This is a genomic window from Amycolatopsis sp. NPDC003731, from assembly GCF_053586895.1.
Window position 1 is genome coordinate 1 of sequence record NZ_JBSFNC010000008.1, and the last position, 57,671, is coordinate 57,671.

49 protein-coding genes (1 of these 49 running past the window's edge) are annotated in these 57,671 nt (G+C 71.9%); 32 read left to right on the forward strand and 17 right to left on the reverse strand.

Annotated features, from left to right (window positions below):
- Both ACWDN5_RS05215 and ACWDN5_RS05220 read right to left on the reverse strand, forming a co-directional pair.
- The coding region (locus tag ACWDN5_RS05215; protein WP_449674632.1) for an MFS transporter at positions 1-1,481 on the reverse strand (1,481 nt) is incomplete at its 3' end.
- Between the two features lie 3 nt (positions 1,482-1,484).
- On the reverse strand, positions 1,485-3,983 hold the full coding sequence (locus ACWDN5_RS05220; RefSeq protein ID WP_449674633.1) for an ATP-dependent Clp protease ATP-binding subunit: 2,499 nt from the start codon (positions 3,981-3,983) through the stop codon (positions 1,485-1,487).
- A gap of 147 nt (positions 3,984-4,130) precedes the next feature.
- On the opposite strand from ACWDN5_RS05220, the gene ACWDN5_RS05225 reads away from it, so the two are divergent.
- The 6 genes from ACWDN5_RS05225 to ACWDN5_RS05250 all read left to right on the forward strand — a co-directional run bounded on the left by ACWDN5_RS05225 (position 4,131) and on the right by ACWDN5_RS05250 (position 13,480).
- Positions 4,131-5,471 carry a cytochrome ubiquinol oxidase subunit I gene (locus ACWDN5_RS05225; RefSeq protein ID WP_449674635.1) on the forward strand — a complete coding sequence of 447 codons (1,341 nt, stop codon included), beginning with the start codon at positions 4,131-4,133 and terminating at the stop codon, positions 5,469-5,471.
- Positions 5,468-6,502 (forward strand): cytochrome d ubiquinol oxidase subunit II, encoded by a 1,035-nt coding sequence (locus ACWDN5_RS05230; protein WP_449674637.1) that lies wholly within the window; start codon positions 5,468-5,470, stop codon positions 6,500-6,502. Before ACWDN5_RS05225 ends, ACWDN5_RS05230 begins: the two co-directional genes overlap by 4 nt.
- Before the next feature lie 1,103 nt (positions 6,503-7,605).
- Positions 7,606-8,040, forward strand: a complete 435-nt coding sequence (locus ACWDN5_RS05235; RefSeq protein WP_449674639.1) for a hypothetical protein — start codon at positions 7,606-7,608, stop codon at positions 8,038-8,040.
- Between the two features lies 1 nt (position 8,041).
- A complete protein-coding gene (locus tag ACWDN5_RS05240) occupies positions 8,042-9,001 on the forward strand; it encodes a hypothetical protein (RefSeq protein WP_449674641.1) in 960 nt (319 codons plus the stop codon).
- Complete coding sequence (locus ACWDN5_RS05245; protein WP_449674643.1) at positions 8,998-12,597, forward strand: nSTAND1 domain-containing NTPase; 3,600 nt, start codon at positions 8,998-9,000, stop codon at positions 12,595-12,597. The genes ACWDN5_RS05240 and ACWDN5_RS05245 overlap by 4 nt, the downstream gene beginning before the upstream one ends.
- A gap of 250 nt (positions 12,598-12,847) precedes the next feature.
- On the forward strand, positions 12,848-13,480 hold the full coding sequence (locus ACWDN5_RS05250) for a CHAT domain-containing protein (protein WP_449674645.1): 633 nt from the start codon (positions 12,848-12,850) through the stop codon (positions 13,478-13,480).
- A gap of 56 nt (positions 13,481-13,536) precedes the next feature.
- Here ACWDN5_RS05250 and ACWDN5_RS05255 read toward each other — a convergent pair whose 3' ends face one another.
- Positions 13,537-13,974, reverse strand: coding sequence for a hypothetical protein (locus tag ACWDN5_RS05255; protein ID WP_449674647.1), 438 nt, complete (start codon positions 13,972-13,974; stop codon positions 13,537-13,539).
- 274 nt (positions 13,975-14,248) lie between these two features.
- Here ACWDN5_RS05255 and ACWDN5_RS05260 point away from each other — a divergent pair, with 274 nt between their 5' ends.
- The 7 genes from ACWDN5_RS05260 to ACWDN5_RS05290 are packed head-to-tail and all read left to right on the forward strand — an operon-like array spanning position 14,249 to position 20,844.
- Positions 14,249-15,193: an AraC-like ligand-binding domain-containing protein gene (locus tag ACWDN5_RS05260; protein WP_310971836.1), complete on the forward strand. Its 945-nt coding sequence runs from the start codon at positions 14,249-14,251 to the stop codon at positions 15,191-15,193.
- A gap of 57 nt (positions 15,194-15,250) precedes the next feature.
- On the forward strand, positions 15,251-16,018 hold the full coding sequence (locus tag ACWDN5_RS05265; protein WP_449674649.1) for a MoaF C-terminal domain-containing protein: 768 nt from the start codon (positions 15,251-15,253) through the stop codon (positions 16,016-16,018).
- 11 nt (positions 16,019-16,029) lie between these two features.
- Positions 16,030-16,425 (forward strand): nuclear transport factor 2 family protein, encoded by a 396-nt coding sequence (locus tag ACWDN5_RS05270; RefSeq protein ID WP_176170553.1) that lies wholly within the window; start codon positions 16,030-16,032, stop codon positions 16,423-16,425.
- Positions 16,422-17,594, forward strand: a complete 1,173-nt coding sequence (locus ACWDN5_RS05275) for an ABC transporter substrate-binding protein (RefSeq protein ID WP_449674652.1) — start codon at positions 16,422-16,424, stop codon at positions 17,592-17,594. Before ACWDN5_RS05270 ends, ACWDN5_RS05275 begins: the two co-directional genes overlap by 4 nt.
- Positions 17,595-17,604: 10 nt before the next feature.
- Positions 17,605-18,465 (forward strand): branched-chain amino acid ABC transporter permease, encoded by an 861-nt coding sequence (locus tag ACWDN5_RS05280; RefSeq protein WP_449674654.1) that lies wholly within the window; start codon positions 17,605-17,607, stop codon positions 18,463-18,465.
- Positions 18,452-20,155 (forward strand): branched-chain amino acid ABC transporter ATP-binding protein/permease, encoded by a 1,704-nt coding sequence (locus tag ACWDN5_RS05285; RefSeq protein WP_310971831.1) that lies wholly within the window; start codon positions 18,452-18,454, stop codon positions 20,153-20,155. Before ACWDN5_RS05280 ends, ACWDN5_RS05285 begins: the two co-directional genes overlap by 14 nt.
- Positions 20,152-20,844 carry an ABC transporter ATP-binding protein gene (locus ACWDN5_RS05290; RefSeq protein WP_449674656.1) on the forward strand — a complete coding sequence of 231 codons (693 nt, stop codon included), beginning with the start codon at positions 20,152-20,154 and terminating at the stop codon, positions 20,842-20,844. The genes ACWDN5_RS05285 and ACWDN5_RS05290 overlap by 4 nt, the downstream gene beginning before the upstream one ends.
- 1 nt (position 20,845) lies before the next feature.
- Here the strand turns inward: ACWDN5_RS05290 and ACWDN5_RS05295 are convergent, their stop codons facing one another.
- The gene (locus tag ACWDN5_RS05295) at positions 20,846-21,646 is read right to left on the reverse strand and encodes an SDR family NAD(P)-dependent oxidoreductase (RefSeq protein ID WP_449674658.1); all 801 of its coding nucleotides are present in this window, start codon (positions 21,644-21,646) and stop codon (positions 20,846-20,848) included.
- A 13-nt stretch (positions 21,647-21,659) separates the two neighbouring features.
- A complete protein-coding gene (locus ACWDN5_RS05300) occupies positions 21,660-22,358 on the reverse strand; it encodes an SDR family NAD(P)-dependent oxidoreductase (protein ID WP_310971828.1) in 699 nt (232 codons plus the stop codon).
- Positions 22,359-22,471: 113 nt separating this feature from the next.
- Between ACWDN5_RS05300 and ACWDN5_RS05305 the strand changes: the two genes are divergently transcribed.
- From ACWDN5_RS05305 to ACWDN5_RS05320, 4 genes are all read left to right on the forward strand, one after another.
- Positions 22,472-24,334, forward strand: a complete 1,863-nt coding sequence (locus ACWDN5_RS05305) for a primary-amine oxidase (RefSeq protein WP_449674661.1) — start codon at positions 22,472-22,474, stop codon at positions 24,332-24,334.
- A 7-nt stretch (positions 24,335-24,341) separates the two neighbouring features.
- On the forward strand, positions 24,342-25,082 hold the full coding sequence (locus tag ACWDN5_RS05310) for a MoaF C-terminal domain-containing protein (protein ID WP_449674663.1): 741 nt from the start codon (positions 24,342-24,344) through the stop codon (positions 25,080-25,082).
- Positions 25,083-25,084: 2 nt separating this feature from the next.
- Entirely contained in the window at positions 25,085-26,686 is a 1,602-nt protein-coding gene (locus tag ACWDN5_RS05315; protein ID WP_449674665.1) for an amidohydrolase, read from the forward strand.
- A 228-nt stretch (positions 26,687-26,914) separates the two neighbouring features.
- Positions 26,915-27,502: a TetR/AcrR family transcriptional regulator gene (locus ACWDN5_RS05320; RefSeq protein ID WP_449674667.1), complete on the forward strand. Its 588-nt coding sequence runs from the start codon at positions 26,915-26,917 to the stop codon at positions 27,500-27,502.
- Positions 27,503-27,504: 2 nt separating this feature from the next.
- Here ACWDN5_RS05320 and ACWDN5_RS05325 read toward each other — a convergent pair whose 3' ends face one another.
- Together ACWDN5_RS05325 and ACWDN5_RS05330 are read right to left on the reverse strand one after the other, a co-directional pair.
- Positions 27,505-28,428 (reverse strand): alpha/beta hydrolase, encoded by a 924-nt coding sequence (locus tag ACWDN5_RS05325; RefSeq protein ID WP_449674669.1) that lies wholly within the window; start codon positions 28,426-28,428, stop codon positions 27,505-27,507.
- Positions 28,425-29,399, reverse strand: coding sequence for a methyltransferase domain-containing protein (locus ACWDN5_RS05330; protein ID WP_449674671.1), 975 nt, complete (start codon positions 29,397-29,399; stop codon positions 28,425-28,427). The genes ACWDN5_RS05325 and ACWDN5_RS05330 overlap by 4 nt, the downstream gene beginning before the upstream one ends.
- A 229-nt stretch (positions 29,400-29,628) precedes the next feature.
- On the opposite strand from ACWDN5_RS05330, the gene ACWDN5_RS05335 reads away from it, so the two are divergent.
- Genes ACWDN5_RS05335 through ACWDN5_RS05355 form a run of 5 tightly spaced genes read left to right on the forward strand, consistent with a single transcriptional unit; the run spans position 29,629 to position 35,478 of the window.
- The gene (locus tag ACWDN5_RS05335) at positions 29,629-31,332 is read left to right on the forward strand and encodes a dipeptide ABC transporter ATP-binding protein (RefSeq protein ID WP_449674673.1); all 1,704 of its coding nucleotides are present in this window, start codon (positions 29,629-29,631) and stop codon (positions 31,330-31,332) included.
- Positions 31,329-32,906 (forward strand): ABC transporter substrate-binding protein, encoded by a 1,578-nt coding sequence (locus ACWDN5_RS05340; RefSeq protein WP_449674674.1) that lies wholly within the window; start codon positions 31,329-31,331, stop codon positions 32,904-32,906. Before ACWDN5_RS05335 ends, ACWDN5_RS05340 begins: the two co-directional genes overlap by 4 nt.
- Positions 32,903-33,847: an ABC transporter permease gene (locus tag ACWDN5_RS05345; protein ID WP_449674676.1), complete on the forward strand. Its 945-nt coding sequence runs from the start codon at positions 32,903-32,905 to the stop codon at positions 33,845-33,847. Before ACWDN5_RS05340 ends, ACWDN5_RS05345 begins: the two co-directional genes overlap by 4 nt.
- The gene (locus ACWDN5_RS05350; RefSeq protein ID WP_449674678.1) at positions 33,844-34,749 is read left to right on the forward strand and encodes an ABC transporter permease; all 906 of its coding nucleotides are present in this window, start codon (positions 33,844-33,846) and stop codon (positions 34,747-34,749) included. Before ACWDN5_RS05345 ends, ACWDN5_RS05350 begins: the two co-directional genes overlap by 4 nt.
- Before the next feature lie 12 nt (positions 34,750-34,761).
- Entirely contained in the window at positions 34,762-35,478 is a 717-nt protein-coding gene (locus tag ACWDN5_RS05355) for an alpha/beta fold hydrolase (protein WP_449674680.1), read from the forward strand.
- Positions 35,479-35,525: 47 nt separating this feature from the next.
- Here the strand turns inward: ACWDN5_RS05355 and ACWDN5_RS05360 are convergent, their stop codons facing one another.
- Positions 35,526-36,446 carry an aldo/keto reductase gene (locus tag ACWDN5_RS05360; protein WP_449674682.1) on the reverse strand — a complete coding sequence of 307 codons (921 nt, stop codon included), beginning with the start codon at positions 36,444-36,446 and terminating at the stop codon, positions 35,526-35,528.
- 45 nt (positions 36,447-36,491) lie between these two features.
- On the opposite strand from ACWDN5_RS05360, the gene ACWDN5_RS05365 reads away from it, so the two are divergent.
- Positions 36,492-37,226 carry an SDR family NAD(P)-dependent oxidoreductase gene (locus tag ACWDN5_RS05365; RefSeq protein WP_310971816.1) on the forward strand — a complete coding sequence of 245 codons (735 nt, stop codon included), beginning with the start codon at positions 36,492-36,494 and terminating at the stop codon, positions 37,224-37,226.
- On the opposite strand, the gene ACWDN5_RS05370 is transcribed toward ACWDN5_RS05365, so the two are convergent.
- Positions 37,227-38,549, reverse strand: coding sequence for an amidohydrolase (locus ACWDN5_RS05370; protein ID WP_449674684.1), 1,323 nt, complete (start codon positions 38,547-38,549; stop codon positions 37,227-37,229). It abuts the gene before it with no gap.
- Between the two features lie 23 nt (positions 38,550-38,572).
- Between ACWDN5_RS05370 and ACWDN5_RS05375 the strand changes: the two genes are divergently transcribed.
- From ACWDN5_RS05375 to ACWDN5_RS05385, 3 genes are read left to right on the forward strand one after another with little or no spacing between them, the layout of a single operon-like run.
- A complete protein-coding gene (locus ACWDN5_RS05375) occupies positions 38,573-39,676 on the forward strand; it encodes a zinc-binding dehydrogenase (RefSeq protein WP_449674814.1) in 1,104 nt (367 codons plus the stop codon).
- A gap of 10 nt (positions 39,677-39,686) precedes the next feature.
- Positions 39,687-40,634 carry an aldo/keto reductase gene (locus ACWDN5_RS05380; protein WP_449674686.1) on the forward strand — a complete coding sequence of 316 codons (948 nt, stop codon included), beginning with the start codon at positions 39,687-39,689 and terminating at the stop codon, positions 40,632-40,634.
- On the forward strand, positions 40,631-41,464 hold the full coding sequence (locus ACWDN5_RS05385; protein WP_449674688.1) for an alpha/beta hydrolase: 834 nt from the start codon (positions 40,631-40,633) through the stop codon (positions 41,462-41,464). Before ACWDN5_RS05380 ends, ACWDN5_RS05385 begins: the two co-directional genes overlap by 4 nt.
- Here the strand turns inward: ACWDN5_RS05385 and ACWDN5_RS05390 are convergent.
- Complete coding sequence (locus ACWDN5_RS05390; RefSeq protein ID WP_449674690.1) at positions 41,451-42,890, reverse strand: GMC family oxidoreductase; 1,440 nt, start codon at positions 42,888-42,890, stop codon at positions 41,451-41,453. The two genes, ACWDN5_RS05385 and ACWDN5_RS05390, sit on opposite strands and share 14 nt — an antisense overlap.
- Positions 42,891-43,028: 138 nt before the next feature.
- On the opposite strand from ACWDN5_RS05390, the gene ACWDN5_RS05395 reads away from it, so the two are divergent.
- The 6 genes from ACWDN5_RS05395 to hpaD all read left to right on the forward strand — a co-directional run bounded on the left by ACWDN5_RS05395 (position 43,029) and on the right by hpaD (position 50,141).
- Positions 43,029-44,465, forward strand: coding sequence for an aldehyde dehydrogenase family protein (locus ACWDN5_RS05395; protein WP_310971811.1), 1,437 nt, complete (start codon positions 43,029-43,031; stop codon positions 44,463-44,465).
- Between the two features lie 73 nt (positions 44,466-44,538).
- Complete coding sequence (locus tag ACWDN5_RS05400) at positions 44,539-45,960, forward strand: fumarylacetoacetate hydrolase family protein (protein WP_449674692.1); 1,422 nt, start codon at positions 44,539-44,541, stop codon at positions 45,958-45,960.
- Entirely contained in the window at positions 45,942-46,610 is a 669-nt protein-coding gene (locus tag ACWDN5_RS05405) for a GntR family transcriptional regulator (protein WP_310971809.1), read from the forward strand. The genes ACWDN5_RS05400 and ACWDN5_RS05405 overlap by 19 nt, the downstream gene beginning before the upstream one ends.
- 44 nt (positions 46,611-46,654) lie before the next feature.
- The gene (gene dapA / locus ACWDN5_RS05410) at positions 46,655-47,602 is read left to right on the forward strand and encodes a 4-hydroxy-tetrahydrodipicolinate synthase (protein ID WP_449674694.1); all 948 of its coding nucleotides are present in this window, start codon (positions 46,655-46,657) and stop codon (positions 47,600-47,602) included.
- A complete protein-coding gene (hpaE, locus tag ACWDN5_RS05415; protein ID WP_449674696.1) occupies positions 47,599-49,104 on the forward strand; it encodes a 5-carboxymethyl-2-hydroxymuconate semialdehyde dehydrogenase in 1,506 nt (501 codons plus the stop codon). Before dapA ends, hpaE begins: the two co-directional genes overlap by 4 nt.
- A complete protein-coding gene (gene hpaD, locus ACWDN5_RS05420) occupies positions 49,101-50,141 on the forward strand; it encodes a 3,4-dihydroxyphenylacetate 2,3-dioxygenase (RefSeq protein ID WP_449674698.1) in 1,041 nt (346 codons plus the stop codon). Before hpaE ends, hpaD begins: the two co-directional genes overlap by 4 nt.
- Positions 50,142-50,177: 36 nt before the next feature.
- Here the strand turns inward: hpaD and ACWDN5_RS05425 are convergent, their stop codons facing one another.
- The 7 genes from ACWDN5_RS05425 to ACWDN5_RS05455 all read right to left on the reverse strand — a co-directional run.
- Positions 50,178-51,116 carry an ABC transporter substrate-binding protein gene (locus tag ACWDN5_RS05425; RefSeq protein ID WP_449674700.1) on the reverse strand — a complete coding sequence of 313 codons (939 nt, stop codon included), beginning with the start codon at positions 51,114-51,116 and terminating at the stop codon, positions 50,178-50,180.
- Positions 51,117-51,124: 8 nt separating this feature from the next.
- Complete coding sequence (locus ACWDN5_RS05430; protein WP_449674816.1) at positions 51,125-51,877, reverse strand: amino acid ABC transporter ATP-binding protein; 753 nt, start codon at positions 51,875-51,877, stop codon at positions 51,125-51,127.
- An 11-nt stretch (positions 51,878-51,888) separates the two neighbouring features.
- Entirely contained in the window at positions 51,889-52,812 is a 924-nt protein-coding gene (locus ACWDN5_RS05435) for an amino acid ABC transporter permease (protein WP_449674702.1), read from the reverse strand.
- Complete coding sequence (locus ACWDN5_RS05440) at positions 52,809-53,294, reverse strand: GNAT family N-acetyltransferase (RefSeq protein ID WP_310971801.1); 486 nt, start codon at positions 53,292-53,294, stop codon at positions 52,809-52,811. The genes ACWDN5_RS05435 and ACWDN5_RS05440 overlap by 4 nt, the downstream gene beginning before the upstream one ends.
- 158 nt (positions 53,295-53,452) lie before the next feature.
- Entirely contained in the window at positions 53,453-55,162 is a 1,710-nt protein-coding gene (locus ACWDN5_RS05445) for an ABC transporter ATP-binding protein (RefSeq protein ID WP_449674704.1), read from the reverse strand.
- Complete coding sequence (locus ACWDN5_RS05450; RefSeq protein ID WP_449674706.1) at positions 55,159-56,829, reverse strand: ABC transporter substrate-binding protein; 1,671 nt, start codon at positions 56,827-56,829, stop codon at positions 55,159-55,161. Before ACWDN5_RS05450 ends, ACWDN5_RS05445 begins: the two co-directional genes overlap by 4 nt.
- A gap of 10 nt (positions 56,830-56,839) precedes the next feature.
- Positions 56,840-57,671, reverse strand: the 3' portion of a protein-coding gene (locus ACWDN5_RS05455; RefSeq protein WP_449674708.1) for an ABC transporter permease. 164 nt of this gene lie beyond the right edge of the window; the window shows 832 of its 996 coding nt (coding positions 165-996); its start codon lies beyond the right edge, outside the window — the gene reads right to left on this strand; the stop codon is at positions 56,840-56,842.

Genomic DNA, 57,671 nt, shown 5'->3' on the forward strand with positions numbered 1-57,671 from the left:
AGCTCCGTCGAACGCTCGTAGTGCTGGCGCAGGTGCTCGTCCCAGCTCGCCACGACGAACTGCTCCACGAACAGCTCCGGCTCGTCCAGGTCGCGGTGGAGCCGCCACCGCGTCGCGCCGCTGCGCCGCCGGGCCCAGCCGACCGGCTGCATCGCCCGCTCGAACTCCGCGGCTCGCTGCGCTGGGACCCGCCATTCGACCTGGACCTGCACCGGACCGGGCACGGTCGCCGCCGGGGGTTCCGGCCAGTAGCGGGTCCGCCCCAGCTCGAAGGAGCTTTCGGGCAGCCGCAGTGCGCGCCCGCCGGCCAGCGCCGCGACGACCAGACCGGTACCAGGCACGGCGAACGCCGTCGCGAGCCCGGCGATGTCGGCGACGAAGCCCCACACCAGTGCGCCCAGCGCCTGGCCGCCCATGAACACCAGCTGGTAGTAGGCGAGCGCCCGGGCCCGCGTCCACGCGGGCAGCAGCAGCTGGGCCGCGGAGTTCAAAGTGGACAGTACGGCGATCCACGCGACGCCGGCGAGGAACAACGCCACCACCACCGCGGGGAGCGAGCCGGTCAGCCCGGCGACGAGGTCGGCCAGGCCGTAGAGCACCGTGCCCGCCGCGATCACGGTGTTGGTGCCGAGCACCGCCCGCAGCGACGGCAGGACGACCGCCGCGGTCACCGCGCCGGCGCCGAGGCAGGCCAGCAGCAGGCCGTAGCCGCCCGCGCCCAGGCGCAGCGGGCCGCGCGCGATCGACGGCAGCAGCGACCACAGCCCGCCCGCGAAGAGCATGAACGACGCCGAGCGGGCCAGCACCGTCGCGAAGGCCGGCGCGCTGCGCACGTACCGGGCGCCCGCCCGCGTCGCGGCGAGGAGGCGTTCCGCGCCGAGCGGGCGGTCGGCGCGAGGCCGCCGCCAGGCGAAGAGGACCGCGAGCACCCCGAGGAAGGAGACGGCGTTCAGCGCGAACGTCGCCTCTGCGCCGACACCGGCGATCAGCAGCCCCCCGAGCGCCGGCCCGATCGCGCGGGCGATGTTGGCGTTGGCGCTGTTGAGCAGCGCCGCCTGGACGATCTCGGCGCGCGGGACGAGTTCGGGCTGGATGGCCTGGAAGCTCGGGACCGACAGCGCCTGGCCGACGGCCATGGTCGCCGTGAGCGCCAGCAGCGAGCCCGGCGAGACGTGGTGCGCGGCGGTGATCGCGGCCAGCGCCGCGGCCCCGGCGAGCATGACGGTCTGGCCGGCCAGCAGCAGCCGGCGCCGGTCGAAGATGTCCCCGAGCGCCCCGGCCGGGACGACCAGGAGGAACACCGGCAGCGTCATCGCCGTCTGGACGAGCGAGACCTCCAGCGTGGAGCCGCCGAGGTCGCCCATCAGCCACTGGGCCCCGACGGTCTGCGCCCACGTGCCGACGTTCCCGGCGAACTGGGCGATCCACAGCGCCCGGTACATCCGGCGCCGCAGCGGTGCCCACGCCGTGGCGGCCGGCATCGTTCAGCTCGCCGTCACGGCGGTTTTGAAGGCCAAGCCGTCGTCATCGGCGTCGACCCGGACCGTGGCGCCCGGTGCGAGGCGGCCGTCGAGGAGCATGGTGGAGAGCCGGTTGTCGACGTGGCGCTGGATCGCCCGGCGCAGCGGCCGCGCCCCGAACTCCGGCTCGTACCCGGTCTCGCTGAGCCACCGGATCGCCGCGGGGGTGAACTCGACGGTGACGCCCTGGGCGTGCGCGCGCCGCTTCGTGCGCTCCAGCAGCAGTTCGGTGATCCGGTCGAGCTGCTCGGGCTCGAGACGGCGGAAGACGATGATCTCGTCGATGCGGTTGAGGAATTCCGGCCGGAAGCTCTCGCGCAGCCGCCGCATCAGCCGCTCGCGCAGGTTGCCGCTCGCGTCGTCGCGGGCCGGGCCGAAGCCGAGCGCGCCCTGCGTGGAGCTGGTGACCAGGTCGGAGCCGAGGTTGCTGGTCATGATCAGCACGGTGTTGGCGAAGTTCACGGTGCGGCCGCGGCCGTCGGTGAGCCGTCCGTCGTCGAGCACCTGCAGCAGGATGTTGAACACATCGGGGTGCGCCTTCTCGATTTCGTCGAGCTGGACGACGGAGTAGGGCCGGCGGCGGACGGCTTCGGTGAGCTGGCCGGCGTCGTCGTAGCCGACGTAGCCCGGCGGCGCGCCGATCAGCCTGCTGATGGTGTGCCGCTCGGAGTACTCGCTCATGTCGACGCGGATCATGTGCTCCTCGTCGCCGAAGAGGGCTTCGGCGAGCGCCCGGGCCAGTTCGGTCTTGCCGACGCCGGTCGGGCCGAGGAACAGGAAGCTGCCGAACGGCCGCCCCGGCTCGGCCAGCCCCGCCCGGGACCGGCGGACGGCTTCGGCGACCGCGTCCACGGCTTCCTCCTGCCCGACGATCCGGCCGTGCAGGTGCTTTTCCAGCTTCAGGAGCCGGTCGCGTTCGGACTCGGTGAGCCGGGCCGCCGGGACGCCGGTCAGGCGGGAGACGACTTCGGCGATGTCGGCGTCGGTGACCTCCTGGACGCGGTCCGGGGTGCGCCCGTCCGCCGGTTCGATCCGGGCCCGGAGCTCGGTGATCTCGTCACGCAGGGCGGAGGCGCGTTCGAAGTTCTCCTCGGCGATCGCCTGGTCCTTGTCCCGCTGCAGCTGCTCCAGCCGGGTCTCGAGGTCGCGGACGCGGTCGGGGCGGGTGCGGGAGCGCAGCCGGACGCGGGCGCCGGCCTGGTCGATCAGGTCGATGGCCTTGTCCGGGAGGAACCGGTCGGTCAGGTAGCGGTCGGACAGGTCCACCGCGGCCTGCAGGGCCTCGTCGGAGTACCGGACCTGGTGGTGGGCTTCGTAGCGGTCGCGCAGGCCGCGCAGGATTTCGACCGCGTCTTCGACGCTGGGCTCGGGCACCAGGATGGGCTGGAACCGGCGTTCCAGCGCGGGGTCCCGCTCGATGCCGGTGCGGTACTCGTCGAGGGTGGTCGCGCCGACGACGTGCAGCTCGCCGCGGGCCAGGGCCGGCTTGAGCATGTTCCCGGCGCCCTGGCCCCCGCCTTCGCCGCCGCTGCCCGCGCCGACGATCGTGTGCAGCTCGTCGATGAACACGATCAGCCGGTCGCGGTTGTCGCGGATCTCCTTCAGCAGCGCGGACATCCGCTCCTCGAAGTCGCCGCGGTAGCGGGTGCCGGCGACCATGGCGGTGACGTCGAGCTGGATCACGTGGCGGCCGCTGAGGATGTCGGGGACGTCGTCGTCGGCCAGCCGCTGGGCCAGCCCTTCGACGATCGCGGTCTTGCCGACCCCGGCCTCGCCGATCAGCACGGGGTTGTTCTTGGTCCGGCGGGACAGCACCTCGACGGTCTGCTCGATCTCGTCGTCACGGCCGATGACCGGATCGATCCGGCCGGCGCGCGCCCGCTCGGTCAGGTCCTCGCCGTACTGGTCGAGGGTGGGGGTGCTGGGCCGCGCGGGGCCGGACGGCCCGTCGGCGGTGCCTTCGTGGAGGCGGTCGCGGGTCGCGCCGGCCTCGCGCAGGCGGCGCCCTGCTTCGGAGTCGGGGTTCATCGCCAGCGCGAACAGCAGGTGGTCGGGCCCGATGTAGGAGGAGCCGAGCCCGCGGGCCAGCTGGTGCGCGTCGAGCAGGGCCCGCTTGGCCGCCGGGGCCAGCCCGGTGGGGGTCGTCGGGTCACCGTGGCCGCCGCAGTCGCGTTCGAGCTGCCCGGCCAGCTGCCGCGGGTCGACGCCGGCCCGCTCGAGCAGCTGGGCGGTCGCCGGGGTCTTGGCGGCCGCCCACAGCAGGTGCTCGGTGTCGACGTGCGGCTGTCCCCACGCGGCGGCGCGGTTGGCCGCCTCGGCGACCAGCGCCCGGGCCTGCTCGCTGAGCAGGCGGGTGATGTCGACGGAGTACGCCCGCCGTCCCGGCGAGGCCTGGCCGAAGAACTGGGCGAGGAACTGGTCGAGCGGGCTGTCGCCCTGTCCGCGGGGGAGGAAGCCGGTCATGCGGATGCACCGTCCTGAGCGATCGGGTACGGGCCCCGCGCCGGAGCCCATCGGCTGCGGCTACCCCGGCCGCCGGGGCACAAACGACACCCTCCCCGGGGGGAGTTTCCCGGCCCCTTCGGCGGGTAGCCGCCGGGGGTGCTCGACGTGCTGACCTCCTCCGCCGCGCCGCTGGACCTGCTGGCGGCGCGGGAACAGATGGCGCTTTCGCTGGGCTGGCACATCATCCTCGCCTGCCTGGGCGTCGGGATGCCCGCGTTGACGCTGTTCGCGGAGTGGCGCGGGTTGCGCACCGGCGACGAAGCCTACCTGGTCCTGGCCCGGCGGTGGGCCAAGGCGATGGGCGTGCTGTTCGCCGTCGGGGCGGTGTCGGGCACGATCCTCAGCTTCGAGATGGGCATCCTGTGGCCCGGCCTGATGGGCACCTACGGGCAGGTCATCGGCCTGCCGTTCACCATGGAGGGCATCGCGTTCTTCGTCGAGGCGATCTTCCTCGGGATCTACCTCTACGCCTGGGACCGCCTCCCGCCGCGGCGGCACCTGCTGGCCGGTGTCCCGATCGTCGTCGCCGGGGTCGCGTCGGCGTTCTTCGTGGTGAGCGCGAACGCCTGGATGAACCAGCCGCGCGGGTTCGACCTCGACGGCGGCCGGGTCACCGGCGTCGACCCGTGGGCGGCGATGTTCAACCCGGCCACCCCGCCGGAGACGATCCACATGATCCTCGCCGCGTTCATGGTCACCGGCTACCTGATCGCCGGCGTCTACGCGGTGGGCATGCTGCGCGGCCGCCGCGACCGCCACCACCGGCTCGGCCTGCTGATCCCGCTGACGTTCGCCGCCGTGCTCACGCCGCTGCAGATCGCCGCGGGCGACTACGCCGCCCGGTTCCTGGCCGGCAACCAGCCCACCAAGCTCGCCGCGCTCGAAGGCGTCTATCACACCGGCTCGCACGTCCCGCTGACCCTCGGCGGCGTCCCCGTCGGCGACGAACTGCGCTACGGCCTGGAAATCCCGAACGGGTTGTCGCTCCTGGTCGGCGACAGCCCGGGCACGGTGATCACCGGACTCGACCGGACGCCGGTGGCCGACCGGCCACCGGTGGCGATCGTGCACCTGTCCTTCGACGTGATGGTCGGCATCGGGTTCGCCCTCCTCGCGCTCGGTGCCTGGCTGGCGCTGGTGTGGTGGCGCCGCCGGGACGTGCCTCGCTCGCGGTGGTTCCTCCGTGCGGTCGCGGTCAGCGGCGTCGCCGCCTGCTGCGCGCTCGAGGCCGGGTGGATCACCACGGAGGTGGGCCGCCAGCCCTGGATCGTCTGGGGCCACCTTCGGACGGCCGACGCCGTCAACCCCGCGCCGGGGCTGCTCGCCGGGCTGGTCGTCGTGCTCGCGGTGTACGTCGTGCTGACGATCGGGACGGTGTACGTGCTGCGTCGCATGGCCCGCACCGACCGGCGCACGGCACCGCAGGAAGCGGGCACGCCGTCATGACCCTGGCCGACTGGTCCGTCGCCGTCCTCTGGGTCGGGCTGACGCTGTACGTGCTCCTCGCCGGCGCGGACTTCGGCGCCGGGTTCTGGGACCTCTTCGCCGGCGGCCCGGAGAAGGGCCGGGAGCAGCGGGAGCTGCTGGAGCACGCGATCGGGCCGGTGTGGGAAGCGAACCACGTGTGGCTGATCTTCGTGCTCGTCACGCTGTGGAGCGCGTTCCCGCCGGTGTTCGCCGCCGTGATGTCCACTTTGTACATCCCGCTGACGCTCGTGGCGCTGGGCATCATCATCCGCGGCGCGGCCTTCGCCTTCCGCAAGGCCAGCGACACCCCCGCCCAGCAACGGCTGTTCGGAACCGCGTTCGCGGTTTCCTCCGTGCTGACCCCCTTCTTCCTGGGCACGGTGGCCGGCGGCATCGCCTCCGGCCGGGTCCCGGTCGCGATCGCCGGCGGCGACCTGCTGACGAGCTGGCTGAACCCGACCTCGGTGCTGGGTGGCGTGCTCGCGGTCGGTGCGGCCGCCTACCTGGCCGCGACCTACCTCTGCGCCGACGCCCGGCGCGCCGGGAATCCCCGCCTCGCCGAGGTGTTCCGCCGCCGGGCCCTGGTGACCGGGCTCGCGCTCGGGGTGATCGCGGCGGCCGGGATCCCGGTGCTGGCCACCGACGCCCCACGGCTGTTCGACGGCCTGACCCACCGCGGTCTCCCGGTCGTCATCCTCTCGGCAGTGTCCGGCGCGGTGTCACTGGTGTTGCTGCTGCGCCGCCGGTACCTGGCGGTGCGGATCACGGCGGCTCTGGCAGTGGGGACCCTGCTGTGGGGCTGGGCCGTCGGGCAGTACCCGTACCTGCTGGAACCGGACGTCACCATCGCCGAAGGCGCGGCCACGCCGGCGGTGCTGTCGGCCACCCTCGCCGTCCTGGGAGCCGGGGCGCTCGTGCTCGTCCCGTCCCTGTGGTGGCTGTTCAGCCTGTTCCAACGTCCCGCCGGCATCCGGCCGTCCCCGGCCGAGTGGAAACGACAGGCCGGGTAGCCCCGAGGACGGGGCCTCCGAATGCGACGAAACGCGCACTGTGGCGGGGCCTCCCCGTCGGCGCGGCAATGCAGCGCCATGTCCGAGCTGCGGCAGGCCGCTCGGAGGACGCCATCGCCTTGATCCTGCGCATGAGCAAGGGCCGATCCGTTCCACGGACACGTCCGGGGCCATGAGCAAGGAGCCGCCTTTCGCCAACCGATCCCGACATCACCCGGTCAGGTTCGGCCGCCTTCCGGTCCGTCCAGCGGACCGCTTGCCGCTGCGGGGAACGCCAACCCTCGCCGAGCAGGCTGTCGACCGCGGCCAGTCGCTGGTAGAGCGTGTTGACGTGGATCGCCGGAGCGGTGGCTACCGGGCGCGCGACGGCCATGATCGAGGAACCGCAGCTCCGCTTGCCCGCGCACGGGGCGTGTCGGGCAACGATGGGAGCCGAGACCGAGGGAGGCCACCACGAGCACCGAGTATCGCGGGTCCAGGCCGGCCACCGTGTTCAGTGAGGGAATCGGACGCACATTCGTAGCATCCCTGCGCGGATGCGTGTTCATGCGATCGCCATAACGCTGCATCGCAGCCACACACCAGCCGGTTCAGGTCAGCGTGGCGATCGCCAACGAAATTGTTCGATGCCCGCACCTTCCTGCCGTGCCACCCTCCTGCGCCAGCGCGCACTGCGCAGCCGGCGCGGAGGGAAGATCGTCGACGGGGCGGTCGGCGAACGCCTCGCGGTGAAAGGCACGCTTCAACCCCGCGAACAGCATCTTGGCCGTGAAAAGCCCGCGCCGGCATCGCGATCGCCTACCGCGGCTTGGTGGCGAACCCGGCACCCTGCGGAATCTGTCACTGCACCTCGGCCGACGTCCACCCGTTCTTCCGACCCGAACCGGCGACCAGCCCGGACAGATACTCCCAGCTCGTCTGCCTGCGCGGTCACCAGGCGCCTTTTGCGACCCACTCAAGCCCCGCTAAAATCGAAAAAAATTCACGACTTCAGTCAAAAGTTGTCCACTTAGAGGAGATCATCGATCCACTTTCTGTTTCTCATTGCTGTGAGTACTCTGAACCTGGTCCGGCATGTGCCCGAGGGTCTAGGAGGGGTGGGCATGGACATGGTATCCGCCGCTGCGATCACTTCGCTTTTGGTGAGCTACGGCAAACATCTCGCCGGTGTCGCGAGCGACGCCATAGACGACGGAGTCACCCGGGGGCTGCGAGCCCTGTGGGAAAAGGTCCGCATCCGATTCTCCGGTGACGAGCAGGCGTCCGGCGCCCTGGCGCGACTCGCCGAACAGCCGGAAAACGAGCGCCGACAAGGCGCCGTAGAAGATCACCTCGACGATTTCATGTCGGCCGACCGCGATTTTGTCGAAGCACTGACGAAGCTCGCCGATGAAGTGAAAACCGCGGGGTACGGGACCATTCAGGTACGGGATGCCGGAGCCGTCGCCCTGGGCGGGAACGTGTCCATCAAGGGCACACATCACGTAGCCGGCCGGGATGTCATCGTCGGCATGAACGACCCTGCACCGGGCTCATGACATGGCCACCATAAAAGTATTCGGGCGGGCCGGCGCCGCGCTCGTCGTCCTCGTCGCACTGACCTCTTGCGGGCACAAGCCCGCCGCCAAGCCTCCGGACGGACCATCGCTTCCCGATCTCTCCGTCAGCGCCGCGCCGACAGATCCTTCGGTGGGAGCCACCGCGGAAGCGGGCAATTCCTCACTGACGCCGGGATCGCCCGTGCCCGGGCACCCCGGCAGCACATCGACCGGCGGACCGGCATCGAACCAGTCGTCCAAGCCCGGTCCAAATCCCGGCCAGACCGCTAAGCCCGCCGGCCCCGGAACGCCGGCGAACGCATGTGGCACGCCGCCGACCGGACGCGCGCCGGACGGCCGGGCGCAGCAGCGGATCGTCTTCCCCCCGCCGGGCGCCCACCAATGGCCCGACACGCAGGTGACCATGCGCGCTTGCGCGACGTCGGGCCTGCCCGTCACCTACCAGTTCCAGGACGGCGGCCGTGAGAGGTCCTGCCGGGTGTCCGATCCCGTGGGCACCACCTTCAGATCACAAGGGGTGCCGATCACCTGCCAGGTCACGGCCACCCAGGCCGGGAACGCCGCCTTCGCCCCGGCGGCGCCGGTCACTGCCCCCTGGGCGGTGAACAAACTGGTGATCACCTACGGCGTGGTCGGTTCGACGGGAACTCTGACCTACTCGGCCGCCAACCCGAAAGTAACCATCCAGGTGCGCCTGCAGGCCATCCACGATGTCCCGCGTGTGTTCATGTCGAAGCAAGCGACCGGAGCGTGCTCCTTCACGAATGACCATGAAGAGCAAGTCGGCGGAGCCGGCGGCAGGGACATCGTCGTCAACGTCGAAATGACACTGGCCGCCCAGGGCGACTACTGCGACGTCCGCTTCAGCGTGCACGTGGATCAGGTCATCGACGTCGATCCCGTCATAGGCGCCAGCCGCCACTACACCGTCAAGAGATGAAGCGGGGAGACGATGAGGCGGCCGGGCTGGCGTCGGTCGAAAACGCCGGCCCGGTCGTCCACGGCGGCGACCTCGAAATGACCGGCGCGCTGGTGGCGGGCCGTGATCTCACCATCCACGGCCCGATCCACCTCCTGGCCGACGACGGTCCGCCCTTCGGCGACCTGGCCGCTCGGCCCGGCCGATCCTCCGATGTCTGTCCGTATCCCGGGCTCGAGGCCTTCGACACCCGGTCAGCCGCGTACTTTCACGGCCGCGACGCCGATGTCGACGCCGTGCTTGCCCTGCTACGCAATGCGTCGCTCGTCGCCGTGGTCGGCTCCTCGGGCAGCGGCAAGTCGTCACTACTGTCCGCCGGCGTGCTTCCCGCGCTCGCCCAGGGAAAAATCGCGGGCTCGAAGGCGTGGCGGGTCGTGCCGGTCCGTCCAGGTAGCCAGCCGGTCGAGCACCTGGCGACCGCCGTAGCCGAGATCACCGGCGCAGAACCGACCGAAATCACCACTGCGCTCCAGGCGAATCACGCCGGATTCGCCACCGTCGTCAGCGAGCCCGCGATCTGGGTCATCGACCAGTTGGAAGAGGTGTTCGACCCGGCCGTGGACGCCGGCTCCCGGGCCGTCTTCCTCACCGGGATCGCCAAGATGCGCTCGGCACCCGGAAGCAAGGTCATCCTGGCCCTCCGATCGGACTTCTACCAGCACCTCGACCAGGAGCCGGCGCTCGCCGCTGCGGTCGCGGAGGCGCAGCACCGGGTGCTGCCGATGGGCCCGCAGGCAATCCGCGACGTGATCGAAAAGCCGGCCCAGCAGGTCGGATTGCGGGTGGAGCCCGCACTCATCGAACAGATGCTGGCCGACACCCGAGCCGCCGACAACGCGCTGCCGCTGCTGTCCTACGCGCTTGAGCAAACATGGCGGCGTCGGCACAACGGCTGGCTGACACTCGCCGAATACGCGAAAGCCGGCGCCCTCGAAGGGGCCATCGACCGAGCCGCCGAACGGGTCTGGGAGCGGCTGGGCGACGACTACCGGGCGACGGCTCGGCGAGTCATGCTCCGGCTGTCCCACCTCGGCGACAACGCCATCGCGGTACGACGCCAAGCCCGGCTCGAGGACCTGGTCACCAATGCTGACAACGAAACCACCGTCCACGAGGTCGTCGACCGGCTGGCCAACGCGCGAATCCTCACCACCGGTGAAGACCCCTCGACCCGCGCGCCGATCGTGGACATCACCCACGAAGCCGTTTTGCGCGCCTGGACACGACTGCAGACCTGGCTGACCGAAGATCGAGACGCCAAGCGTGCCCAGGATGACCTCAGCACCGGCGCGGCCGCGTGGGATCGGCACGGGAATGACGCGGGCTACCTGCTTCGCGGTGCCCGGCTCGCTGCCGTCGACGTCGCGCGCCGCGCGGGCGATCTCACGGTCAACGACACGGAAAGCCGCTTTCTTGCTCTGAGCCGGCGGCTCGAGCACCGGCAGCGGTGGCGGTCGCGTCTGCTCGGACTCCTCGCCGTCGGGCTGACCGCCGCGATCACCCTCACGTTGGTGCTCGTCGGCCAGCAGCAGCAGATCAACCACGGAAAGACCGTCGCGGATGCGGTATCGCTCGCCGCCCAATCGCGTTCCGTCAGTCCGCAAGAACGGGATCTAGGCGCCGTGCTGGCCGTCGCCGGAGCACAAACCGACGACAACGCAGTCACCCGGGCAGCCGTCCAGGACGTCGTCACGGCGCGCAGCGGCCCACTCGCCTACCTCCTGCCAGGCGGACGCCACGCGACGACCGTGAGTTCCCGGTTCACCGAAAACGGATCCGCGGTCGTGGGCACCAACGACGGCGAAGTGTGCGTGCTGTCCCCCGCCGACGGCCGGCAAACCAGCCCATGCCTCGACGGCCACCGCTCGAACATCAGCGCCATCACCACCGCCGCCGGCTTCGTCGCAGCCGCCGACGCCACCGGCCTGGTGACCTTGCACCGGCAGGGCAAAGCAACACCGATCCGCTCCGTGCTGGCCGCCTCCACCGTCGTCGACGTCGCACTCGACCCGACCCACGACCAGGTGCTCGCGGCTACTCGCTTCGGCGCCGTCGAACGCTGGCCGCTGACCGATCGAGGCACAGCATTACCCGCCCTCTCGAACAGTTCCGGCGTCGTCGCCCTCGCCGTGGCCGACCAAACAGGCCAAGTCTTCGCCGTCACAACGGACGGGGCGGTCAAGCGCTGGAACCTCGGCGACGGAGTCGAACTGCCTGCTCTCGCCGACCCTGGAACCGTGACCCCGAGCACGTCCATTCGGTTGGACATCGTCGGCGGTACCCGGCTGGTGACGGTGGACGGAACCCGGATCGGCGTCTGGGACCTCCGCACCACGCAGCCGCCGACGTGGACCGACGCGCCGGGTGGCACCGCCGTGACGGCGAACCCCGACGACGAAACCGTGTACGTCGGAACCGCCACCGGAGCCGTCACCGCGTGGCGTCTCGCGCCCGGCCCACTGGCCATCGACCCGATCCGTTACGGCCTCGCCCCACCCGTCGTCGCGCTCGCCGCCCGCGGCGACTTCCTGGTCGGAGCGGACCAGAAAGGCCGCGTGATTTCCTGGGACCTCAGCGAGCGGCGATCCCCGGCAGCCGCCCTCCGAGCCGAGGCGCCCGGGCCGATCCAGACGGTCGCGAGGAGCCCCGAGGGCGAGATCGCGTCTGGCGGCGCGGACGGCGTCGTCCGGGTAACCCGAGGAAGCACCACGGCCGAGGCCCACGCATTCGGCGTCCCGGTGGCTCACCTTGCCTGGGAAACCGACGGGAAGATTGCCGTCGGTACCGACCGAGGGGCCGTGGACGAACTCGATCCGGCCACGGGCGCGGTGCACTCACTTCTCGATCGCCCGGGCACCAGCGTCAGCGGCCTCTGGGCCGCTCCGGGAGGTCTTGTCGCGGCGTTCAGCGATGGTCAAGTGGTCTTTCCCGGCCGGGCCGGAGTGACCTTCCCCGCTTCGCACGCTCCGGTGACGGCGCTGGCGATGAATGCCGACGGAAGCACGATCGCCGTCGCCTCCGGCGACGGCCTTTCCGGTCCACCCACGATCTCTGTGGCCGAAGCAGGCGACGGCTTCCACGACGTCCGGGCGCTCAGCGGCCACACTCTGCCGATCACGAGTCTCGCGTTCAGCCCCGACGGCGAGTTCCTCGCCAGTGGCAGCGACGACACGACAGTCCGTGTCTGGGCGCTGGACGGCGGTTCGGCGAAAAGCGTCCTGCACGGCCACACGGACATGGTCCTCGCGCTGGCCTACACCCCAGACGGAAGGACACTGGCGTCCGGCAGCCAGGACGGCACGCTCCGTTTGTGGGACGTCGAGAGCGGTCTCCAAACAGGTCACCCATTGCAGTTCGGCGACGGCTATGTGTGGTCACTGGCGGCCTCAGCCGATGGCGGAACGCTTACCGCCGCCAACGGCAACGCAGTGGTCGACTGGCCCTTCAGCCAGACGGCGTGGGTCAATCGTGCCTGCGGGCTGGCCCAGCGCACGCTGACGGACGAGGAACGGACCCGGTACCTGCCGGCCGGAGCCACCGTCAGCCCCTGCGGCTGAAATCGACGAGCGCGGTGGTCAACGTAGCCGACCCACGGCTCGACCGACGCCGCTGATTCGGCGGGACCGGTGAACTCTACGGCCATCAAGATCGAACGGCGTTCAGGAGCCCGCGGATAAGAAGCAGGGGATTCGTGCGGCGCCGCTCACCACCGGGATGACCGAGCCGCCGTCCTGCCATCACTTTCGGACCTCGGCAAGGTGGTCGCGCTCGCGACGCGGCGGACGACCGCGACACCGAACGCGCCGCATGCCGTTACGGGGAGACCCGGGCGGTACTGGAGGCGACAGCCGTCGAAGAGCGCGATATGGACGAAGCACTCGTGCTCGCTTACGGAGGGGACAAGGCACCACCCCGTGGTGGACAGGTCTCAGTCCGCCATGGCAGGCGCTCGCGGCCCGGGCGCCGGTCGCCCACCTCGCAACGCACGACGTCCTGGACACCGACTCACCGCTCGGTTCGGTGGTCCTGCTGGCCACCGGCGCCGCCTTGACCACCGCGGACCTCGTCGGTGAGCGGCTCGGCCACGGGCCGGTCGTGGTGAGCGCGTGCCACACCGGCGAGGGAAACGTTCTTCACGGAGACGAACTCCTCGGGCTCAGCAGAGCTCTCTTCGCCGCCGGAGCGCGTTCGGCCGTGGTCACCCTCTGGGCCGTGTATGACCGGTCGGCGGCCGTCATCCGCCCGGCTGGCGCGTACGAGTCGGGCGCTCGACCGCGCCCTGCAGGTGTGCCGCACAAGCCGAGGCCGAGGATGGTGGGCTCTGCGCGGCGGGCGGCACGGCGCCGAAGGCGATGGACTTTGCTCATGTCGGCGAGCGGGCCAGGCGGCGGAGCCGGCCCCGGTCCCGCTGGCTGGTCGCGGTGTGCGGCGTTTCCCTGAGGCTGAGCCCGCACGGTCCCGTCCACCAGCCGGCGGCGGGATCGTGCGGAGCGCCGTCAGCCCACCAGCTGCTCCGCAACCGCGTCGCGGTGTGCGTGGAGCGGCTCGCTGCACTGGCTTGGCCCCGGGAGGCAGATCTGGATCTTCACCCGGTCGAAGCCGCCGACCACGTTTGTGCTGAGCGAGACGTCGAACGGCACGTCCGCGCCGGGGCGCGCAGTGCGGGTGTCGCTGTCGACCTTGGTGCTTCCGGCGTAGGCCTCGAAGTACACGGTCGTCCCGGAGGTGGACAAGGACCTGATCTGCCCCTGCACCAGCGCCGAGCGATTGCCCCAGACGATGCCGCCGTTGGACTGGGCGGGACAGGGCGCGACCGGGACACACACGATGAACTCGTCGTTCGGCCAGGTGGCGGCCGGGCTCGCGGTGGCGGGCGTCGACGCCGTCACCAGCGCGGCGGCGACCACCCCGCCGGTCAGCAGAAGTCGGGTCATGAGCCGGATCCCCTTCCCGGGGCCCCGGGCGGTCCGGAGCCTTCAGCGACGTCCACGCCCGAACCCGCGAAGCGGTTGAGTCTGCACGCTGCCGGGCCTCCGGCCACGCCGAACACCGCTGTCGCTCGACACGGACAGTCGCCACGACCGCACCAGTCGCACTCCAGTCCACCCCGGGCACGGGTGCCCGGGTCGCACCGGCGAGCGTTGTCGGCGGTGATCGTATCGCTTATCGTATACGACGCTGCATCCTCCCGACGCTGCGAGGTGACCCGTGCCTGCCCCGACGACCCTCATCGCCCGCGACTTCACCGAATTCCGCGCCGCCGTCTCCCAGTCCTTCGTGCCGCTGCACGTGACCGCGGGCGGTGACGGCTTTCGCGGCCGGATCCGCTCGTCAGCGGCCGACGACGTGCAGGTTTCCGAGGTGACCGCCTCGCCCCACGTCGTGGAGCGGACGCCGGAGCTGATTGCGCGCGGCGAGCGGCGCTACTACAAGCTGAGCCTGATCCTGGCCGGCACCGGGCTGCTGGTGCAAGACGACCGGCAGGCCGTGCTGCGCCCCGGCGACGTCGCCCTCTACGACACGCACCGGCCGTACTCGCTGGTGTTCGAAGAGGACTTCCGGACCCTCGTCGTGATGTTCCCGCAGCGGCTGATCGACCTGCCCACCGAGCTCGTCGGGCGGCTGACCGCCGTCCGGATGTCGGGCAAGGAGGGCGTCGGCAACGTCGTCGTGCCGTTCCTCGCCCAGCTCGGTGGCAACCTCGAGCAGCTGGCGGGCCCCGCGGGCGCGCGGCTGGCGCACAGCGCCGTCGATCTGCTGTCCACCCTGGTCGCCACCGAGCTCGACCTCGCGCGCGCGAACGCCGACCCGCACCACGAGCTGATGCGCCGCATCCGCGCCCACATCGACGCGAACCTGCAGTCCACCGACCTCACCCCGGCGCGGATCGCCGCCGAGCACTTCATCTCGACCCGCCACCTGCACGGGCTGTTCCAGGAGCAGGGCACCACGGTGTCCGGCTGGATCCGCACCCGGCGGCTGGAGCACTGCCGCCGCGACCTGCTGGACCCGGTGCACGCCGGCCGCCCGGTCGCGGCCATCGCCGCGCGCTGGGGGTTCGTCGACGCCGCGCACTTCAGCCGGGTGTTCAAGAGCGCGTTCGGCCGGGCGCCGAGCGAGGTGCGCCGGGAGTTGACCGTGAGCGTCCGGTAGTTGCCCGCCAGCGCGTGACCGCTCGCCCGGATCCCGGGGCCGCCCGACGATGAGGCCATGCCCGAAGCCCCCTCCGACGACTGGCGCACCTACGACGAGTTCGCGGCCGGCATCGCCACCTACCGCCTGCCGAACGCCGACCTCACCGGCCGGGACGTCACGATCACCCTCGACGACGGCGAAATCCTCGCGCTGACCTTCAAAGACGCCGGGCACGTCATGTGCAACGGCGTCGAGGACCCCTACGACGCCGTCGCCGTGCGCGACGACGTCTTCTTCGTCAACCTGCCGCTCACCAGCGTCGACGGCGAAGCGCTGACCGTCGTGTATTCGACGGCGACCCACCGCGCGCTCGCCGTCCGCTCGGTGATCGGTGCCGAGGACGTCGAGGGCGTTCCCCGCGTTTCGCAGACCTTCCGGGCGGGTGTCACCGACGGCGGCGCACCGTCCGGGGCCGTGCCCGGGCCGTCGCGCGACCTGATCGGCAAGCGGAACCTCTACCGCTACAGCCCCGACCACCTGTACGAACACGTCTACGTCTCTTCACAGCGCTACGCCTGGCAGTGCCTGGAAGGCGTGCAGCGCGGCCACGGCGACATGGACCTCTCGACGGTGTGGAAGTTCGCCGACGGGCTGTACCTGTTCTGCTTCCGCGAGTTCCGGATCGCCGTGGCGAGCGTCTGGCTGCACGACCTCGGCCACGCCCTGCGCACCACCGGCGTGTTCCTCGGCCTGACCGGCGACGGGCGGTCCGAGCACTCCCGCGCCGGCGGGCACATCCATCCCCTGGGCGCGGTGGCCTACCCCGACGCCCAGCCCGTCTGAAGGAGCCACTCGTGTCCAATGTGGACGTCATCCGCGCGCACTACGCCGCCAGCGACGCCGGCGACCTGCCCGGCATGCTCGCCCCGCTCGGCCCCGGGACGACGTGGACGGAGGCGGCCGGGTTCCCCTACGCCGGCACGTACACCGGCCCGGACGAGGTGCGCGAGCACGTGTTCGAGGCCATCGGCCGGGACTGGGACGGCTACCGCTTCACCCTCGGCGACCTGCTCGACGCCGGGGACGCGGTGGTCGGCGTCGGCACCTACACCGGCACCCACCGCCGGACCGGCCGGTCCTTCACCGCCCGTGTCGCGCACCTGTGGCGTTTCGCGAGCGGCGAGGTCGTGTCTTTCGAGCAGATCGTCGACTCCGCGCCCGTCGTGGCCGCCCTCCGGGAGCAGCAATGAGAAAAACCTCGCCCGTACTCGCGATCGCCGTCCTGCTGGCGGCCGCGGGCTGCGCCGGTTCCGAAGCAGGCGCGAACGGCCCGATCGTGGTCGGTTCGGTCAACGCGCTGTCCGGCGCGGCCACCTTCCCGGAAGCCTCCGCGGCCGCGAAAGCCGTGTTCGACGCGGCCAACGCGGCCGGCGGGGTCAACGGCCGCAAGATCGAGTACAAGGCGATCGACGACAAGGGCGACCCGGCGGCCGCCGCGGCGGCCGCCCGCGAGGTGGTCGGCGGCGACCAGGCCGTCGCGCTCGTCGGGTCGTCGAGCCTGATCGAGTGCGAGATCAACGAGAAGTACTACGAGCAGCAGAAGATCCTGTCGATGCCGGGCATCGGCGTCGACCCGGCGTGCTTCTCCAGCCCGAACATCGCGCCGGTCAACGTCGGCCCGTTCCACGACATGACGCTCACCCTCCTCTACGGCTCGGAAGTGCTGAAGCAGGACGACATCTGCGCGTTGCTGGAGATCGCCGGCAACACGCTGCCGGCGTACCGGGCGGCCATCGACGAGTGGACGAAGATCACCGGCAAGAAGCTGAAGTACGTCGACTCGACCGTGCCCTACGGCGGATCGGACTACACGCCCTACATCGTCAAGGCGCGGGCGGCGGGCTGCAAGGCGATCACCGTCAACCCGGTGGAGCCGGACTCGATCGGCCAGCTCAAGGCCGCGCAGGCGCAGGGCTGGACCGACGTCACCTGGCTGCTGCTGACCAGCGTCTACAGCGAGAACTACGCCAAGGCGATCTCGAACGCGGGCGCCGGCGTGTACGTCCCGGCCGAGTTCTACCCCTTCACCGACGCCGCCGCCCCGGCCAACACGGACTGGCGGGAGCTGATGGCGAAGAACCGGATCCCGCTGACGTCGTTCAGCCAGGGCGGCTACCTGGCGGCGAAGTACTTCCTCGCCGTGCTGCGCGGGATGAAGGGCGACATCACGCGCGAGACGGTGTCGAAGGCGCTGCGCGAGATGAAGCCGATCAGCGACCCGATGGTCGGCACGCCGTACGTGTTCGGGCCCGCGCAGGCACACCACGACAACACCGCGGGCTGGCCGATCAAGCTGGCCACCGGCGCCGGGAAGTGGGAACTGGCCGCGCAGGACTGGCTCCGGATCCCGAAGCAGTAGGAGGACGTTCATGCTGCAGGGCGCTTTGGCCGGGCTGGCCGCCGGCGGGCTCTACGCGGTGCTCGCGGTGTGCCTGACCCTGATGTCGCGGCTGGTGCGGGTGGTCAACTTCGCCCAGTCGGCGACCGGGATGTTCGGCTGCTACGTCGCCGTCTTCTTCGCCGTCCACCTCGGCGTCCCGTCGTGGCTGGCCACCCTGGCGGGCATCCTGCTCGGCGGCGCGCTGAGCGCGGTACTCGGCTGGATCGTCTCCACCTGGCTGGCCGAGGCCGACACCGGCACGCGCTCGGCGACGACGGTCGCGGTGCTCCTGCTGCTGATTTCCCTGGCGTTCATCCTGTTCGGGAACAAGCCGCAGCCGTTCCACCCGCTGCTGGCCGGCCCGGCGTTCACGATCGGTGGTGTGGTGGTCAGCCAGGTCACCGTGCTCACCGTCGCGCTGGCGATCCTGGTCGCCCTGGGCTGCCGGGCGGTGCTGGCCCGGACGGCGCTGGGTGTGCGCCTGAGGGCCCTGTCGGAGCGCCCGACGACGGCGGAGCTGCTGGGCATCCCGGCCCGGCCGCTGTCGGTCGGGGTGTGGACGGCGACCGGGGTGATCGCGACCCTGGCGGTGTCGATCGTGGCGCCGTCGCAGTCGAACGACCCGACCTCGCTGGCGATGCTGGTGGTCCCCGCCGCGGCGGCGGCCCTGCTGGGCGGCTTCCGGCGGCTGGACCTGGCGGTGCTCGGCGGCCTGGTGCTGGGCATGGCCCAGGGCGCGGTCGCCCAGAGCGACCGGCTGTCGGTGCTGCGGTACTTCCTCCCGTTCCTGGTGATCGTGGCGCTGCTGCTGTGGACGCAGCGCAAGGAGGTGTGGGATGCGGCTCGCTGAGAAGCTCGTGCCGTTCGCCGTCGCCGCGGCGGCGGTCGCCGTCGGCTACGCACTGAGCGTCGGGCTCGCCGGGTACTTCGTCTACCTCGGGGTCAGTGCCGTCGTCGCGGCCATCGCGTTGCTCGGGCTCGGGGTCGTCACCGGGACCGCCGGGATGATCTCGCTGTGCCAGCTGACCTTCGCCGCCGTCGGAGCCTTCGTCGTCTCCGCCTGCAACGTGGCCGGTGTGCCCGGCGGGTTCGGCACCTGGCTGCTGCTCGGCGGCCTCGCCGCCGCCGTGGCCGGAGTGCTCGTCGGGCTGCCCGCGCTGCGGCTGCGGGGCATCACCCTCGCCGTCGTCACCCTCGGGCTCGCCGCGGCCGCCGATCTCACGCTCGTGCAGATCCAGTTCCCCGGCGCCACCGAAGGTCTCTCCGTCGAGCGGCCCGAGGCGTTCTCCGACGACCGCTCCTACTTCCTGTTCGCCGTGCTGGTGCTCGTCGCCTGCGGGCTGGTCGTGCACTTCCTGCGGCGCGGGCGGTGGGGCAGCAGCTGGCACCTCGTCGCCTTCTCCGAGCGTGGGACCGCGGCGGTCGGCGCGGGCGTGCGGACGTCGAAGCTCACCGCCTTCGCGGTCAGCGCCGCCCTCGGCGGGATCAGCGGCGGCCTGCTCACCGGGCAGGTCGGCCTGGCCTTCCCGGCCAGTTTCACCGCCATCCAGTCCCTCGCGCTGTACGTCCTGGCCATCATGTCCGGCGCGCACCTGATCGACATGGCCGTGTTCGGCGCGCTGCTCTGGGTCGCCGTGCCCGAGCTGCTCAAACGCTGGGGCGTGCCGCAGGACTGGGGCTTCGTCGTCTTCGGCGTGCTCGGCGTCCAGGCCCTCACCGGCCGCGGCAACCTCGGCACCGCCGTGCGGGCCCTCTGGTACCGCCGCCGCTCCGGCCGGACCGCCGGGGTCGGGCTCACCGAACCCGTCCCCGACGTCGAGCCGCTGCCACCCGGCGACCCGGTGCTCGAGGTCCGCGGGCTGAGCGTCTCCTTCGGACACGTCACCGCGTTGTCCGAGGTGGACATCACGGTGCCGGAACACGGGATCCTCGGGGTGATCGGCCCGAACGGCGCCGGGAAGTCCACTTTGGTCGACGCGATCAGCGGCTTCCTGCCCCGGGCCACCGGCACCGCCACCCTCGGCGGCCGGCCGCTCACCGGATCGCCCGCCCGGCGGGCCCGTGCCGGCCTGCGGCGGACGTTCCAGCAGGACCGCGTCCCGCCCGGCCTCACCGTCGGCGCCTACGTCCGGTTCGTCGCCCGGCGGCGGCTCACCGGCCGCGAGCTCGACGGCGCCCTGGCGTTCTTCGGCTGCCCGGCGGCGCGGACGCCGCTGTCGCGGGTCGACGCGGGCGCGCGGCGGCTCGTCGAGGTCGTCGGGCACCTGCTCGCCCGCCCGCGGGTGCTGCTGCTCGACGAGCCGGCGGCCGGCCTGCCGCACGAGGAGCACGTGGCGTTCGGGCGGCGGCTGCGGCAGGTGCCCGCGCGGTTCGGGGTGTCGGTGCTGCTCATCGAGCACGATCTCGACCTCGTCCGGTCGGTCTGCGACACGCTCACCGTGCTCGACTTCGGCCGGGTGCTGGCGAGCGGGCCGCAGGCGGACGTCCTGGCCGATCCGGCCGTGCTGAAGGCGTACATGGGTGAAACGGAGCTGCTGTGAACGCGTTGCGAGTCCACGGGCTGACGGTGAAGCGCGGGGCCGGCCCGGTCATCCGCGACGTCGACCTGGTCCTCGAACCGGGCCGGATCACCGCGCTGGTCGGGCCCAACGGCGCCGGGAAGACGAGCCTGCTGGAGGCGGTGTCGGGCGTGGTGCCCCCGTCGGCGGGCAGCGTCCACCTGGGCGGGGTGGACGTGACGCGGCATTCGCGGGTGGCGCGGGCCCGGCTCGGACTGGCCCACATCGAACAGGGCCGCGCGGTTTTCCCCGGCCTGACGGTGCTGGAGAACCTCCGCCTGACCGCCCGCACGCCCGCGGCCGTCGACGAGGTCCTCGAGCTGTTCCCCGAGCTGGAGAAGCGGCGCGACTCCCCCGCGGCCCTGCTGTCCGGCGGCGAGCAGCAGATGGTCGTGCTGGCGCGGGCGTTCGCCGCGCGCCCGGCCTACCTGCTGATCGACGAGATGTCGCTGGGCCTGGCGCCGGTGGTCTTCACCCGCCTGCTGCCGGTCGTGACGCGGTTCGCGGCCGAGGGCGCGGCGATCCTGCTGGTGGAGCAGTTCACCCACCTGGCCCTCGGCGTCGCGCAGGAGGCGGTGGTGGTCTCGTCGGGCCGCGTCACCCACACCGGTGACGCGCAGACCCTCCTCGACTCCCCCGCCACCCTGCACTCCGCCTACCTCGGGTCCTGACTCACATCCCGGCGCGCTCGAACGCCAAGGTCGGCAGGTCCACGGCGTGGGCGCCGCCGTCGGCGACGAGCACCGCGCCGGTGATGTACGAGGACTCCGCCGAGCCCAGGAACCGGACGATCGCCGCGATCTCGTCGGGCTCGGCGGGGCGGCGCAGCGGGACCTCGGCCGTCACGCGGCGGTAGCCCTCGTCGTGGCCGCCGGTGAAGCCCGCCGCCGCGGCGAACTGGGCCATCTCGCCGTCCGCCATCGGCGTGCGGACCCAGCCCGGGCACACCGCGTTCGCCCGCACCCCGCGCGGCCCGAAGTCGCGGGCGATCGAGCGGGTCAGGCCGATGAGCGCGTGCTTCGCCACCGTGTAGCCGGCGACGTTCGGCCCGGCGAACAGCCCGGCCAGCGACGACACCACGACCACCTGCCCGCCCGTCTCGACCAGCGACGGCAGCGCGGCCCGGCAGAACACGAACGCGCTGGAGAGGTTCGAGCGCAGGGCCAGCTCCCACTCGTCGTCGCCGGTGTCGACCACCGACGAGAGGCCGTGGCCGCCGGCGTTAGCGACCACGACGTCCAGCCGCCCGTATTGGCCGACGATCTCGGCGACCGCGGCTTCGGCGTCCGCCCGCACGCTCGCGTCGCCGGTGATGACGTGCGCGCCGGTTTCCGCGGCCACCTTCTCGAGGGGCTCGCGACGCCGTCCCAGCACGACCACGCGCGCGCCTTCGCCCGCGTACCGGCGGGCCACCGCCGCGCCGATGCCGGTGCCACCGCCGGTGATCGCGACGACCTTGCCTGATGAGTCCACTGTGGATCCTTTCCTAAGCGGGGAACGCGGAACGCGCCGACATCCCGAAGTCGGCCAGCAGGGCCTGGCCGTTGACCGGCCGCGAAGCCGGGGACGCGAGGAACAGCACCTGCCGGGCGACGTCTTCGGCCGCCTGCACCGGGAACGCCGGGTCGTCCAGGACGGCGCCGAGGTCAGCGCGCGCCATCGGGGTGTCCACCACCGACGGGCAGACGCAGTTGACCCGGATGCCCGGCACCTCGACGGCCAGCGCGCGGGTCATCGCGACCACCGCGCCCTTGGACGCGCAGTAGGGCACCATGCCCGGCGCCGCCGTGAACGCCGAGTCACTGCCGAGCAGGACCACCGCGCCGCCGTCGGCCAGCCACGGCAGCGCGTGCTTGACCAGCAGGAACTGCCCGGTGACGTTCACCGCGAGCACCCGGGCGACGTCGGCGGCCGTGGTCGCGGACAGCGGGGTACCGACCGGGCCGGAGATCCCGGCGCAGCCGACCACGGCGTCGAGGCCGCCGAAGCCACGGGCCACGGCGTCGACCGCGGCGGCCAGCGCGGGTTCGTCGGTGACGTCCGCCTGGACGATGTCGGGGCCGGGCTCGCGGTCGACGACGCCGACGCGCGCACCCTCGGCGCGGAACGCCCGGGCGCAGGCCAGCCCGATGCCGGACGCCCCGCCGGTCACCAGGACCGCCTTCCCGGCGAGATCTGTTCGCATGCGCCCATCCTCACCGCGAGCGCCCGCCGGGCGGTTGGCCGCGAGCGCAGCGTTGTTGTCCGGCGCCGCAAGGTCGATGGCGCGCGCGGCGACCGGGGCCGAGACTCATCGGGGTGAGCACGCCGCACCCCCTCGACCCGCTGACCGCCGCCGAGCTGTCCGCCGGCCGCGCGATCCTCGCCGCGGCCGGGCTGGCCGGCGCCACCATCCGGGTCCCGCAGGTCCTGCCCGTCGAACCCGCCAAGGCGGAGGTGCGCGCCGGCGGTGGCGACCGCCGGATCCGGTACACGCTCCTCGACACCGCCACCGGCCGCGCCGGCGAGGCCGTCGTCTCGGTGACCGAGGGCGCGCTGGTGTCCTGGGACGACTGGGCCGAGGCCGACGGGCAGCCGTCGTACCTGTTCGAGGAGTACGCGCTGGCCGAGCAGCTGACGAAGGCGTCGGCGCAGTGGCAGGCCGCGATGGCCCGGCGCGGCCTCGCCGACCGGATCGGGCACGCCTTCTGCGCGCCGCTCGCGCCCGGCTACTTCGGACGCGAGGACGAGGCCGGCCGCGTCATGCGGTCCCTGACCTTCCTGCGGGAAGACGCCGACGACAGCCCGTGGGCGCACCCGGTCGAAGGCCTGGTCGTGCACCTGAACCTCACCGAACAGCGCGTGCTGCGCGTCGAGGACGAGGGGGACGTCCCGGTGCCCGCCGAGAGCGGGCGGTACACCGGCGTCCCGGCGCGGACGACGCTCAAGCCGGTCGAGATCACCCAGCCCGCCGGGCCGAGCTTCACCGTCGAGGGCTCCGAGGTGCGCTGGGAGGGCTGGCGGCTGCGCGTCGGGTTCAACGCCCGCGAAGGGCTGACGCTGCACCAGGTGAGCTTCCAGGACCGGCCGGTCCTGTACCGGGCCTCCGTCCCGGAGATGGTGGTCCCGTACGGGGACGTCGCGCCCGGCCGGTTCTGGATCAGCTACTTCGACGCCGGCGAGTACCAGTTCGGCAAGAACGGCAACGACCTGCGCCTGGGCTGTGACTGCGTCGGCGTCATCCACTACTTCCCGGCCTGGGTGGCCGACGACCGCGGCGAGCCGGTCGAGATCCCGCGCGCGGTCTGCCTGCACGAAGAGGACGACGGGATCCTCTGGAAGCACACCGACCTGGCCGGGCGGCCCGAGGTCCGACGGTCGCGGCGGCTGGTGGTGTCCTCGATCTCCACCATCGGCAACTACGACTACGGCCACTACTGGTACTTCCACCTCGACGGCTCGATCGAGTTCGACGCGAAGGCGACCGGCATCGTCTTCTGCGGCGCCGGGACACCGGGTGCGGACCAGCCGCACGCCACCGAGCTGGCGCCCGGCCTGTTCGCGCCGGTCCACCAGCACCTGTTCTGCGCGCGCCTCGACGTCGAAGTCGACGGCGACCGCACCAGCCTGCACGAAGTCGACGTCGAAGGTGTGCCGACCGGCCCGCGCAACCCGTACGGCAACGCGTTCACCTGGAAGACCACGCCGCTGCGGACCGAACGCGAGGCGATGCGCCGGGCCGACCCGGCCCGCGCCCGCGTCTGGGAGGTCCGCAGCGCGACGCGGGTCAACCGGCTCGGCAAGCCGACCGCCTACCAACTGGTGCCGCGGCCGTCGGCGACGTTGATGGCGCAGCCGCAGGCGACCGTGCACGCCCGCGCCACCTTCGCCACGCAGCACCTGTGGGCGACGCCGTACCGCGAGGACGAGCGGTTCCCGGCCGGCGACCGCCCCAACGCCCACCCCGGCGGCGCGGGGCTGCCCGCGTGGACGGCCGCCGACCGCGACCTCGTCGACACCGACCTCGTGCTGTGGCACGTGTTCGGCCCGACCCACGTGCCCCGCCCCGAGGACTGGCCGGTGATGCCGGTCGACCGCTCCGGGTTCCTGTTCCGGCCGTCCGGGTTCCTCGACCGCAACCCCGCGCTCGACCTGCCGGCCGGCGACCACTGCGCACATTGAGGACACGATGACGCTCTCCGACACCTCCACCTGGCTGCCGCTCGACGGCCTCGCCCCCGGCTTCGACGCCCACAAGGCGCCGGCCGTCGACGACCTGCACGGCCGCTCCTTCGTGCTGCGCGACGACGACGGACCGGTCTTCACCTGGCGCGGCACCGACGAGACGTTCCTCGTCGACGACGACCTCTACTACGTCCAGCACCACCCGTCGCCGGACGCGCGCGATGCGGTGTCGCTCTTCCTGGACCTGCGGGACGGCCGCGCGCTGGTGGTCACCACGACGATCGGCGACCACGGCACCCCGCGCGTCACCCAGGAGTTCCGGCCCGCGACCATCGACGGATTCGACGTCCGCGGTGAGCCGATGGCGCCGAGCACCGCCCTGATCGGGCGCCGGGTGCTGTGGGTGTACAGCCCCGAACACGCCTACGAGCACGTCTACCTCAGCCCGCATTGGTACACGTGGCAGTGCCTGGCCGGGCCCGAGCGCGGGCTCGCCGACACCGACGAGAACACCGTCTACCAGCTGCGGCCCGGCATCCACGTCTTCACCTGGCGTGAGAAGGTCATCCCGTGCGCGTCGGTCACCGTCGCGGATCACCGCAACGCCCGCGCCTTGCGCTCCCACGGTGTCCTCTTCGGACTCGACGCCACCGGGCAGCGGCCGACGCATTTCACCTTCGGCGCGCACGGGCACCTGCTGAGCGCCACCGTCCACCCGGCCGAGTTCGACCCCGCGGAGCGCTGACGATGGCCGCCGACCTGGTGCTGACGAACGCCGTCGTGTACACATTGGACACCGCGCGGCCCTGGACGTCCTCGCTGGCCGTCACCGGCGGCAAGGTGGCCGACGACGGCATCGGCCCGGACACCGAGGTGCTCGACCTCGGCGGCGCGTTCGTCATGCCGGGGCTCGTCGACGTGCACAACCACCACGCGATGGCCGGACGGGCGGAGCTGTTCGAACTCACCTTCGGCGCGGACGCCGGGGTCGAGGACATCCTGGCCGCCGTCCGCGCGCGGGCCGCGTCCCTGGGACCGGACGAATGGCTCACCGGCGGCGCCTGGGCGTCCACTTTGGTCGCGGAGCTGTCGGTTCCGGCGGCCCGGCGGGCGCTGGACGAGGCCGCGGGCGGGCGCCCGGTGTCGCTGTCGGACGACAGCCGGCACAACCGCTGGGTGAGCAGCCGGGCCCTGGAGCTGGCCGGGATCACCGCGGCGACGCCGGACCCGCCCGGCGGGGTCGTCGTCCGCGACGGCGGCGAGCCCAGCGGGCTGCTGCTGGAGGCCGCCGGCGTGCTGGTCGAGCGCGTGATCGCCGGGCTGACCCCGCAGCAGCACCGGCGGGCGTCCCGGCGGGCGATCGAGGTGCTGCACGGCTTCGGCGTCACCGCGTTCCAGGACGCCGGGGTCTCGACCGACATCCTGGGCGCGCTCCGTTCGCTGGACTCCGCCGGCGAGCTCGACGCCTGGGTGGTGTCGTCGTTGCTGGTCAACGACCCGATCTTCGGCTTCGACCCGGTCGGGGCGCCCCTGCTGGAGCTCGCCGGCGAGTACCGCACCGAGCACCACCGGCCGGACTTCGTGAAGATCTTCCTCGACGGCGTGCCGCCGACCCGCACGGCGGCGTTCCTGGAGCCGTACCTGCCCGACGACACCCACGGCAGCTGCTTCCACGGCGCCACGACGATGCCCCCGGCCGAACTGACCGAGTGGCTTCTCACGGCGGCAGCTGCGGGCTTCTCGGCGAAGGTCCACTGCACGGGCGACGCATCGGTGCGGCAGTTCCTGGACGCGGTCGAGAAGGTCCGCGCGGCCGGGTATGCCGACACGCGGTTCCAGGTGGCGCACGGGCAGTTCGTGCACCCGGGCGACCTGCCGCGGTTCGCCGCGCTGGGCGTGGCGGCAGACATCTCGCCGTTCCTGTGGGTGCCGGGGGTCATCCCGGAGGCGATCGCGGAGGTGCTGCCGGCCGCCCGGGCGTCGCGGATGCAGCCGAACCGGACGTTGCTGGACACCGGTGCCCTGGTGGCGGGCGGCTCGGACTGGCCGGTGAGCGAGTCGCCGAACGCCTGGGAAGGCATCGCGGGCCTGGTGACGCGCGCGGACCCGCACGGACGGCGGCCCGGGGCGCTCTGGCCGGAGCAGGCGATCACCCTGGCCGAGGCGATCGAGGTGTTCACCCTGGGCGGCGCGCGGGCGTGTGGCCTGGACGACGTGACGGGCGCGCTGACACCAGGGCGGTCGGCGGACTTTGTCGTGTTGGACCGCAATCCCTTCCGGACGGCGGAGGTCGCGGAGACGCAGGTCGTGGAGACGTGGTTCGCGGGACGGCGCGTGTTCCGGCGCTGACTTCAGGCCCGGCCGGGCGCCAAGCCACCCCGCCCCGCGCCCGACCGCATCTCGCCGGCCGCGCGCCGAACTGCGACTGAGTGCCCCTCCGGCCGCCGCCCCGCCCCGTACAGTCCCCGCCGACCGTCGCAACCCGCGCGCCGGCGCGTGTTCCGGCGCTGACCCCGGAGCTGTCCTCGCGCGCCCTTTCTCCTACACTGGTAGAGAAACCAGTGCGGGAGGTGCCGGGTGCCCAAGATCATCGACCACGACCAGCGGCGCAGCGACATCGTCGACGTCACCTGGGACCTGATCGTGCAGGGCGGGATCGAAGCCGCCACCATGCGCGAGATCGCCGCCGCCGCCGGGTTCGCCAATGGGGCCCTCAAGCTCTACTTCCCCAGCAAGGAAGACATCATCGCGGCCACCTACGAGCGGGCCCTCGACATGATGCGCCAATACGTCGAGCTCGACGGCCTGCGGGGGCTCGCCGCGCTGCGCGAGATCTGCGTTTCGTCCATGCCGATCGACGAAGAGCGGATCACCGCCGGGCGGGTGCTGCTCATCTTCTGGCAGATGTCGCTGGGCAACCGGCGGATGCACGACAAGTACCTCGAGCACGTCCGCGAATGGCGCGGGCTGCTGCACCGCTTCCTCGCCGAGGGCCGCGAAGACGGCGACATCGTCACCGAGACCCCCGACGAGCAGATCGTCGACGAGATCGTCCTGCTCAACGCCGGCGCCAACGTGATGAGCCTGGTGGCGGGTGAGTTCTCCACGATCGACCTCCAGCACCGGCACCTGGAGTCCCTCCTGGACCGCCTCACCCGCCCCTGACCTCAGGCGAAGATCCCCCGCAGGTACGCGGCCACTTCCGCGTGCGACCGGGCGGACGCGGGCAAGCCGGTGTACAGCCCGTAGAAACCGTGGATCTGCCCGGCGTACCGGTGCAGGTCCACCGCCACCCCGGCCTCCGCCAGCCGGCGGGCGAACGCCTCCCCCTCGTCACGCAGGACGTCGTACTCCGCCGTCAGCACCAGCGCCGGCGGCAGGCCCGCAAGGTCACCGGCACGCGACGGCAGCACGTAGGGGTCGTCGAACGAAGCCGGGGCGTACTGGGCGAAGAAGAACCGCATCGCGTCGGCCGTCATGCCGTACCCCGTCGCAAAGTCCACATAGGACGCATGGCCGTCGTCGGGGTGGCCGAACACCGGGCAGATCAGCACCTGCGCCGCGATCGCCGGGCCACCCCGGTCCTTCGCCATCATCGAGACCACTGTGGACAGGTTGCCGCCGGCGCTCTCGCCGCCGACCGCGATCCGCGACGGCGAAACCGCCGGGCCCGCGCCGCCCGCCGCCAGCCATTCCAGCACCGCGTAACAGTCCGCGGGCGCCGCCGGGTACGGGTCCTCCGGGGCGAGGCGGTACTCGACGGCCGCGACCGCGACCGACGCCGCCGCGCACACCGCGCGGGAGGCGACTTCGTTCTCGTCGATCGAGCCGATCGTCCAGCCGCCGCCGTGGATCCACACGAACACCGGCACCGGGCCGGGCGCGTCCGGCAGGTAGAGCCGGACGCGCAGGTCGCCGCCCGGGCCGGGCACCGACACCTCGGTCACCGAAGCCACCGGCGCCACCGGGCCGGGCTCCGGCCGCGACGCCGCGAACGCCGCCCGCAGCTCGGCGGCCGTCATCGGGCGGGCGGGCGCGTCGGGGCCGCGGGCCAGCAGCTCCCGCACCGCGGGGTCGAGACCCATGGTCACACCGCCTCCGCGACGAGCACCCGCGGCGAACCCGGCAGCGCGAGCCGGTCCACCGGGCGCCACCCGGCCCCGGCCAGCCAGCCCCGGACGTCCCGCTCGGGGTACACGACCGTGCCGTCGATGACCAGGTACTCCCCCGCGTGCAGCGCGTCCAGCGCCCGCGGCGAGTCGTCCTCGTCCAGGAAGAAGTCCAGCAGCAGGAGCCGGGCACCCGGTGCCGCCGCGGCCCGCGCGTGCCGCAGGATGGCCCGGTTCTCGTCGACGGAGAACCGGTGGACCACGTGGTTGACCATGACCAGGTCGAACTCGCCCTCGGGTTCGGCGTCCGGGGTCGCCGCGCCGACGACGGTCGTCCGCTCGGCGAACTCGGCGACGGCCATGGTGACCGAGTCCACCGACCGCGGGTCGTAGACGAACGTGGCCCGCAGGACGTCGTTGGCGCGGAGGGCCTGGAGCGCGAACTCGGCGGAAAGACCGCCCAGGTCCAGGAGGTTCTTGTACCCGCCGAAGTCGAAGTTCCGCGCCAGCATCCGCGCGTGTAGGGCGTTATACACCATGACCCCGCCGAGGAACGTCGTCCAGCGGTCGCCGGCGAGGTCGAGCTCGCCGGGCTCGCCGGTGTCGGTGGTGTGCGCGAACTGCAGCCAGTGCGGGTAGCTGATCGTCTCGAGGAAGGTCAGGAACGGCGCGAGGTCCAGACCTTCTCCGCCGAGGTACTCGGTGGTGTCGGGCGTGAGCGCGTATCGACCGTCCACGCGGGACAGCAGGCCGTGCGCGGCGAGGGCGTCGCCGAGGATCCGGACGATCTTCTCCGGCTTGCCGGTGCGCTCGGCCAGTTCGGCCGGGCCGAGCGGGCCGGCCGCCAGCGCCGGGAACAGGCCGATCCGGTTGGCGGCGAACAGCTGCTGGGCGGCCATGTAGCCGATGGCGGTTTCCACGATCCGGTCGGGCGCGGCTGGGGTGGGCGTCACGTCGTCCTCCTTGTGTTCGACCCGGACACTCTACATGCGTAGATAAAAGAGTCCAGGGACGAATTTCTCCCGCGCAGCAACAAAAAGCCGTGATGTTTCAACTTCCTACACTCGTAGAATAAAACCATTGACACGGCCCCCGGCCAGTGTCAACATGCGTAGAACTACCCCTGCCGGTGCCCGGCAGTCCGGCCCGCCCGCTCGCGGCGGGCGCGAGGAAGGGGAATCCATGACGCTGCTCGAAATCCGGGAGCTCACCGTCGGCGTCGTCACCGACGACACCGAACGCGAACTCGTGCGGGAGCTCTCCCTGGACCTCGGGCAAGGGCGGACGCTCTGCGTGGTCGGCGAGTCCGGCAGCGGCAAGACCGTGACCGCCCTGTCGATCATCCGCCTGCTCGAATTCGTCGCCCCCGTGCGCACCCGCGGCGAAATCGCCTTCGACGGCGTGGACGTGACGAAACTGCCCGCCGACGCGATGCGTGCCTACCGCGGGCCGCGGATCGGCATGATCTTCCAGGAGGCCCTGGACTCACTGAACCCGAGCCGCCGCGTCGGCCACCAGCTGACCGAGGCCTACCGCGAACCCGGGTCGCTGCCCGGCCAGACCGCCCGCCGCGGCAGCCCGCTGCGCAAGCGGGCCGAAGCCAAGGCGAAGCGGCTGCTGACCGAGGTCGGCCTCACCGACACCGACCGGATCCTGCGGCTGTACCCGCACCAGATGTCCGGCGGCATGCAGCAGCGCGTGATGATCGCGCTGGCCCTGATGGCCGACCCGGACCTGCTCATCGCCGACGAGCCGACCACCGCGCTCGACGTCACCACGCAGGCGGAGATCCTCACGCTCTTCGACCGCGTGCGCCGCGACCACGGCACCGCCTGCGTGTTCATCACCCACGACATGGGCGTCGCCGCGCAGGTCGCCGACCGGATCGCGGTGATGTACCGCGGCCGCCTGGTCGAAACGGGCTCGCGCGACGAGGTCCTGATGCGGCCGAAGCACCCGTACACCCGGGCGCTGCTCGGGTGCGTGCCGCAGCTCGGCGTCGACCGCCGCGGCGGGTTCCCGGTCATCTCTTCCACGATGACCCTCGAGACGCCGGCCGCGCAACCCCAGCCGGACCACGTCCACCAGGGATCTCCGCTGACGATCAGCCGAGCGTCCAAAGTGTACGGACGAAGAGGACACCGGGTCGAAGCGGTGCGGGAGGTCTCCCTGGAAATCCCGCCCGGGGAGTTCTTCGGCCTGGTCGGCGAGTCCGGCTCCGGCAAGTCGACCCTCGGCCGGTTGGTGACGGCGCTCGAACCGCCGACTTCGGGAACCGTCACCTTCGGTTCCCATGGAATCGACTCCGCCGGGCTCACCGGGGGCGAACGGGCGTTCCGGCGCCGCGTCCAGCTCATCTTCCAGGACCCGCAGAGCTCGCTGGACCCCCGCCACACCGCCGCGCGGATCATCGCCGAGCCGCTGAAGGAACTGACCCCGCTGCGCGGCGCCGAGCTGGACCGCCGGGTCGCCGACCTGATCGACGAGGTCGGGCTGCCGAAGGACACCGCCGGGAAGCTGCCGTCGCAGCTGTCCGGCGGGCAGCGGCAGCGCGTCTCCATCGCGCGGGCGATCGCCGCCGGGCCCGAGCTGATCGTCGCCGACGAGCCGACCTCGGCCCTGGACGTCTCGGTGCAGGGCCAGGTGATGAACCTGCTGCTGGACCTGCGCCGCACCCGCACGCTGAGCCTGCTGTTCATCACCCACAACCTCAGCCTCGTGCTGTCGGTGGCCGACCGCGTCGGCGTGATGTACCGCGGCGAGCTGATCGAAACCGGGACACCCGACGAAATCCGTCTCTCCCCCGAGCACGACTACACCCGTCGGCTGCTCGCCGCCAACCCCGACCTGCCCGCCCTCCCCCACACAGGATCGACGCGCCCATGAAGAGAACTACCCTGCTCGCCGCCCTCGCCGCCGCGGCCACCCTGCTCGCCGGCTGCACGGGCAGCGCCGGAACGACCCCGGCCGCCGACGGGCCACCGGTCCGCGGCGGCAACCTCACCGTCGCCGTCCCCACCGATCCGCAGTCGCTCGACATGGTCGCCAACCCCGGCCAGGTGACCGCGCAGATCGGCAACATGATGTACGAGAAGCTGTTCGAGGTCGACCAGCACTTCGTCGCCCGGCCGATGCTCGTCGACACCTACACGATCAGCCCCGACCGGCTCGCCTACACCTTCAAGCTGCGCCAGGGTGTCACGTTCCAGGACGGCAACCCGCTGACCGCGAACGACGTCGTCGCGAGCCTGCAGCGCTGGCAGAAGAGCCACCGCACCGGGCAGCTGGTCACGCCGGACATCGCCGCCATCACCGCGCCCGACCAGGCGACGGTGGTCATCGACCTCAAGCGGCCGCGCTACCCGCTGATCGACGAGCTCGCCGGCGCGGGCACCGAGATCTACGAGGCGAAGAACCTCTCCGGCCTGCCCGCCACCGGGTTCGGCCAGGACAAGGCGATCGGCACCGGCCCGTACAAGCTGAAGAGCTGGGACATCGGCCAGCAGCTGGTGCTCCAGCGCTACGACGGCTACCGGTCGCGGTCCGAAGAGGACTGGGGCGGCCAGGCCGGCGCCAAGCACGCCTACCTCGACACCGTCACCTACAAGGTCGTCGGCGACCAGGACGCGCTGATCAACGGCCTGCAGACGGGCCAGTGGGACCACGCGATGCCGGCCAACGACCAGTACGAGCAGCTCAAGGCCAATCCGAACCTGGTGGTGCACAACCTGCCCGGCGGCAACGAGAACGTCGTCATCCCGAACTTCAACCCCGGTTCCAAGTTCGCCGACCCCCGGGCCCGCCAGGCACTGAACCTGCTGCTCGACAAGCCCGCCATCAACGCAGCGACCGGCGGCAGCAAGGACCTGACCATCGAGACGGGTGCGTTCGCCTCGCCGGACAACAAGGCGTCCTACTCGACCGCCGGTGAGTCCGTCTACCGGGAACACGACCCGGCCCGCGCGAAGCAGCTGCTCGCCGACGCCGGCGTCACCACCGGGGCGACGATCCACATCGTCACCACGAACTCCTACCCCGAGTTCGGCAAGTGGGCCGTGCTCATCCAGGACGCGCTCGGCAAGATCGGGCTGCAGACCAAGATCGACACCTTCGACTTCGCCACCATGCTCGGCACCCTCACCAAGGACCCGGGCGGCTGGGACATCACGACGCTGTTCTTCGACTCGTCGCTGACCTCGCCCGCCCAGATGCCCGCGCTGACCCTCGGCACGCTGAACGGCTCGTCGTCGCCGGAGCTCGACGGGCTGCTGGCCGAGTTCAACGCCTCGGCCACGCCCGAGCAGGCCAAGGCCGTGATCGACAAGCTCCAGGCGTTCACCTGGAAGCAGCTGTCGGTGATCACGCTGAGCCAGTCGAAGCTCTGGGCGGCCTACACTCCGCGGCTCAAGGGCTACGGCGACTTCTACCGGGTGTTCTGGAACTCCTGGCTGGCCGCATGACCGGGGTGCTGCTGCGCCGGCTGCGCGACCTGGTGATCATCCTGGTCATCGTCGGCACCATGATGTTCTTCGTCATCCGGCTGATCCCGGGCGACCCGGCCCAGGCCATCCTCGGCCCGACCGCGCGCCCGGCCGACGTCGCCGCGCTGCGCACGAGCCTGGGCCTCGACGGCTCGCTCTGGCAGCAGTACCTGAGCTGGGCCGGGCACGTGCTGCACGGCGACTTCGGCACGTCGATCACCTACCACCAGCCAGTCCTCGACGTCGTCGCCGCGCACATCGTGCCGACGCTGACATTGGCCGTGCTCTCGACGATCATCAGCTTCGTCCTCTCGGTGGCGATCACCTCGTGGCAGGCGGTGTCGCCGCGCAACCCGGTGGCCCGCACGCTCGACCGGCTGTCGTCGCTCGGGATGGCGATGCCGGACTTCTGGATCTCGCTGGTGCTGGTGCTGGTGTTCTCGGTGACGCTGCGGTGGTTCCCGTCCAGCGGCTACCACGACCTGCTCACCGATCCGGTGGCCGCGGTGCCGGCCCTGGTGCTGCCGGTGACCGTGCTCGTCATCGGGCAGACGGCGCTGTTCGTGCTCACCCTGCGCGAGAGCGTGCTCGGCGAGCTGCCGCTCGCCTACCTGCGGACCGCCCGCGTCAAGGGCCTGCCGGAGCGGCGGGTCATGCTGAAGCATGTCCTGCCGAACGCGCTGATGCCGCTGGTGACGCAGCTGGGCAGCAACTTCGCCATGCTCGTCGGCGGCATCGTGATCATCGAGTCGATCTTCGTGGTGCCCGGCCTCGGGCACCTGCTGATGGGGGCGGTGTCCACCCGCGACTTCCCGCTCATCCAGGGCGTGACGTTGTTCGTCGCGGTGCTGTTCGTGGTGGTCAACCTGCTGGTCGACCTCTCGTACGCGCTGCTCGACCCGAAGGTGCGTGTCGCATGAGCCTCGCCGTCGCCGAACCGGCCACCTCGGTGGACGGTCCCCCGCCGGGGCGCGCGTCCCGGGCGTTCCGGCGCAACCGGACCCTCGTCGTGTGCTCGGTCCTGCTCGGCCTGATCGTGCTGGCCGTGGTCGTGCTGCCGTTCTTCCTGCCGAGTGTCAGCGCGACCGACCCGGTGCACCGCCTGCTGCCGCCTTCGGGCGCGCACCCGCTCGGCACCGACTCGTTCGGCCGGGACGTGCTGGCCCGGCTGGTGTCCGGCGGCCGCGCGTCGCTGGGGTTGTCGGCGCTGATCACGGTGTGCGCGGCCTTCTCGGGAATGCTGATCGGCCTGGTGAGCGGCTTCTACCGGGCCGCCGACGCGGTGCTGATGCGGCTGATGGACGCGTGGATGTCGTTCCCCGCGATCATCCTGGCGATGGCACTGGCCATCGCGCTGGGCGCGAGCATCTGGACCGAGCTGATCGCGCTGACGGTGATCTTCACGCCGTTCACCGCCCGGGTGATCCGCAGCCGCGTGCTCGGCATCGCCGGGCGGCAGTACATCGGCGCCGCCCGCGTGTCCGGGATGAGCCGCGGCAAGATCCTGCTGGTGCACGTGTTCCCCAACGTGCTGCCGCTGGCGCTGGTCCAGGTGGTGATCCTGGCCGCGGCCGCGATGCTCGTCGACGGCGCCATGAGCTTCCTCGGCCTTGGCATCGCCCCGCCCACGCCGACCTGGGGCAACATGATCGCCGAGGGCCGGTCGTACCTGGTCACCGCGCCGTGGCTGGTCGTCGTGCCCGGCGTGACGATCATGGTCTGCGTGCTGCTGCTCAACCTCGCCGGCTCCGCGCTGCGGATCGCCGTCGACACCCGTGCCCGGACACTCGGCGAGCTGCAACGCCTGCGCCGGGCTTCGTGAGAAAGGACCTCCTTGACGCTCACCTCCCTTGCCGTACGCCGGTTCGCCCCGGACGGGCCGGCCGCCGGGGCGCCGGTGCTGCTGCTGCACGGGTTCGCCTCCGACGGGCCCACCGACTGGATCAGCACGGGCTGGCCGTCGGCGCTCACCGCCGCGGGCCGTCCGGTGCTGGTGCCCGACCTGCCCGGCCACGGCTCCAGCCCGGCGCTCGCCGACGTCACGCCGAAGGCGATCGCCGGGGAACTCGCTCTCGTGGCCGGCGAAGTGTCCGAAGTGGACGTCGTCGGCTACTCGCTCGGCGCGCGGCTGGCGTGGGAGCTGCCCGCGGTGCTGCCGGTCCGGCGGCTGGTGCTGGGCGGGCTCAGCCCGCACGAGCCGTTCGGCGCGGTCGACGTCGAGGCCGCACTGGCCTTCGCCGGCGGCGGGCGGCTGCCGGCCGACCCGCTGACGGCGGCGATCGCCCGGATGATCACCGCGCCCGGCCGCGACCCGGCCGCCCTCGCCCGGTGCATCGAAGGCCTCCGGCGGGAGCCGTTCGCGCCGCGGGCCGGCACGGTCACCGTGCCCACCCGGTTCGTCGCGGGCCGGGACGACCCGGTCAGCCAGGGCATCGAGACGCTGGTCCCGCTGGTGCCGGGCAGCGACCTCGTCCAGGTACCCGGCGACCACGGCGGCGCCCTGCGCGGCGCCCCCTTCCGCACCGCGGCCCTCACCTTCCTCACCACCTGATCGACCTCAGGGGCGGCGCCTTCCGGGAAAGCGCCGCCCCTGAGCCGTCACCAGGAACCGTCGGGGGCGACCGCGTGGTCGAGGCGGAGGTGGTCGAGGGCCGCGCGGATCTCGGGCCCGTGCTCGCGGGCCAGGAGCAGCGCGCCGAGGTTGTCGGTCAGCTGTTCGGTGCGGGTCACTCCGAACAGGACGTTCGCCACCGGCTCGTACGCCAGGCAGAAGGCCAGCGCGAGCTGGGCGCGGGTGGCGCCGAAGTCCGCCGCGACGCGCCCGATTTCCGCCGACGCGGACACGATGGATTCGCGGATGCCGCCGACGTCCGCGCCGATCTTCCGGCTCGGGGAAGCGTTGCCCAGCAGGACACCGCCTTCGAAGACGTCGGACGCCTGCAGCGCCAGCCGCCCGCTCGCGAAGTGCTTGCGGTAGGGCTCGCCTTCGGCCATCGAGCGGCGCGCGATCGAGTACTTGAGCTGGGCGAATTCCGGCCCCGGGAGACCTTCGCGATCCGCGAACTCCAGTGCTGCGTCCAGGTCCGCGGCGAGCCAGTTGTTGATGCCCCAGCCGCCGATCCGCCCGGCCCGGATCTGCTCCGCGACCTCGGCGACGACCCGCGGGACGTCCAGCCGCTCCCGGTAGTCGCCCACCACGACCAGGTCCGCGTACTCCGTGCCGATCCGGCCCAGCGACGTCCCGAGCTGGCCGGCGAAGCCGCTGCGCGGGTAGTCCCAGAGCCAGAGTTTTCCGCACAGCACGTAGTCCTCACGCGCGATCCCGGCCTTCCGCACGACCTCGCCGAAGAGGATGTCCGTGCGCGAGTTCTCCGCGTGCGGGCCGAAGTCGTAGTGGGCGACGTCGAACAGCGTGACGCCGGCGTCGACGGCCGTCCGGAGCAGCCGGACGGCGTCGTCGAACGCCATCCGGTCCCAGGTGTTCCACGAGCCGAGGCCGAAGGCCGATCTTCCGAGCACGGGTTTTCCTTTCGCCGCAGCACATCTTTCATCTACGATTGTAGAATGAAAACACGGGTTGTGGTGGTCACGGGCGGCGCGAGCGGAATCGGCCGCGGGGTCGCCGAAGGGTTTCTCGCCGCGGGCGACCGGGTGGTCCTGGCCGATGTGGACGCCCGGGCCGCGCACGACGCCGGTCGCGAAATCGGCGCCGAGCACGTCGAACTCGACATCGCGGATCCCGCGTCGGTCGAGGCGGCGGCCGCCCTGGTGGCGGACCGGTTCGGGCCGGTGGACGTGCTGGTCAACAACGCCGGGCTGGCCGGCGGCGGCGGTCCGCTGACCGGCCTGGACGTCGAGGTCTTCGACCGCTGCCTGCGGGTCAACTTCCGCGGCACGTTCCTGATGACCCGCGCGGTGGGCGCGCACATGGCCGCGGCCGGGACGCGCGGGGCGATCGTGAACATCTCCTCGATCGGCGCCCGGCAGCCGACGCCCGGACTCGGCCACTACGAAGCCACCAAAGCCGCGGTCGACGCGCTGACCCGGTCCGCGGCGCTGGAACTGGCGCCGCACGGGATCCGCGTCAACGCGGTCGCGCCGGGACCGGTGCTGACGCCGATGACGGCGGGGTTCGCCGCAGACCCCGCCGCCCGCGCGGCTTGGGAGGCCCGGATCCCGCTGGGCCGCATCGCCGCCGTCGGCGACGTCGTCCCGGCCGTGGTGTTCCTGGCCTCGCCCGCCGCCGGGCACATCACCGGGGTGAGCCTGGCGGTGGACGGCGGCCAGCTGCTCACCTGACTATCCTTTGTGGACGATCCGGCCGCCGGTCACGGTGAGTTCGACGGCGACCGACGGCAGGTCCGCCAAGGCGACCGCCATCGGGTTCGCGGCCAGGACGCAGAAGTCGGCCACCTTGCCCGGCTCCAGGGATCCCTTCCACGCCGCGGATCCGTCCTGTGCCGCGGCTTCGCTCGTGTAGCAGCGAAGCAGCCGTTCGGTGAGCTCGGGCGTGGCACCTCGCGCACCCAGCAGCTCCCCCGCCGCCGCGAGGTGGACGCGCCAGTCGGGGGTGACGACCGGCGCGTCGCTGCTCAGCGTGAGCTGCACTCCGGCGTCGAGGACGTCCTGCAGCGGCCACGCCTTCGCGGCGACGTCCTCGCCGAGCGCCGTGGCGACCATCGGCCGCATCGCGGTGGCGATCGCGGGTTGCGTGGTCAGCCCGACACCATGGGCCGCCATCCGCCGCAGTTGCGCCGGGGTGACCAGGTCGCCGTGCACGAGGTGGTCACCGGCCCGCAGGTGCTCGAGAGCGGTTTCGATGCTGCGTTCGCCGGTGGCGTGGACGCCGACGACGAGCCCGGCTTCATGAGCCAGCGAGATCATCGCCGCCAGGTTGGCCGCGCGCCGGTCGTCGTCCGGGCCGTCGACGAGCAGGGTGCCGTGCGTGCCGTCGGCGTAGCAGTGGTGGGTCCAGGCCGTGCGCATCGGCGGGATGCCGTCGGCGAAGATCTTGACACCGGTGACGGCCAGCCACTCCGGATCCGCCGCCGGGACCGGGGTCGCCAGGCCGCGGGCGAAGTCCGGCAGCGAACTGGCGCCGTCGAGGAGACCGAACAGGCGCAGCACGGTGACCCGGGCCCGCAGCCGGCCTTCGCGCTGCAGGACCACGTACTCGTCGACGACTTCGGCCGAGAAGCAGCCGGTCTCGCCCGGACCGAGGCCGGGCTCGGTGTAGCTCGTGATGCCCAGCGCCGCGCAGACGTCGCCGGCCCGCAGGATCGCGGCCCGGCGGTCTTCCGCGGTGACCACCGGGGTTTCCTCGTGTGGCGCGCCGAGCAGCGGGTGTGGCCACCGGGCGCCGAGCCAGGTCGCGTGCAGATGGGCGTCGTTGATGCCGGGCAGCACCGTCCGGCCGGCGAGGTCCACGACTTCGGTGTCCGGTCCGATGTGGCCGGTCAGGTCGCCGCCGGCCGCGGCGATCCGGCCACCGCGCACCGCGAGACCGGTGACCGTGCCCGCGGAGCCGAAAGTGTGCACCAGCCCGCCGTGGACCACCAGATCCGCCGGGTGGATCCGTTGTGCCGTCATGGTTTCCTCCCGGACCTGGACTTTTTCTTCCACGACTGTAGACTAAAAAGATGGCCCTGCCCACCACCACGGAGGCCGCCGTTCTCACCGGCCACCGCGCTCCCCTCGAACTGCGCGAGCTCCCGCTTCCCGGCGAACCGGAGCCGGGCGCCGCGCTCGTCCGGCTCACCTGCACCACGTTGTGCGGCACCGACGTCCACCTCTGGTCGGGGCGGATGAGCCTGCCCGGCATGCTCCCGATGGTGCTGGGCCACGAGATGGTCGGCGAAGTCGTCGCCACCGGCCCCGGCACCACCGACACCCTCGGCCGCGACATCCGGCCCGGCGATCGCATCGGCTGGTCCGAGTCGACGTGCGGGAAGTGCCACGGGTGCACGATCCTGCGCGAGCCGGTCGCCTGCGAGCACCGCGGCTACGGCTTCCTCCAGCGTGCCGACCGGTTCCCGTACGCCACCGGCGGCCTGGCGCGGTACTGCTACGTGACGCCCGGCGCGGCGAAGCTGCTGCTGCCGGACGACGTCCCGGACACGTGGGCGTCGATGTCGGGCTGCGCGGGCAAGACCGTGTTGCGCGCGGTCGCCCGGTCCGGCGGCATCCGTCCGAACGCGACAGTCGCCGTGCAGGGCGCGGGGGCGCTCGGCGTGTTCGCCACGGCGGTCGCCCGCCTGTGCGGTGCCGGGACGGTGATCACCGTCGGCGGTCCCGGCGAACGTCTGGCCGTGGCCGAACGGTTCGGGGCCACCGCGACCGTTGACGTCGAGTCCACTCCGGACGAACGCATCGAGCGGGTGCGCGAGCTGACCGGCGGCCGCGGCGCCGACCACGTCTTCGACTTCGCGGGCGGCCCGACGATCGGCGAGGAGGCCGTCGCCTTCGCCGCCCAGCGCGGCACAGTCGCGATCGTCGGGTCCACCGGCCCGGCGCCCGTCCCGGTGCCGCTGGGCACGGTGATGGGCAAGGAGCTCACCCTCGCCGGCTCCCTCAACGGCGACATCGCCGACTACCACCGTTCGGTCGGGTTCCTCCGCGCCTTCGCCGACCGGATGCCGTGGGACGAGCTGTTCAGCCCGCCGGTCGGGCTGGCCGGCGCGTCCGCCGCCGTCGAGTCGATGTCCCGGCTCGGCGAGCTCAAAGCCGTCATCGACCCCCGACTTCCCTAGGAGCGTTCCCGTGCCCATCCCCCAGCGCCGCATCGGCCGCGACGGCCCGCGCACCGGCGTGCTGTCCCTCGGCTCGTGGCACACCTACGACCGGATGGACTTCCGCGAAGCGGTTTCGCTGCTGCGGACCGCCGTCGACGCCGGGATCACGCTCTTCGACGTCGGGGTGTACGGCCTGCCCGGCAGCCCGCCGGTCTTCACCGACGTCCTGTTCTCGGCCATGGTCCGGGCCGCGGGCCTGCGCCGGGACGACTACCTGCTCTCGGCCAAGCTGTGGCTGGAGGGCTACCCGGAGCACAGCCTGCGCGCCCAGCTGGAGAACGCGTTCTTCCGGGCCGGCGTCTCGCACGCCGACCTGGTGATCCTCGGCGACCTCCGGCGCGCCGACACCGACCTGCACGCCCTCGTCACCGACCTCGCCGAGTTGCACGACACGGGGCTGATCGGGCGGTGGGGCGTCAACAACTGGTCGGCGTCGGCCATCAAGGCCGTCCACGGCTTCGCGGCCGCGGACGGTGTCCCCGGCCCCGCGATCGCCCAGCTGAAGTACAGCGTGGCGCGGCGGTCCATTCCGGACGGCGAGCCGTTCGCTTCGGTCTTCGAGCTCGGAGTGTCGCTCCAGGCGTCCGACGTCTTCGAAGGCGGGGTCCTGCTCGGGAAAGGCGGCCGCCAGGTCGGCCGGGACCCCGGTGACGTCCGGCAGCGAATCGCGGACTCGGCGGCCGACCTCGCGAAGGTGGCCGAGAGCTTCGGGGCGACCCCGGCCCAGCTGTGCCTGGCGTTCACCCTCACGCACCCGGCGAACACGACGACGTTGTTCGGCGCCACGAGTGTGCGGCAGCTCGAGGACAACCTGAAGGCGGTCGCGCTGGCCGAGCGGGTGGGCGCGGCGGAACTGCGGGCGCTCGTGGAACCGTTCTGGGCGGACCGGGACGCCGTCGATCCGGAGGGGCCGTGAACCTCTCCGCCGAGACGCTCCCCGCGATCCGCGCGTCCTTCCGCAACCCCACGCCGCCGGAGGCCATCGGCGACCGGGACATCACCTGGTCGGACCACGCGCTGGACGGCGGGGTCGTGGTCACCGTGCTGCAGCCCCGGCACCCGCGGCCGGACGCCCCCGGCCTGTACAGCATCCACGGCGGCGGGATGGTGATGGACGACCGGTTCGCCGACCTGCCGCGGCTGGTGCCGTTGATCGAGGAGTTCGGGTTCGTCTGCGCCACGGTCGAGTACCGGCTCGCGCCCGAGCACCCGCACCCGGCGCCGCTCGATGACTGCTACGCGGGCCTCGTGTGGTTCGCGTCGGCCTTCGGCTTCGAGCGGCTCGTCGTCGGGGGCGGCAGTGCGGGCGGCGGGCTCAGCGCCGGGGTGGCGCTGCTGGCTCGCGACTACGGCGGCCCGGCACTGGCCGGGCAGCTGCTGCTGTGCCCGATGCTCGACGACCGGACGTCGGCCGACCTGCCGGACCTCGTGTGGACGAAGCAGGCCAACGACTTCGGCTGGCGCAGCCTGCTGAACGGGCAGATCTCGCCGTACGCGGCCCCCGCGCGGATGGCGGACTTGAGCGGCCTGCCGCCGGCGTTCGTCGAGGTCGGCGGGGCGGAGCTGTTCCGCGACGAGGACGTGGCCTACGCCCAGCGGCTGGCCGAGGCGGGCGTCCCGACCGAGCTGCACGTCTGGGCGGCGGCCCACCACGGCTTCGACCGGTTCGCCCCGGAGACCGAGGTGACCCGCGCGGCGCTGGCCGCGCGGTCCTCGTGGCTGCGGCGCCTGCTCAGTTCCCGATGAGGAACCGCGCGGCCTGCTCGCCGACCAGAACCGCCGGCGCGTTCGTGTTGCCCGTCGTCACGCGGGGCAGCACCGACGCGTCGGCGACCACCAGGCCGTCCAGGCCGGGCACGGCCAGCCGCGGGTCCACGACCGCGTCCGGACCGGTGCCCATCCGGCAGGTGCCGACCTGGTGGTGGTACGTGATCGCCGTCCGGCGGACGTACTCGCGGACGTCGGTGCCCGGCGCCGGGTACCTCGGCCGGGCGCCCCATTCCCCCGCCAGCGCCGGCGCGCGGCCGACCTCGAGGCACTGCTCCACCGACGCCACCAGGCTCTCGAAGTCCGCCGGCGCGGACAGGGCGGCAAGATCGATCAGCAGTTCGTCGTCGGGCGAAGGGCCGGACAGCTTCAGGCTTCCCCGGCTCTCCGGCGTGACCATGCCCGCCATCAGCGAGAACCCGGTCGGCGGCCCGGACATCCACGGCTCGTACATCGGCACGCTGAAGCAGATCGGCTGCGTGTCGGGCACCGCCAGGCCGTCCCGGCTGCGCCAGAACCAGTGCACCTGCGTCACCGGCCTGCCCGGCGCGGGCGCGACCTCGCGGGAGGTCGAGAAGATGATCGGCGAGAGCAGGTGATCGTGCAGGTTGCGCCCCACGCCCGGCAGGTCCGCGACGACGTCGAGGCCGAGCGCGCGCAATTCGTCCGCCGGGCCGACGCCGCTGCGGAGCAGAATCGCGGGCGAGGCCAGCGCCCCCGCGGCGAGCACCACCAGGTCCGCGGAAAGCTCCTGCAGCACGCCGTCGAGAGCGACCACCACACCGGTCACGCGCGAGCCGGAGAACCGGAGCCGGTGCACCAGCGCTCCCGTGTGGACAGTCATCCGCGAGGCCACCGGCGCCCCGTAGGCGTGCCAGGTGTTGAACCGCCGGCCACCACGCAGGGTGATCCGCTCGACGGAAACGCCGTCCAGGTTCCCGCTGTTGTAGTCCGGGTTCAGCGCCAACCCGGCCGAGACGCAGGCGTCCATTATGGACTGCTGGACCGGGTGCAGCGGCTCGTTCGGGACGACCTCCAGGAGGTCCTTTTCGATCCGCGCGAACACCGGCTCGACGTCGGCCCAGCTCCAGCCGGGCAGGCCCCAGCCGTCGTAGTCGGCCGGGGCGCCGCGGACCCAGATCATCGCGTTGAGGGCGTGCGACCCGCCGAGCACCCGGCCGCGCGGCAGGTGCAGCCGCCGTCCGGCGGCGTGCTCCTGCGGCACCGTGTACAGGTCCCAGTCTTCGGGACCGTGCCACAGCTCCCCGGCCCGGGCGGGGTCGTGGATCGCCGGGTTGACGTCCTCGCCCCCGGCCTCCAGCAGCGTCACCGCCGCACCCGCGTCCACCAGCCGCCGCGCCACCACCGAACCGGCCGAGCCGGCGCCCACCACGATCACGTCCATGCGGCCCAGCCTGACGCGCGGCCCGCACCCCGCACGGGATCCCTTCGCGGTCGGTCAACGGGCGTGCGGGAGCGGACAAGACCCGCGGCGGCCCGCCGCCCGATACTCGGTTCACCCCAGGCCGAGGAGGACACCGGGATGGCGACACGCCTCTGCATCGACGGACAGTGGACCGAAGCCGGTGGCGGCGCGCTCCCGACCCGCGACCCGGCCACCGGCCGGATCCTCGAAGAGGTCGGCACCGCTTCGCGAGCCGACGTCGACGCCGCCGTCGCGGCCGCGCGGCGAGCGCTTTCCGCGCCCGGGTGGGCCGGGCTGCTGCCGGTCCGGCGCGCCGCCCTGCTGTTTCGCCTCGCCGACCTCGTCGAGCAGCACCACGAAGAACTGGCCCGGCTGGAAACCCTGGACCAGGGGCAGCCGATCGCGGTGTCCCGGCAGGTGAGTGTGACCGGCGCGGCCGAGCACTTCCGGTACTTCGCGGGGTGGGTCACGAAGCTGCAGGGCACCACGAACCCGGTGTCCTTCCCGGACACGCTGCACTACACCCGCCGCGAGCCGGTCGGGGTGAACGCGCTGATCACGCCGTGGAACTTCCCGCTGATGATCCTCGCCTGGAAGCTCGCCCCCGCGCTGGCCACCGGCAACACCGTGGTGATCAAGCCCAGCGAGGTCACGCCGCTGACGAGCATCCGGCTGGTCGAGCTGGTGCACGAGGCCGGGATCCCCGCGGGCGTGGTCAACCTCGTCACCGGTGACGGCGCCGTCGGCGCTCTCCTGACCGGGCACCCGGACGTCGACCACGTCTCCTACACCGGTTCCACGGCGGTCGGGAAGCTGATCACGGCGGCGAGCGCGGCGTCCAACCTCAAGCGGCTCACCCTCGAACTCGGCGGGAAGGCCCCGAGCATCATCGCGGCCGACGCCGACATCGACGCCGCCGTCGCGGGCAACCTCGCCGGCGCGACGCTCAACACCGGCCAGGTCTGCGCCGCGTACACGCGCTTCTACGTCGACCGCAAGCGCGAGCAGGAGTTCGTCGACAAACTGGCCCGCGGCCTGGAAGGCCTGCGGCTCGGGCCCGGCACCGAGGAGACCACGCAGGTCGGGCCGCTCGTGTCCGAGAAGCACCGCGAACACGTCGACTTCCTGGTCAGCACCGGCCGCGACCAGGGAGCCGACCTGGTGACCGGCGGGAACCCGCTCGACGGCGACGGCTACTTCTACACCCCGACGCTGTTCGCCGGCGTCCGCGACGACATGGCGATCATGCGCGAGGAGATCTTCGGCCCGGTGCTGGCCGTGACGGCCTACGACGACGGCGACGAGCCGCTGGCCCGCGCCAACGACACCGAATACGGCCTGGCCGCGACGGTGTGGACCCGCGACATCCGCACGGCGCAGCGCTACGCGGACGGCCTCCGGGCCGGCGCGGTGTTCGTCAACATGCCGCCGATCCCGGACATGGCGGCGCCGTGGGGCGGGTACAAGGCGTCCGGCTGGGGCCGCGAGATGGGCCCGTGGGCCCTCGACGCGTACACCGAGACCAAGTCCGTCTGGCTCCATTACGGCGGCTGAAGGGGGTTTCCCCGCGCCATAGATCGTATATTATTTGAGATACTTTCTCCCGAACCGGCAGGCAGGACCACCGATGACACCTCTCCCGCAGCGGCCCGGCAAGATCATCGCGCTGCACCTCAACTACCGTTCCCGCGCCGCCCAGCGCGGCCGGGTACCGGAGCAGCCGTCGTACTTCCTCAAGCCCCCGACGTCCGTCGCAGCGAGCGGCACCGCCCTCGAACGGCCGGCCGGCACCGAGCTGCTGGGCTTCGAAGGCGAGATCGCGCTCGTCATCGGCCGCACGGCCCGCCGCGTCCCGCCCGACGAGGGCTGGTCGCACGTCGGCGGCGTCACCGCGGCCAACGACTTCGGCGTCTACGACCTGCGGTACGCCGACAAGGGCAGCAACCTGCGCGCCAAGGGCGGCGACGGCTTCACCCCGCTCGGGCCGGCGGTCCTGCCCGCGGCCGGCGTCGACCCGGCCGCCCTGCGGCTGCGGACCTGGCTCAACGGCGAACTCGTCCAGGAGGACACCACCGCCGACCTGCTCTTCGGCTTCGGACGGCTGGTCGCCGACCTTTCGCAGCTGATCACCCTCGAACCCGGCGACGTCGTCCTGACCGGGACGCCCGCGGGAGCGTCGGTCGCCGTGCCCGGCGACGTGGTCGAGGTGGAGGTCGACGGCGGCGGCCACACCACCGGCCGGCTCGTCACCCCGATCACCGAGGGCACCGTCCCGTTCGGGCCGTACGGTGCGCTCCCCCGCATCGACGAGCAGCAGCGCGCGGACGCGTACGGGACCGCCGAGCCGCAGTTCGAGCTGACGGCCTCCTTGAAGCAGCGGATCGAATCCGTCGGCACCGCCACGCTGTCGGCCCAGCTGCGCAAGCGCGGGTACGACGCCGTGTCGATCGACGGGCTCACCTCGACCAGGCCCGGCGCCCGGCTGACCGGTCGCGCGCGGACCCTGCGGTACCTGCCGTACCGCGAGGACCTGTTCAAAGCCCGTGGCGGCGGCTACAACGCGCAGAAGCAGGCGATCGACCGCCTCGGCCCGGGTGACGTCCTCGTCATGGAGGCCCGCGGCGAACGCGGCACCGGCACGGTCGGCGACATCCTCGCGCTGCGGGCCCAGGTCCGCGGCGCCGCCGGGATCGTCACCGACGGCGGGGTCCGCGACCTGGCCGCGGTGTCCGCTTTGGACATTCCCACCTACCACGCCGGGCCGCACCCGGCGGTGCTCGGCCGGCGGCACGTGCCGTGGGACGTCGACGTCGCCATCGCCTGCGGTGGCGCCGCGGTCCGCCCGGGCGACGTCATCGCCGGCGACGGTGACGGCATCCTGGTCATCCCGCCGGACCTCGTCGAAGAAGTCGTCGACGCGGCGATCGAGCAGGAGCTGCAGGAGACGTTCATCGCCGAGCGGGTCGCCGACGGCGAGCGCGTCGAAGGCCTCTACCCGATGGACGAGCACTGGCGCGGGAGGTACGCGGCATGGCGCGCGAACCGGTGAACGGCACCACGATGAGCAAGTCGCGGATCGCCTACGAGTGGATCAAGGCCCGGATCGCCGACGGCACCTTCTCCCCCGGCTACCGCCTGGTCCTGGGCCAGCTCGCGCAGGAGCTCGGCGTCAGCGTGGTGCCGGTCCGCGAGGCGATCAGGCTGCTGGAGGCCGAGGGCCTGGTGACCTTCGAGCGCAACGTCGGCGCCCAGGTCGCGATGGTCGACGAAAGCGAGTACCAGCACACGATGCAGACCCTCGCCCTGGTGGAAGGCTACGCGGCCGCGCTCGCCGCACCTGTCCTCCTGCCAGACACGCTGGCGAAGGCCCGCGCGCTGAACGCCGAGCTGGCCGGCTGCCTCGGCGACTTCGAACCCGCGAAGTTCACCGGCCTCAACCGCGACTTCCACGCCGTGCTGTTCGAAGCCTGCCCCAACCCGCAGGTCCTCGACCTCGTCCGCCGCGGCTGGGACCGGCTCGGCCGGCTGCGCAGCTCGACCTTCAGCTTCGTGCCCGGCCGCGCCCGCGAGTCGGTCGCCGAGCACGAAACCATCCTCGGCCTGCTCGAACGCGGCGCGCCCGGCGCGGAGATCGAACAGGCTGTCCGCGCCCACCGGCTGGCCACCCTGGACGCCTACCTCGCCTACCGCCGCCACTGACGCGACTGACGCGACTGACGCGACTGACGCACGAAGGGAAACCCATGCGATTCCGCTCCGACCCCCGGGCCATCCGCGGGTCGATCGCGCCCTTGATGACGCCGTTCACCGCCGACGGGGCCGTCGACCACGACGGCCTGAAGAACCTCGTGCGCTGGCAGCTCGCCTCGGGCACGCACGGCATCTCGATCGGCGGTTCCACCGGCGAGCCCGGCTCCCAGACGGTGGCCGAGCGCGCCGAGGCGATCCGGACGGTGGCCGCCGAGGTCGGCGACCGCGTCCCCTTCGTCCCCGGGACCGGTTCGGCGAAGCTCGACGAAACCCTGGAACTCACCGCGGCCGCGCGCGACGCCGGGATCGACGCCGCCCTGGTCATCACGCCCTACTACGCGCGGCCGACACAGGACGCCCTGTTCGTCTGGTACCGCACGGTCTGCCGCGAGTTCCCGGACCTGCCGATCATCGCCTACAACGTGCCGAGCCGGACCGCGGTCGACCTCGCACCGGAGACCGTCGCGCGGCTCTTCCGCTCGTGCGACAACTTCGCCGGGATCAAGGAGACGACGAAGGACTTCGAGCACTTCTCGCGCGTGCTGCACCTGTGCGGCCGGGACCTGGTCGTGTGGTCCGGGATCGAGCTGCTCTGCCTGCCGCTGCTGGCCCTCGGCGGCGCCGGGTTCGTCAGCGCGACGGCCAACATCGCCCCGGCCGCGTGCGCCGAGATGTACACGGCCTGGCAGGCCGGTGACCACGAGCGCGCCCGCGAACTCCACTACGGCCTGCACCCGCTGGTCGACCTGCTGTTCGTGGAAACCAATCCGGCGCCCGGGAAGTGGGTGCTCGAACAGCGCGGGCTGATCGCCTCCGGGCACGTCCGGCCGCCGCTGATCCCGCCCACCGAATCCGGCCTCGCCCGGATCAAGGACCTGATGGCCGAAGGCGCGCAGTACCTCAGCCCGGTCGACGGCTTCTCTGTGGAAGGAAAGGCATGACCCACCACGTCCCGGACGGACTGCCGGGCGAGCTCAAGCACTACATCGGCGGCCGGCTCGTCGACAGCGTCTCGGGCAAGACGTTCGACGTCCTCGACCCGGTGTCGAACACCCCGTACGTGACCGCCGCGGCGGGCCAGGCCGAGGACGTCGACCGCGCGGTCGCGGCGGCCCGGGAGGCGTTCACCGGTGGGCCGTGGCCGCGGATGCTGCCGCGGGCGCGGGCGCGCGTGCTGAACAGGATCGCCGACGCCGTCGAAGCCCAGGACCGGCGGCTCGCCGAGCTGGAGACGTTCGACACCGGCCTGCCGATCACCCAGGCGCTCGGGCAGGCGCAGCGGGCGGCGGAGAACTTCCGGTTCTTCGCCGACCTCGTCGTCGCCCAGGCCGACGACACCTACCAGGTGCCCGGGCGGCAGGTGAACTACGTGCACCGCAAGCCGGTCGGCGTCGCCGGGCTGATCACGCCGTGGAACACGCCGTTCATGCTCGAGAGCTGGAAGCTCGCGCCGGCGCTGGCCTCGGGCTGCACGGTGGTGCTCAAGCCGGCCGAGTTCACGCCGCTCTCGGCGAGCCTGTGGGCGGGGATCTTCGCCGAGGCGGGGCTGCCGGACGGGGTGTTCAACCTCGTCAACGGCTTCGGCGAGGAAGCGGGTGACGCGCTGGTCAAGCACCCGGACGTGCCGCTGATCTCGTTCACCGGCGAGACCACGACCGGGCAGACGATCTACCGCAACTGCGCGGCGCACCTCAAGGGCATGTCGATGGAGCTGGGCGGCAAGTCCCCGGCGATCGTCTTCGCCGACGCCGACCTCGACGCCGCCCTCGACTCGACCCTCTTCGGCGTGTTCTCGCTGAACGGCGAACGCTGCACCGCGGGCAGCCGGATCCTGGTCGAGCGGCCGATCTACGATGAGTTCTGCGCGCGGTACGCGGAACGGGCCGCGAACATCGTCGTGGGCGATCCGCACGACCCGGCCACCGAGGTCGGCGCGCTGGTGCACCCCGAGCACTACGACAAGGTGATGAGCTACGTCGAGCTGGGCAAGACCGAAGGCAGGCTGCTCGCCGGCGGTGGTCGTCCGTCCGCTTTGGACACCGGGAACTATGTGGCGCCAACGGTGTTCGCCGACGTCCCCCCGACCGCGCGGATCTTCCAGGAGGAGATCTTCGGCCCCGTCGTCGCCCTGACGCCGTTCGACACCGAGGCCGAAGCCCTCGCGCTCGCCAACGACGTCAAGTACGGCCTGGCCGCGTACCTGTGGACGTCCGATCTCGCGCGGGCGCACACCTTCGCGCAGTCGGTCGAAGCCGGGATGGTCTGGCTGAACTCGCACAACGTCCGCGACCTGCGGACGCCGTTCGGCGGGGTCAAGGCGTCCGGCCTCGGCCACGAAGGCGGCTACCGCTCCCTCGACTTCTATACCGATCAGCAGGCCATCCACGTCTCACTCGGGCCGGTGCACACGGCCCGGTTCGGCGCCGGGAAGGAAACCGCATGACCACCACCCCGCCGGACGTCATCCGCTGCGCGTACGCCGAACTCGTCGTCACCGACCTCGCCGCTTCGCGGGCGTTCTACGTCGACGTGCTCGGGCTCGTCGTCACCCACGAAGACGACTCCGCGTTGTACCTGAGGGCGTTCGAGGAGTACCTGCACCACTCGCTGGTGCTGCGCAAGGGCCCGGAACCCGCGCTGGGCGTGCTGGCCTACCGGGTGCGCACCCCGGCCGACCTCGAGCTGGCCGAGGCGTACTACCGCGAGCTCGGCTGCCCGGTCTCCCGGCGGCCGGCCGGCGCCACCCGCGGCATCGGCGAGGCGGTGCGCGTGCTCGACCCGCTCGGGTTCCCGGTCGAGTTCTTCCACGACGCCGAGCACGTCGAGCGGTTCACCCAGCGCTACGACGTCCACGGCGCCGGCGCCCTGTCGCGGCTGGACCACTTCAACCTCGACACCCCGGACGTCCCGGCGGCCCGGAAGTACTACGAGGGCCTGGGTTTCCGCGTCTCGGAGGACATCCAGGACGACGAGGGCACGGTGTACGCGGCCTGGATGTTCCGCAAGCCGACGGTCCACGACGTGGCCCTGACCGGCGGCGACGGCCCACGGCTGCACCACATCGCGTTCGCCTCCCACGAACGGCACCAGATCCTGCACATCTGCGACCACCTCGGCGCGCTCCGGAAGTCCGGCATGATCGAGCGCGGCCCGGGCCGCCACGGCGTGTCGAACGCGTTCTACCTCTACGTCCGCGACCCGGACGGGCACCGCATCGAAATCTACACGCACGACTACTACACCGGCGACCCGGACAACCCGGTGATCACCTGGGACGTCCACGACAACCAGCGCCGCGACTGGTGGGGCAACCCGGTGGTGCCGAGCTGGTACACCGACGCATCGCTCGTGCTCGACCTCGACGGGCGCGTCCAGCCGGTCGTCGAACGGGCCGAGCCGCGCGAAGCCGACGTCACCATCGGCGCCGACGGGTTTTCCTTCACCGGCGGGGCGGAGTACAAGCTGGGCGAGCAGGTGTGAAACCCACTCACGGGTGCGGTGCAGGAGGAGGCCGGTTCACTTCCGGGGCAGGCCCTGCGGATTGACCTCCGAGGCCGGCAGCGCCTCCGAAGTGAGGTTCCAGCGCTTGAGGACCTCCGCGTACCGGCCGTTCTTGATCACCGTGTCCAGGGCCTGCTGCAGGGCCTTGACCAGGCCGTCGTCCTTCTTGGTCATCGCCGCGATGTCCGCCGGGATCGTGCCGCCGCCGGAGACCGTGCCGACGATCTTGGTCTTCCCGTCGACGGCGACGTGGTAGGCCGAGGTCGGGTTCGGGCCGACGTAGGCGTCGATGCGGCCGGACTGCAGCGCCAGGTAGTAGTCCGAGGTCGCCTGGTAGTACTGGAACTTCACCGGCGCCAAGCCGGCCGCCTTGTTCTGCTGGTCCCAGCGCAGCAGGATCTGCTCCTGGTTCGTCCCGGCGCTCACGCCCACGGTGAGCCCGGCGATGTCCTTCGGCTCCTTCACCGAGACGTTCTTCTCGCTCTTCACCTCGAACGCGATGGTGTCCTTGCGGTAGGTCGCGAAGTCGTACTTGTCCTTGCGCTCCTCGGTCACCGTGATGTTCGAGAACCCCGCGTCGAACTGCCGGTTCTCCACCGACAGGAACAGGTTCTCCCACGACGAGGCCTGCAGGTCGAGCTTGAGGCCGAGGACGTCGGCGACCAGCTGCGCGAGGTCGGGCTCGACCCCGATGACCGTCTTGTCGTCGTCCGCGCGGAACGACAGCGGCGGGGTGCCGTTACCCGTGGTCCCGACGACCAGGGTGCCGCGGTTGCGGATGTCGGCGGGAACGAGCGCGGCGATCGCGTCGGCCTTCTGCGCCCGGACGCGGTTCTGGTTCGCGGTGATGTTGACCCCGCCGGGCTGATCGGCGACGGGCGCGGTCACTGCCTCGGGGTTGCCGCACGCGGCGAGCACGAACACCGAAGCGAGCAAAATTGTTCTCGACTTCATGACTCTCCTCAAAGGACTTTGTCGACGAAGGCCCGGGTGCGGGCGTGGCGGGGGTTGTCGAGGACGTCGGCGGGCGGGCCCTGTTCGACCACGCGGCCTTCGTCGAGGAACACGACGGTGTCGGCGACTTCGCGCGCGAAGCCCAGTTCGTGGGTCACGACGACCATGGTCGTTCCGGTCCGCGCCAGGTCGCGGATGACCGCGAGGACCTCCCCGACCAGCTCGGGGTCGAGGGCCGAGGTGGGTTCGTCGAACAGCAGGACGTCCGGTTCGAGGGCCAGCGCCCGCGCGATCGCGACCCGCTGCTGCTGTCCGCCCGACAGCCGCCGGGGGTACTGGTCCGCCTTGTCCGCGAGCCCGACCCGGTCCAGCAGCTCGCGCGCCTCGGCCTCGGCTTCGGCGCGCGGACGGCGTTGCGCGGAAACCGGCGCCTCGACGACGTTCTCCAGCACGGTCAGGTGCCCGAACAGGTTGAAATTCTGGAACACGAACCCGATCTTCGTGCGCTGCTTGAGGATCTCGCGTTCCTTGAGCTCGTGCAGCCGGTTCCCGGACCGGCGGTAGCCCATCAGCTCGCCGCCGACGCTGATGAAGCCGCGATCGGCGCGTTCGAGGTGGTTGATCAACCGCAGCAGCGTGGACTTGCCGGACCCCGACGGGCCCAAGAGGACGGTCACCTCCCCTTGGCGCACCTGGAGGTCGACCCCGTCGAGGACGGTCAGGTCGCCGAAGCTTTTGTGAACGCCCCGAACGTCCACCATGTACTCCGTGCTCACGCCCGCCTCCAAGCCGCGCGCAGGCGCTGCAGCGGCGTCGGCGGCAGCGCCCGCTGGGTGCCGCGGCCGAAGTGGCGTTCGACGGAGAACTGCGCGACCGACAGGACGGTGGTCAGCGCGAGGTACCACGCGGTGGCCACGAGCAGCAGCGGGATCACGCGGCCACTCCGCGTGTAGATCACCTGGACCTGGTAGAACAGCTCCGGCAAAGCCATCACATAGACCTGCGAGGTCGCCTTCAGCAGGCCGATGATCTCGTTGGCCGCGGTCGGCACGATGGTGCGCATCGCCTGTGGCAGCACGATCCGGCGGAACTGCCGCCCGGCCGGGATACCCAGGGCCGCGGCCGCCTCCCGCTGCCCCGCGTCCACCGACAGGAAGCCGGCGCGCACGATCTCCGCGGCATAGGCGCCTTGGTGCAACGCGAGTCCGAGGCCGGCGGCGAGGAACGGCGGGATCAGGCTCATCGTCCCCACCGAAACGAAGGAGGGGCCGAACGGGATGCCGAACGAGACCTCGTTGTAGAGGATGGCGAGGTTGTACCAGAACAGCAGCTGCAGGATGAGCGGGACCGATCGGAAGATCCACGTGTAGGTCCAGCTGACCGCCCGCAGCAGCGGATTGCGGGAGATGCGCAGCAACGCCAGCACGGTCCCGAGGAGGAATCCGGCCACGACACCGAACAGCGTCAGTTCCAGGGTCAGCGCGACGGCTTCCAGGATCGACTTCTGGAAGACGAACCGGGTGAACGTCGGCCAGTCGAACGCCTTGTTGGTGATCAGCGCATGACCGGCCATCGCGACGAGAACCGCCACGACGGCGGCGGCGATCCAGGTCAGCGGATGGCGTGCGGGAACGATCTTGAGCGTTTCTTCCGGCGCCGCGGCGGAGGCAGGTCGCGTTCCGAGATCGCTGGTCATCTCGCCCCCACCGCGGTGGGAAGCGCTTTCGAGAACGCCAACCGCGTCACCGGGACGGCGTCGACGTCGAAGTGCGGGGTGTAGCCGGTGGCCAGGTAGAGCCCACGCGCCTCGGGCTGGTTCGGACCGGTGGTCAGGAAGATCCGGGTGTACCCGCGGCGGCCGGCTTCGGCCTCCAGTTCGGCGACGACGCGGCGGCCGAGGCCGTGACCACGGTGCGCGCGATGGGTCCAGATCCGCTTGAGTTCGGCGGTTTCCTCGTCGTAGCGCTGAAACGCCCCGCCTGCGACGGTGACTTCGCCTGCCAGGAGCAGCAACAGTCCACCGTGTGGCGGAGCGAACCGCTCGGGTGGGTACTCACGGAGTTCGAAGTGGACGTCGTTGAGCACGCGGTGGTAGCGCGCGGAATACTCGCGGGCCAGGTCGGCGAGCAACGGCCGGACCCGCGGATCAGACTGGGCGACCCAGACGGATTCGGGCATGGGGGTACCTGTTCCGGAAAAGGAAAGGGGGAGAAAAGCGCGGGCGCTTTCCGCTTGCTCCCACAAACCTTAGGAAGCACGCCGAGCCCGGTCAACGAGCCGTCCGCGGATTCCAGATCCTGGACGACGGGCCCCGACGATTCGCCGGCGGCGCGGCCTCAGCGCAGCTGCCGCCAGGCTTCGCGACGGCGGCGCTGGGCTTCCGGGTCGGCGACCGGTGCCGCCGACAGCAACCGCCGCGTGTACGGGTGCGCCGGCGCGGTCAGGACGTCCTTGGCCGGCCCCTGCTCGACCACGTGCCCGCGGTGCATCACCGCGACCCGGTCGGCGAGCTGCTCGATCACCGCGAGGTCGTGGCTGATGAACAGGCACGCGAAGCCGAACTCGTGCCGGAGGTCGCGCAGGAGGTCGAGGATGCGGGCCTGGATGGTCACGTCGAGCGCGCTGGTCGGTTCGTCGGCCACCAGCAGGTCCGGGCGCAGCGCGAGGGCCCGCGCGATGCAGGCACGCTGCCGCTGGCCGCCCGAGAGCTCGTGGGGGTAGCGGGAGCTCAGCGACGGCGACAGCTGCACCGCGGACAACAGCTCCGCCACCCTGCTGTCCACTTCGGACCCGCGCACGGTCCGGTGCAGGCGCACCGGCGTCGCGACGCTCTCCCCCACCGTCGTCCGCGGGTTCAGCGACGACAGCGGGTCCTGGAACACCACGCCGATCCGGCGGCGCAGCCGCTTCGCCGCCCGGCCGCGGACCCGGGTGATGTCCGCGTCCCCGATGTGCACCGTCCCCGCCGTCGGCGCGAGCAGGCCGGTGACCGCCCGGGCCACCGTGCTCTTGCCCGAGCCGGACTCCCCGACCAGGCCCAGGACCTCCCCCGGTGCCACGTGCAGGCTCACCACCGAGGCCGCGTGGACGGCCATCGTGCGGAACCGGCCGCGGTAGGTCACCGACAGGTTCTCCACGCGCAGCAGCGGCGCCTCGGCGGGCACGTCCGGGACCGACGCCGTCGCGGGGTGCCCGGACGCGGCGACGTGCCCCGGTGACACTTCGACCTCCGCGGCCAGGGCACGTTCGATCCCGGTCGTCGCCGCGGTGCTGAGCGAGACCACCGAGCCGAGCAGCTGCCGGGTGTAGTCCTCGGCCGGCGCCGAGAAGATCGCTTCGACCGGCCCCTGCTCGACCACGCGGCCGTCGTGCATCACGACCACCCGGTCGGCGAGGTCGGCGACCACCCCCATGTCGTGCGTGATCAGCAGGATCGCCGTCCCGAGCCGCGCGCGCAGGTCCCGCAGCAGCTCGAGGATCTCCGCCTGCACCGTGACGTCCAGTGCGGTGGTCGGCTCGTCGGCGATCAGCAGCTTCGGCTCGTTCGCCACCGCCATCGCGATGACCACGCGCTGCAGCTGCCCACCGGACAGCTCGTGCGGGTAGGACCGGAACCGCTCGCGCGGCTCCGGCAGCCCGACCAGGGCGAGCAGCTCGGTCGCCCGTTCCCGCGCGACCGGAGCCGCGAGCGGCTGGTGGGCCCGGATGGCCTCGACGAGCTGGTCCCCGATCGTGAACACCGGGTTCAGCGCGCTCATCGGCTCCTGGAACACCATGCCGACCTCGCCGCCGCGGACCCCGCGCAGCTCGGCCGGGGTCATCGCGTAGAGGTCCCGCCCGGCCAGCTCCGCGCGGCCGGTCACGCGGGCCGTGGGCGGGAGCAGGCCGAGCAGGGACATCGCGGTGACCGTCTTGCCGGAGCCGGACTCCCCGACCACCGCGACGACTTCGCCCGCGCGGACCTCGTAGCCGACCCCGCGGACGGCTTCGACGTCCCCGAACGAGACCGCGACGTCGTGCAGCCGCAGGAGCCCGGCTCCGCTCACTGGACGATCCCGAACTTGCGGTAGTCGACGTAGGCCGGGAAGCGCCCGATCTCGACGCCACCGACCTGCGACCCGTGCAGGAACGAGTTGCGGGTGTAGATCAGCGGCACCACGGGCGAGTCGGCGAGGATCTTCTTGTCCAGCGCCGCCCACTTCTTGCCCGCCTCGGTCGGGTCGACGGTGGCCTGCGCCTCGGCGATCAGCTTGTCGACCTCGGGGTTGTTGTAGCGGGACTCGTTGTACCCGCCGTTGCCGATCTCGGTCGACTGGAACAGCGGCTGGATGTTCGCGTTGGCCGACGGGATGTCCGGCTGCCACGAGGTCAGCGTCAGGTCGTAGTCCGAGAGGCCCTTGGTGTCCACTTCGGACGTGTAGGTGTCCTCGTCGAGCGGCTTGATGGAGATCTTGATGCCCGCCCGCGCCAGGGACGCCTGGATCGCCGCGGCCTTCTCCGGAAAGCCGCGTTCGTTGTGGGTGGCCAGCACCAGGCCGTCCAGCCCGTTCGGGAACCCGGCCTCGGTCAGCAGCTGCTTGGCCTTGACGACGTCCCCGGACGGCGGCGCCGGGTACAGGTCGTACTGCTCGCGGCCCTGCAGCCCCGGCGTGATGAGCGTGGTGGCGACGTCCCCGGCCAGCTGGGCGCTGCCGGCGCTGGCCACCTGGTAGGCGGCCTTGTCGACGGCGTACTGGAACGCCTGGCGCACCTTCGGGTCCTTCAGGTTGCCGCGCTGGGTGTTCAGCGAAAGGTAGGCCAGTGCACCGGACTCCGACGTCACGAGCCGCGACTTCGCCGAGGCGTTGCCCTGGATCTGGGCCAGCTGCGCGGGCGAGGCGAAGGACATGCCGAAGGCGGCGCGGTCCTTGCCCGTGTCGTCGACCAGCCGCTTCGAGATGACCCCGGTGTCCTGGCCGAGCTCGAAGTCGATGGTGTCCGGGTTGGCCAGCCGCGTCTTGTCCTCGTCGCGGCTCCAGTTCGGGTTGCGCGTCAGCTTCGCCGACTTGCCGCGCTCGTAGCTCGCCAGCTGGTACGGGCCGGACGCGACCGGGTGGTCACCGTAGTTCGCCTCGGCGCCCTTGCCCTTCGGCACCGGCGAGAACGCCGGGGTGCTGGCGACCCAGTTGAAGTCACCGTACGGGCGGGCGAGGCGGAAAACGATCGTCTTCGCGTCCGGCGTCTGGATCGTGTCGAGGTCCTTGCCCTCGAACGGGCCCTTGTACGCCAGCCCCGGCGAGAGCAGGTCCTTGTGGTAGGCCAGGCCGCCGGAGAACGCCGGGGCGAACGAGCGCTCGAGGCCCCACTTGACGTCTTCGCTCTCGATCGGCGTGCCGTCGGCGTACTTCAGGCCGTCCTTGAGGGTGAACGTCCACGTCCGGCCGCCGTCGCTGGGCCGTCCGGTGTCGGTGGCCAGGTCGGGCACGATCGTGGTGTCCTTGCCCGGTGCGACGTCCCACGACGTCAGCCGCCGATGGATCAGCCCGAGCGTGGTGACGACCAGGTTCGAGCTCTTCGCCGGGTCCCACGTGATCGAGGGTGCGTCGTTGAGCAGGACGAGGTTTCCACCCGGTTTGACGGTGCCGCCCTGCCCCGCCGGCGTGTCGTTGGCGCCGCACGCCGTCAGCAGCGTGACGGCGGCCAGCACCCCCGCGGCAAGCCGCAGCTTCTTCATCGTTTCCCCTTCAGACGAGGCGCGCACGCGGATCGAGCGCGCCGTAGCAGAGATCGACCAGGAAGTTCAGGACCGTGACGAGCAGGGCCGAGAACAGCGTCACCCCGAGCAGCACGGGCAGGTTCAGCGACGCGATCGCGTCGACGAGCAGCCGCCCGACACCGGCCATGCCGAAGATCCGCTCGGTGATCACGGTCCCGGCCAGCAGGGCGCCGAGGTCGACGCCGAACACGGTGACCACCGGCAGCAGGACGTTGCGCAGCGCGTGCCGGCCGACGACCTTGCGTTCGGTGAGGCCCTTGGCCCGCGCGGTCCGGATGTAGTCCTCGCCGAGGGTTTCCAGCATCTGGCCGCGGGTGAGCCGCGCGTAGATCGCCGCGTGCAGGAACGCGAGCACGAACCACGGCAGCACCAGGTGCCACGCCCACTGCACGGGATCCTCGGTCAGCGGGACGTATCCGTTCTTCGGGACGACGTCGAGGGCGAACGCGAAGGTCGTGATGCCGATCATCCCGGCCAGGTAGGCGGGCATCGACACGCCGGCCATCGCGGCGGCCATCGTGATCCGGTCGACGGCGGTCCCGCGGCGCAGCGCGGAAAGCACGCCGAGGCCGACCCCGAGGACGATCCAGATCGCCGCCGCGCCCAGCGCAACGGAGAAGCTGACCTCGATCCGGCCGCCGATTTCGGCGAGCACGCCGACGTTGTTCTGGAAGTCCCAGCCGAAGCACGGCGCCGGGCAGTGGATCGCGGCGGCGCCGGTGCCGAACGTGCGGCCGCCGACGATCCCGCCGAGGAACTCGAAGAACTGCCCGTACCAGGGGACGTCGTAGCCCATGAAC

Coding starts and splice junctions, on each gene's coding strand:
- ACWDN5_RS05435 (WP_449674702.1), bottom strand. CDS start 52,812: ATGACCAGCGATCTCGGAACGCGACCTGCCTCCGCCGCGGCGCCGGAA.
- ACWDN5_RS05390 (WP_449674690.1), bottom strand. CDS start 42,890: ATGGACGTGATCGTGGTGGGCGCCGGCTCGGCCGGTTCGGTGGTGGCG.
- ACWDN5_RS05450 (WP_449674706.1), bottom strand. CDS start 56,829: ATGAAGAAGCTGCGGCTTGCCGCGGGGGTGCTGGCCGCCGTCACGCTG.
- ACWDN5_RS05255 (WP_449674647.1), bottom strand. CDS start 13,974: ATGACCCGACTTCTGCTGACCGGCGGGGTGGTCGCCGCCGCGCTGGTG.
- ACWDN5_RS05395 (WP_310971811.1), top strand. CDS start 43,029: ATGGCGACACGCCTCTGCATCGACGGACAGTGGACCGAAGCCGGTGGC.
- ACWDN5_RS05220 (WP_449674633.1), bottom strand. CDS start 3,983: ATGACCGGCTTCCTCCCCCGCGGACAGGGCGACAGCCCGCTCGACCAG.
- ACWDN5_RS05275 (WP_449674652.1), top strand. CDS start 16,422: ATGAGAAAAACCTCGCCCGTACTCGCGATCGCCGTCCTGCTGGCGGCC.
- ACWDN5_RS05365 (WP_310971816.1), top strand. CDS start 36,492: ATGAAAACACGGGTTGTGGTGGTCACGGGCGGCGCGAGCGGAATCGGC.
- ACWDN5_RS05300 (WP_310971828.1), bottom strand. CDS start 22,358: ATGCGAACAGATCTCGCCGGGAAGGCGGTCCTGGTGACCGGCGGGGCG.
- ACWDN5_RS05235 (WP_449674639.1), top strand. CDS start 7,606: ATGGACATGGTATCCGCCGCTGCGATCACTTCGCTTTTGGTGAGCTAC.
- ACWDN5_RS05405 (WP_310971809.1), top strand. CDS start 45,942: ATGGCGCGCGAACCGGTGAACGGCACCACGATGAGCAAGTCGCGGATC.
- ACWDN5_RS05280 (WP_449674654.1), top strand. CDS start 17,605: ATGCTGCAGGGCGCTTTGGCCGGGCTGGCCGCCGGCGGGCTCTACGCG.
- ACWDN5_RS05250 (WP_449674645.1), top strand. CDS start 12,848: ATGCCGTTACGGGGAGACCCGGGCGGTACTGGAGGCGACAGCCGTCGA.
- ACWDN5_RS05430 (WP_449674816.1), bottom strand. CDS start 51,877: ATGGTGGACGTTCGGGGCGTTCACAAAAGCTTCGGCGACCTGACCGTC.
- ACWDN5_RS05310 (WP_449674663.1), top strand. CDS start 24,342: ATGACGCTCTCCGACACCTCCACCTGGCTGCCGCTCGACGGCCTCGCC.
- ACWDN5_RS05345 (WP_449674676.1), top strand. CDS start 32,903: ATGACCGGGGTGCTGCTGCGCCGGCTGCGCGACCTGGTGATCATCCTG.
- hpaD (WP_449674698.1), top strand. CDS start 49,101: ATGACCACCACCCCGCCGGACGTCATCCGCTGCGCGTACGCCGAACTC.
- ACWDN5_RS05315 (WP_449674665.1), top strand. CDS start 25,085: ATGGCCGCCGACCTGGTGCTGACGAACGCCGTCGTGTACACATTGGAC.
- ACWDN5_RS05425 (WP_449674700.1), bottom strand. CDS start 51,116: ATGAAGTCGAGAACAATTTTGCTCGCTTCGGTGTTCGTGCTCGCCGCG.
- ACWDN5_RS05245 (WP_449674643.1), top strand. CDS start 8,998: ATGAAGCGGGGAGACGATGAGGCGGCCGGGCTGGCGTCGGTCGAAAAC.
- ACWDN5_RS05350 (WP_449674678.1), top strand. CDS start 33,844: ATGAGCCTCGCCGTCGCCGAACCGGCCACCTCGGTGGACGGTCCCCCG.
- ACWDN5_RS05285 (WP_310971831.1), top strand. CDS start 18,452: ATGCGGCTCGCTGAGAAGCTCGTGCCGTTCGCCGTCGCCGCGGCGGCG.
- dapA (WP_449674694.1), top strand. CDS start 46,655: ATGCGATTCCGCTCCGACCCCCGGGCCATCCGCGGGTCGATCGCGCCC.
- ACWDN5_RS05230 (WP_449674637.1), top strand. CDS start 5,468: ATGACCCTGGCCGACTGGTCCGTCGCCGTCCTCTGGGTCGGGCTGACG.
- hpaE (WP_449674696.1), top strand. CDS start 47,599: ATGACCCACCACGTCCCGGACGGACTGCCGGGCGAGCTCAAGCACTAC.
- ACWDN5_RS05340 (WP_449674674.1), top strand. CDS start 31,329: ATGAAGAGAACTACCCTGCTCGCCGCCCTCGCCGCCGCGGCCACCCTG.
- ACWDN5_RS05240 (WP_449674641.1), top strand. CDS start 8,042: ATGGCCACCATAAAAGTATTCGGGCGGGCCGGCGCCGCGCTCGTCGTC.
- ACWDN5_RS05400 (WP_449674692.1), top strand. CDS start 44,539: ATGACACCTCTCCCGCAGCGGCCCGGCAAGATCATCGCGCTGCACCTC.
- ACWDN5_RS05265 (WP_449674649.1), top strand. CDS start 15,251: ATGCCCGAAGCCCCCTCCGACGACTGGCGCACCTACGACGAGTTCGCG.
- ACWDN5_RS05440 (WP_310971801.1), bottom strand. CDS start 53,294: ATGCCCGAATCCGTCTGGGTCGCCCAGTCTGATCCGCGGGTCCGGCCG.
- ACWDN5_RS05335 (WP_449674673.1), top strand. CDS start 29,629: ATGACGCTGCTCGAAATCCGGGAGCTCACCGTCGGCGTCGTCACCGAC.